Annotated in this window: 52 protein-coding genes, 1 tRNA gene and 1 pseudogene (2 of these 54 cut by a window edge); 26 read left to right on the top strand and 28 right to left on the bottom strand. The window is 71.7% G+C overall.

The window, feature by feature from the left end; all coding sequences use genetic code 11:
• On the top strand, positions 1-326 hold the 3' end of the coding sequence (locus tag ACZ5TL_RS11930) for a carbohydrate kinase family protein (protein WP_468589328.1). It extends 625 nt beyond the left edge of the window; the window shows 326 of its 951 coding nt (coding positions 626-951); the start codon falls outside the window, past its left edge; its stop codon occupies positions 324-326.
• A 247-nt stretch (positions 327-573) separates the two neighbouring features.
• Here the strand turns inward: ACZ5TL_RS11930 and ACZ5TL_RS11925 are convergent, their stop codons facing one another.
• Positions 574-1,365, bottom strand: coding sequence for a class I SAM-dependent methyltransferase (locus tag ACZ5TL_RS11925; protein ID WP_468589326.1), 792 nt, complete (start codon positions 1,363-1,365; stop codon positions 574-576).
• A 266-nt stretch (positions 1,366-1,631) separates the two neighbouring features.
• On the opposite strand from ACZ5TL_RS11925, the gene ACZ5TL_RS11920 reads away from it, so the two are divergent.
• Positions 1,632-2,759 (top strand): magnesium and cobalt transport protein CorA, encoded by a 1,128-nt coding sequence (locus ACZ5TL_RS11920; RefSeq protein WP_468589325.1) that lies wholly within the window; start codon positions 1,632-1,634, stop codon positions 2,757-2,759.
• A 34-nt stretch (positions 2,760-2,793) separates the two neighbouring features.
• Here ACZ5TL_RS11920 and ACZ5TL_RS11915 read toward each other — a convergent pair whose 3' ends face one another.
• Positions 2,794-3,222 (bottom strand): CBS domain-containing protein, encoded by a 429-nt coding sequence (locus ACZ5TL_RS11915; RefSeq protein ID WP_468589324.1) that lies wholly within the window; start codon positions 3,220-3,222, stop codon positions 2,794-2,796.
• A 143-nt stretch (positions 3,223-3,365) separates the two neighbouring features.
• Entirely contained in the window at positions 3,366-4,007 is a 642-nt protein-coding gene (locus tag ACZ5TL_RS11910; protein ID WP_468589323.1) for a nucleoside/nucleotide kinase family protein, read from the bottom strand.
• A gap of 93 nt (positions 4,008-4,100) precedes the next feature.
• Between ACZ5TL_RS11910 and ACZ5TL_RS11905 the strand changes: the two genes are divergently transcribed.
• From ACZ5TL_RS11905 to ACZ5TL_RS11895, 3 genes are all read left to right on the top strand, one after another.
• Positions 4,101-4,799, top strand: a complete 699-nt coding sequence (locus ACZ5TL_RS11905) for a DUF2293 domain-containing protein (RefSeq protein WP_468589321.1) — start codon at positions 4,101-4,103, stop codon at positions 4,797-4,799.
• A gap of 178 nt (positions 4,800-4,977) precedes the next feature.
• On the top strand, positions 4,978-5,457 hold the full coding sequence (locus ACZ5TL_RS11900) for an anthrone oxygenase family protein (RefSeq protein WP_468589319.1): 480 nt from the start codon (positions 4,978-4,980) through the stop codon (positions 5,455-5,457).
• Positions 5,458-5,568: 111 nt separating this feature from the next.
• Positions 5,569-7,059, top strand: coding sequence for a glutamate synthase subunit beta (locus ACZ5TL_RS11895; RefSeq protein ID WP_468589317.1), 1,491 nt, complete (start codon positions 5,569-5,571; stop codon positions 7,057-7,059).
• Between the two features lie 24 nt (positions 7,060-7,083).
• Here ACZ5TL_RS11895 and ACZ5TL_RS11890 read toward each other — a convergent pair whose 3' ends face one another.
• A complete protein-coding gene (locus ACZ5TL_RS11890) occupies positions 7,084-7,569 on the bottom strand; it encodes a carboxymuconolactone decarboxylase family protein (RefSeq protein ID WP_468589315.1) in 486 nt (161 codons plus the stop codon).
• A 47-nt stretch (positions 7,570-7,616) separates the two neighbouring features.
• Here ACZ5TL_RS11890 and pdxR point away from each other — a divergent pair, with 47 nt between their 5' ends.
• Positions 7,617-9,029: a MocR-like pyridoxine biosynthesis transcription factor PdxR gene (gene pdxR / locus ACZ5TL_RS11885; RefSeq protein ID WP_468589314.1), complete on the top strand. Its 1,413-nt coding sequence runs from the start codon at positions 7,617-7,619 to the stop codon at positions 9,027-9,029.
• A gap of 61 nt (positions 9,030-9,090) precedes the next feature.
• On the opposite strand, the pseudogene ACZ5TL_RS11880 reads toward pdxR, so the two are convergent.
• From ACZ5TL_RS11880 to ACZ5TL_RS11870, 3 genes and pseudogenes are all read right to left on the bottom strand, one after another.
• Positions 9,091-9,264: pseudogene (locus tag ACZ5TL_RS11880) on the bottom strand (SAM-dependent methyltransferase); the annotation flags it as partial.
• A 200-nt stretch (positions 9,265-9,464) separates the two neighbouring features.
• Complete coding sequence (locus tag ACZ5TL_RS11875) at positions 9,465-9,719, bottom strand: DUF397 domain-containing protein (protein ID WP_030246665.1); 255 nt, start codon at positions 9,717-9,719, stop codon at positions 9,465-9,467.
• A complete protein-coding gene (locus ACZ5TL_RS11870) occupies positions 9,720-10,580 on the bottom strand; it encodes a helix-turn-helix domain-containing protein (protein WP_468589312.1) in 861 nt (286 codons plus the stop codon).
• A gap of 240 nt (positions 10,581-10,820) precedes the next feature.
• On the opposite strand from ACZ5TL_RS11870, the gene ACZ5TL_RS11865 reads away from it, so the two are divergent.
• The 3 genes from ACZ5TL_RS11865 to ACZ5TL_RS11855 all read left to right on the top strand — a co-directional run bounded on the left by ACZ5TL_RS11865 (position 10,821) and on the right by ACZ5TL_RS11855 (position 14,139).
• The gene (locus tag ACZ5TL_RS11865) at positions 10,821-11,519 is read left to right on the top strand and encodes an ATP-binding protein (protein ID WP_468589311.1); all 699 of its coding nucleotides are present in this window, start codon (positions 10,821-10,823) and stop codon (positions 11,517-11,519) included.
• On the top strand, positions 11,516-11,950 hold the full coding sequence (locus ACZ5TL_RS11860; RefSeq protein WP_468589310.1) for a hypothetical protein: 435 nt from the start codon (positions 11,516-11,518) through the stop codon (positions 11,948-11,950). Before ACZ5TL_RS11865 ends, ACZ5TL_RS11860 begins: the two co-directional genes overlap by 4 nt.
• Positions 11,951-12,183: 233 nt before the next feature.
• Entirely contained in the window at positions 12,184-14,139 is a 1,956-nt protein-coding gene (locus ACZ5TL_RS11855; protein ID WP_468589308.1) for an ABC transporter ATP-binding protein, read from the top strand.
• 27 nt (positions 14,140-14,166) lie between these two features.
• Here ACZ5TL_RS11855 and ACZ5TL_RS11850 read toward each other — a convergent pair whose 3' ends face one another.
• From ACZ5TL_RS11850 to ACZ5TL_RS11840, 3 genes are all read right to left on the bottom strand, one after another.
• Positions 14,167-14,349 (bottom strand): hypothetical protein, encoded by a 183-nt coding sequence (locus ACZ5TL_RS11850; RefSeq protein WP_190049063.1) that lies wholly within the window; start codon positions 14,347-14,349, stop codon positions 14,167-14,169.
• A 409-nt stretch (positions 14,350-14,758) separates the two neighbouring features.
• Positions 14,759-16,759: an FUSC family protein gene (locus ACZ5TL_RS11845; RefSeq protein WP_468589306.1), complete on the bottom strand. Its 2,001-nt coding sequence runs from the start codon at positions 16,757-16,759 to the stop codon at positions 14,759-14,761.
• Between the two features lie 191 nt (positions 16,760-16,950).
• Entirely contained in the window at positions 16,951-17,718 is a 768-nt protein-coding gene (locus ACZ5TL_RS11840) for a nucleotidyltransferase domain-containing protein (protein ID WP_468589304.1), read from the bottom strand.
• A gap of 258 nt (positions 17,719-17,976) precedes the next feature.
• Between ACZ5TL_RS11840 and ACZ5TL_RS11835 the strand changes: the two genes are divergently transcribed.
• Together ACZ5TL_RS11835 and ACZ5TL_RS11830 are read left to right on the top strand one after the other, a co-directional pair.
• Entirely contained in the window at positions 17,977-18,390 is a 414-nt protein-coding gene (locus ACZ5TL_RS11835) for a RidA family protein (protein ID WP_468589302.1), read from the top strand.
• Between the two features lie 10 nt (positions 18,391-18,400).
• Positions 18,401-18,583, top strand: coding sequence for a hypothetical protein (locus ACZ5TL_RS11830; protein ID WP_468589300.1), 183 nt, complete (start codon positions 18,401-18,403; stop codon positions 18,581-18,583).
• A 17-nt stretch (positions 18,584-18,600) separates the two neighbouring features.
• Here the strand turns inward: ACZ5TL_RS11830 and ACZ5TL_RS11825 are convergent, their stop codons facing one another.
• Together ACZ5TL_RS11825 and ACZ5TL_RS11820 are read right to left on the bottom strand one after the other, a co-directional pair.
• On the bottom strand, positions 18,601-19,323 hold the full coding sequence (locus ACZ5TL_RS11825; RefSeq protein ID WP_468589299.1) for an aspartate/glutamate racemase family protein: 723 nt from the start codon (positions 19,321-19,323) through the stop codon (positions 18,601-18,603).
• A 5-nt stretch (positions 19,324-19,328) separates the two neighbouring features.
• Positions 19,329-20,780: an NCS1 family nucleobase:cation symporter-1 gene (locus ACZ5TL_RS11820; protein ID WP_468589298.1), complete on the bottom strand. Its 1,452-nt coding sequence runs from the start codon at positions 20,778-20,780 to the stop codon at positions 19,329-19,331.
• Between the two features lie 218 nt (positions 20,781-20,998).
• Here ACZ5TL_RS11820 and ACZ5TL_RS11815 point away from each other — a divergent pair, with 218 nt between their 5' ends.
• Positions 20,999-21,652 carry a GntR family transcriptional regulator gene (locus tag ACZ5TL_RS11815; protein WP_468589297.1) on the top strand — a complete coding sequence of 218 codons (654 nt, stop codon included), beginning with the start codon at positions 20,999-21,001 and terminating at the stop codon, positions 21,650-21,652.
• A gap of 4 nt (positions 21,653-21,656) precedes the next feature.
• On the opposite strand, the gene ACZ5TL_RS11810 is transcribed toward ACZ5TL_RS11815, so the two are convergent.
• The 3 genes from ACZ5TL_RS11810 to ACZ5TL_RS11800 form a co-directional block, all read right to left on the bottom strand.
• Positions 21,657-22,358, bottom strand: coding sequence for a uracil-DNA glycosylase (locus tag ACZ5TL_RS11810; RefSeq protein WP_468589296.1), 702 nt, complete (start codon positions 22,356-22,358; stop codon positions 21,657-21,659).
• A gap of 132 nt (positions 22,359-22,490) precedes the next feature.
• On the bottom strand, positions 22,491-23,804 hold the full coding sequence (locus ACZ5TL_RS11805) for an MFS transporter (protein WP_468589295.1): 1,314 nt from the start codon (positions 23,802-23,804) through the stop codon (positions 22,491-22,493).
• An 8-nt stretch (positions 23,805-23,812) separates the two neighbouring features.
• Entirely contained in the window at positions 23,813-24,448 is a 636-nt protein-coding gene (locus tag ACZ5TL_RS11800) for a helix-turn-helix domain-containing protein (protein WP_468589294.1), read from the bottom strand.
• 216 nt (positions 24,449-24,664) lie between these two features.
• Here ACZ5TL_RS11800 and ACZ5TL_RS11795 point away from each other — a divergent pair, with 216 nt between their 5' ends.
• Entirely contained in the window at positions 24,665-25,342 is a 678-nt protein-coding gene (locus tag ACZ5TL_RS11795; RefSeq protein ID WP_468589293.1) for an RNA-binding S4 domain-containing protein, read from the top strand.
• Between the two features lie 183 nt (positions 25,343-25,525).
• On the opposite strand, the gene ACZ5TL_RS11790 is transcribed toward ACZ5TL_RS11795, so the two are convergent.
• From ACZ5TL_RS11790 to ACZ5TL_RS11780, 3 genes are all read right to left on the bottom strand, one after another.
• Positions 25,526-25,990: a DoxX family protein gene (locus ACZ5TL_RS11790; protein ID WP_468589292.1), complete on the bottom strand. Its 465-nt coding sequence runs from the start codon at positions 25,988-25,990 to the stop codon at positions 25,526-25,528.
• Positions 25,991-26,237: 247 nt separating this feature from the next.
• The gene (locus ACZ5TL_RS11785) at positions 26,238-26,924 is read right to left on the bottom strand and encodes a class I SAM-dependent methyltransferase (protein WP_468589291.1); all 687 of its coding nucleotides are present in this window, start codon (positions 26,922-26,924) and stop codon (positions 26,238-26,240) included.
• Positions 26,925-27,080: 156 nt separating this feature from the next.
• Positions 27,081-27,992, bottom strand: coding sequence for an acyltransferase domain-containing protein (locus ACZ5TL_RS11780; protein ID WP_468589289.1), 912 nt, complete (start codon positions 27,990-27,992; stop codon positions 27,081-27,083).
• Positions 27,993-28,067: 75 nt separating this feature from the next.
• Between ACZ5TL_RS11780 and ACZ5TL_RS11775 the strand changes: the two genes are divergently transcribed.
• Entirely contained in the window at positions 28,068-28,331 is a 264-nt protein-coding gene (locus tag ACZ5TL_RS11775; protein ID WP_468589288.1) for a DUF6343 family protein, read from the top strand.
• Between the two features lie 12 nt (positions 28,332-28,343).
• Here ACZ5TL_RS11775 and ACZ5TL_RS11770 read toward each other — a convergent pair whose 3' ends face one another.
• From ACZ5TL_RS11770 to rpsA, 4 genes are all read right to left on the bottom strand, one after another.
• Complete coding sequence (locus ACZ5TL_RS11770) at positions 28,344-28,724, bottom strand: tetratricopeptide repeat protein (protein ID WP_468589287.1); 381 nt, start codon at positions 28,722-28,724, stop codon at positions 28,344-28,346.
• Between the two features lie 50 nt (positions 28,725-28,774).
• Positions 28,775-29,404: a dephospho-CoA kinase gene (gene coaE, locus ACZ5TL_RS11765; protein WP_468589286.1), complete on the bottom strand. Its 630-nt coding sequence runs from the start codon at positions 29,402-29,404 to the stop codon at positions 28,775-28,777.
• A 471-nt stretch (positions 29,405-29,875) separates the two neighbouring features.
• Positions 29,876-30,814: a PAC2 family protein gene (locus tag ACZ5TL_RS11760; RefSeq protein WP_468589285.1), complete on the bottom strand. Its 939-nt coding sequence runs from the start codon at positions 30,812-30,814 to the stop codon at positions 29,876-29,878.
• A 246-nt stretch (positions 30,815-31,060) separates the two neighbouring features.
• The gene (gene rpsA, locus ACZ5TL_RS11755) at positions 31,061-32,560 is read right to left on the bottom strand and encodes a 30S ribosomal protein S1 (RefSeq protein WP_468589284.1); all 1,500 of its coding nucleotides are present in this window, start codon (positions 32,558-32,560) and stop codon (positions 31,061-31,063) included.
• Positions 32,561-32,875: 315 nt separating this feature from the next.
• On the opposite strand from rpsA, the gene ACZ5TL_RS11750 reads away from it, so the two are divergent.
• Both ACZ5TL_RS11750 and hrpB read left to right on the top strand, forming a co-directional pair.
• Entirely contained in the window at positions 32,876-33,775 is a 900-nt protein-coding gene (locus tag ACZ5TL_RS11750; RefSeq protein WP_468589548.1) for a class I SAM-dependent methyltransferase, read from the top strand.
• Between the two features lie 93 nt (positions 33,776-33,868).
• A complete protein-coding gene (gene hrpB, locus ACZ5TL_RS11745) occupies positions 33,869-36,409 on the top strand; it encodes an ATP-dependent helicase HrpB (protein WP_468589283.1) in 2,541 nt (846 codons plus the stop codon).
• Here hrpB and pgfA read toward each other — a convergent pair.
• The 3 genes from pgfA to ACZ5TL_RS11730 form a co-directional block, all read right to left on the bottom strand.
• Positions 36,399-37,391, bottom strand: a complete 993-nt coding sequence (pgfA, locus tag ACZ5TL_RS11740; RefSeq protein WP_468589282.1) for a cell envelope lipid trafficking protein PgfA — start codon at positions 37,389-37,391, stop codon at positions 36,399-36,401. The two genes, hrpB and pgfA, sit on opposite strands and share 11 nt — an antisense overlap.
• Positions 37,392-37,416: 25 nt before the next feature.
• On the bottom strand, positions 37,417-37,551 hold the full coding sequence (locus ACZ5TL_RS11735) for an SPW_0924 family protein (RefSeq protein ID WP_468589280.1): 135 nt from the start codon (positions 37,549-37,551) through the stop codon (positions 37,417-37,419).
• A 137-nt stretch (positions 37,552-37,688) separates the two neighbouring features.
• On the bottom strand, positions 37,689-39,482 hold the full coding sequence (locus ACZ5TL_RS11730; protein ID WP_468589279.1) for a lytic transglycosylase domain-containing protein: 1,794 nt from the start codon (positions 39,480-39,482) through the stop codon (positions 37,689-37,691).
• A gap of 342 nt (positions 39,483-39,824) precedes the next feature.
• Between ACZ5TL_RS11730 and ACZ5TL_RS11725 the strand changes: the two genes are divergently transcribed.
• Entirely contained in the window at positions 39,825-40,682 is an 858-nt protein-coding gene (locus ACZ5TL_RS11725; protein WP_468589278.1) for a DUF4184 family protein, read from the top strand.
• On the opposite strand, the gene ACZ5TL_RS11720 is transcribed toward ACZ5TL_RS11725, so the two are convergent.
• Both ACZ5TL_RS11720 and polA read right to left on the bottom strand, forming a co-directional pair.
• Positions 40,600-41,145 carry a hypothetical protein gene (locus ACZ5TL_RS11720; RefSeq protein WP_468589277.1) on the bottom strand — a complete coding sequence of 182 codons (546 nt, stop codon included), beginning with the start codon at positions 41,143-41,145 and terminating at the stop codon, positions 40,600-40,602. The two genes, ACZ5TL_RS11725 and ACZ5TL_RS11720, sit on opposite strands and share 83 nt — an antisense overlap.
• 775 nt (positions 41,146-41,920) lie before the next feature.
• Positions 41,921-44,647: a DNA polymerase I gene (gene polA, locus ACZ5TL_RS11715; RefSeq protein WP_468589276.1), complete on the bottom strand. Its 2,727-nt coding sequence runs from the start codon at positions 44,645-44,647 to the stop codon at positions 41,921-41,923.
• Positions 44,648-44,815: 168 nt separating this feature from the next.
• Between polA and ACZ5TL_RS11710 the strand changes: the two genes are divergently transcribed.
• The 8 genes from ACZ5TL_RS11710 to ACZ5TL_RS11675 all read left to right on the top strand — a co-directional run bounded on the left by ACZ5TL_RS11710 (position 44,816) and on the right by ACZ5TL_RS11675 (position 55,381).
• Positions 44,816-47,095 carry an FdhF/YdeP family oxidoreductase gene (locus tag ACZ5TL_RS11710; protein ID WP_468589275.1) on the top strand — a complete coding sequence of 760 codons (2,280 nt, stop codon included), beginning with the start codon at positions 44,816-44,818 and terminating at the stop codon, positions 47,093-47,095.
• Positions 47,096-47,151: 56 nt separating this feature from the next.
• The gene (locus ACZ5TL_RS11705) at positions 47,152-47,640 is read left to right on the top strand and encodes a PaaI family thioesterase (RefSeq protein ID WP_468589273.1); all 489 of its coding nucleotides are present in this window, start codon (positions 47,152-47,154) and stop codon (positions 47,638-47,640) included.
• A 119-nt stretch (positions 47,641-47,759) separates the two neighbouring features.
• On the top strand, positions 47,760-48,623 hold the full coding sequence (locus tag ACZ5TL_RS11700) for a trypsin-like serine protease (RefSeq protein ID WP_468589272.1): 864 nt from the start codon (positions 47,760-47,762) through the stop codon (positions 48,621-48,623).
• 1,040 nt (positions 48,624-49,663) lie between these two features.
• On the top strand, positions 49,664-50,893 hold the full coding sequence (locus ACZ5TL_RS11695; protein WP_468589546.1) for a branched-chain amino acid ABC transporter substrate-binding protein: 1,230 nt from the start codon (positions 49,664-49,666) through the stop codon (positions 50,891-50,893).
• Between the two features lie 139 nt (positions 50,894-51,032).
• Complete coding sequence (locus ACZ5TL_RS11690; RefSeq protein WP_468589271.1) at positions 51,033-51,962, top strand: branched-chain amino acid ABC transporter permease; 930 nt, start codon at positions 51,033-51,035, stop codon at positions 51,960-51,962.
• 4 nt (positions 51,963-51,966) lie between these two features.
• Positions 51,967-53,772, top strand: coding sequence for a branched-chain amino acid ABC transporter permease (locus ACZ5TL_RS11685; RefSeq protein WP_468589270.1), 1,806 nt, complete (start codon positions 51,967-51,969; stop codon positions 53,770-53,772).
• Positions 53,773-53,777: 5 nt separating this feature from the next.
• Complete coding sequence (locus ACZ5TL_RS11680; protein ID WP_468589268.1) at positions 53,778-54,668, top strand: ABC transporter ATP-binding protein; 891 nt, start codon at positions 53,778-53,780, stop codon at positions 54,666-54,668.
• Positions 54,665-55,381 carry an ABC transporter ATP-binding protein gene (locus tag ACZ5TL_RS11675; RefSeq protein WP_468589267.1) on the top strand — a complete coding sequence of 239 codons (717 nt, stop codon included), beginning with the start codon at positions 54,665-54,667 and terminating at the stop codon, positions 55,379-55,381. Before ACZ5TL_RS11680 ends, ACZ5TL_RS11675 begins: the two co-directional genes overlap by 4 nt.
• A gap of 89 nt (positions 55,382-55,470) precedes the next feature.
• Here the strand turns inward: ACZ5TL_RS11675 and ACZ5TL_RS11670 are convergent, their stop codons facing one another.
• Positions 55,471-56,127 carry an ANTAR domain-containing response regulator gene (locus ACZ5TL_RS11670; RefSeq protein WP_468589265.1) on the bottom strand — a complete coding sequence of 219 codons (657 nt, stop codon included), beginning with the start codon at positions 56,125-56,127 and terminating at the stop codon, positions 55,471-55,473.
• Positions 56,128-56,228: 101 nt separating this feature from the next.
• Between ACZ5TL_RS11670 and ACZ5TL_RS11665 the strand changes: the two genes are divergently transcribed.
• Positions 56,229-56,248: transfer RNA gene (locus ACZ5TL_RS11665), tRNA-Leu, on the top strand (it continues 64 nt past the right edge of the window).

Raw genomic sequence — 56,248 nt, 5'->3', positions numbered from 1 at the left:
TGCCCAGCCGGGACGAGGCGTACCTGCTGACGGGGCTGGCCGACGCGGCCGAGGCGGCTGCCGGGCTGAGCCTGCGCGTGCCGCTGGTCGTCGCCAAGCAGGGCCACGAGGGGGCGCTCGTCGCCCGCTCGGGAAGGGTGACCGCCCGTGTCCCCGCCGTACCGGCGACGCCACGAGACACCACGGGCGCCGGTGACGCCTTCACCGGCGCGTTCCTCGCCGCGCTGCTCACGGGTGCTGAGCCGGAGGCGGCCGCGGCCGAGGGGTGCCGGGCGGGTGCGAGGGCGGTGGAGCGGGTGGGAGGCAGACCGCCCCTGCCCGGCTGACGGATCCTGTCCGGTTGGCGGGCCTCTGGCAGGCCTCGTCCGGTTGACGGGGCTGCCCGTTGACGGGCTCAATCCCGCTGACGGGCCCTGCCCTTGACGGGCTCAATCCTGTTGACGGGCCCTGCCCTTGACGGGCTCAATCCCGCTGACGGGCCCCATCCGGTTGACGGGCCCTGGCCCGCTGACCGCCGTCCCTGTCAGGCTGACGGGCTCGGCCGGAAGGTGCCCCGCGTCCTGGACCGGCCGACTACTGCTTGCGCCCCCACGCCGAGATCATCGGAGCCGTCGTCAGGTCGAGCGCCCCGGAACCGACGTTGACGAGGTGCCGGTCGATGTCCTCGTTCGTGGCCAGGCCTGCCGTGACCAGTTGATCGCGGATCTGGCGGATCGTCACGGACTCCAGGGCGGCGCAGGCCGGTGAGGTGAGAGGGAAGTAGGCGTCGGCGTGCACGCGGGTCAGGCCCGCCGCCCGGAGCAGGCGCGGGAGGGTGCGGCCGGAGGGGAGGTCGGTCCCGCGGTCGGCGACCAGCGTGCGGAAGCCGTGCCGCAGCCGGTTCGCGAGCTGCTGCTCCGGACCGTGCTCGTCGGGGCAGAGCAGGGGCTGCAGGGAGGGGTCGGCGTCCTCGACGAGAAGGCGCCCGCCCGGGCGCAGGGCCCTGACCATGGACCGCAACGCCTGTTCCCGGTCGGTGACATGCACCAGGGCGAGGCGGGCGTGCACCAGGTCGAAGCCCTCCCCCGGCGGTTCCTGCGCACCGAGGTCGTGGACACGCACCTCGACGGGTGGCCGCGCGGCGGCGGCGAGCCGTGCCGTGTCGGTGTCGGTCGCGACAACGCGTCCGGTCGGGCCGACCTTCTTGGCCAGCCAGGACACCACGGTGGTGCCGGCCCCGACCTCCCAGCACCGCCAGCCGGACCCGACGCCGAGCGTTTCCAGATGCCGGAACGTCGTGGGGTCGAAGAGGGCGGCGAAGGCGCTGAAGTACTCTGCGGCCCCGGTCTGCCGGTTGTCGAGGAGGTGCCCATCGGTTCGCATCATGCCGCGATCATCCCATTTGACCGACTTGTCGTACCGGTCGACGCTCCGGACCGGAGGCCCACGTCACCGCTCGGGGACGGAGAACCTCCCGCCGCGGGCATGCGTCGATGTGTCAGAGCCGCCGATCCGGCGAGCTGCCCGTCCACAGCCGGGAACCAAGCGGAATGTGCCGTTTCCACAGGCTTCCCCGCAGCTCACACAGGCCTGGCAGACTGCAGCTCCAAGGCGCAGGAACGGCGCGAGGAGTTCCACGCAAGGAGATCCGGATGTCCATGGCAGGGAATTTGCGGAGGGTGACGAGCCTCGGCGGGGTCGGCGGTCTGCGCAAGGTGGCCCGGCTGGCCCGGCGGCGCCCACGCGTCGACCTGAGCCACCCGGCCCGGTCCCCGCTGGGCTCCTCGGTGGTGAACTGCGTGACGTACCGGGACGGCGTCCGCACCCCCGCCGACGGCGATCTGGTGGACGCCGTGGAGCGGGTTCGCAAGAGCCGGGAGGGCTTCGTCTGGCTCGGTCTGCACGAGCCGACGGACCAGGAGTTCGCGGGCATCGCCGAGCTCTTCGACTTGCACCCGCTGGCCGTGGAGGACGCCGTCGAGGCCCACCAGCGCCCCAAGCTGGAGCGGTACGGTGACACGCTCTTCGCGGTGTTCAAGACGGTCTGCTACGTCGAGCACGAGGAACTCACGGCCACCAGCGAGGTGGTGAACACCGGCGAGATCATGGTGTTCGTCGGCAAGGACTTCGTGGTCACGGTGCGGCACGGCCGGCACGGCTCGCTTGGCCCGCTGCGCGAGGAGCTGGAGTCCGACCCCCAGCAGCTGGCCAAGGGCCCGTCGGCGGTGCTGCACGCGGTCGCCGACCATGTGGTGGACGACTACCTGACCGTCACGGACGCGGTGCAGCTGGACATCGACCAGGCCGAGACGGACGTGTTCGCGCAGGACGGCGCGCGGGCCGACCCGGGGCGCATCTACCAGCTCAAGCGTGAACTGCTGGAGCTGAAGCGGGCGGTGGTGCCGCTGAGCCGGCCGCTCGAGGACCTCGCCACCCGGCCGATCCGGGCGGTCGACCCGGAGATACAGGCGTACTTCCGCGATGTCTCGGACCACCTGCTGCGGGCGAAGGAGCAGATCGCCGCCTTCGACGAACTGCTCAACTCCATCCTGCAGGCGCACCTCGCGCAGGTCACGGTCGCGCAGAACGAGGACATGCGGAAGATCACGGCGTGGGCCGCGATCATCGCCGTGCCGACGATGGTCTGCGGGGTGTACGGCATGAACTTCGACCACATGCCGGAGCTGCACTGGCGGTACGGCTACGGCATGGTCATCGGCGTGATATCCGTCGCGTGTCTGGCGCTGTACCGGATGTTCCGGCGCAGCGGCTGGCTCTGACGCGGGCCGTGTCCTGCTGGGGTGACGTGCGGGATCAGGCCGTGGTGGTCCTGGCGTAGACGCTCTCCGCCCAGGAGGCGATCTGGTCGTTCGCCAGATGCCGTGCCAGATCGGCTTCGCTGATCATGCCGACCAGGCGCTTGTCCTGGATCACGGGCAGCCGGCGGATCTGGTGCTCCTGCATCTCGTGGAGCACCTCGCTGACGTCGGCGTCCGCGTCGATCCAGCGGGGAGTGCCCTTGGCCATCTCTCCGGCGGTGACCCGCGCGGGGTCGTGCCCCATGGCGACGCAGCCGACGACGATGTCGCGGTCGGTGAGGATGCCGCAGAGCCGCTCGTTCTCGTCGCTGATGGGCAGGGCGCCGACGTTCAGCTCGCGCATGAGCTGGGCGGCGCGGTCGAGGGTTTCGTGGGCGGGGATCCACTGGGCGCCGCGGTGCATGATGTCTCCGGCGGTGGTCATGAAGTACCTCCCGGTGCCGGACGGCCGGCGCGGCGCCGGACGCACCGCGAGTCCCGGCGCCCTTCATTCTCGCCGGGCCGCGGGTCGCCCGCACTCGGAGCCCCGCCCACGCGGCCTTCACACGCAGCCCCCGCCCTCGCCGCTCAGCCGCCCCACGCCGGATGACGCGGATCGTCGGCCCGCACCAGGACGTCGGCCGTACCCGCCGGATCGGTCTCCTGCGCGTAGCGCTCGAAGGCGGCCAGGGTCCAGCGCTCCGCGTCGGGCGTGCGGCGGCGCAGGGCGCCCGGGGAGAGGAGGACGTGGACGCTCAGATCGAAGGGGAACCAGTGCCGAAGGAGGAAGGGACCATGCATCAACAGCACGCCTCCGGGCGGGAGTCGGACGTAGGGGCTGCGGGTGGCGCGATCGGCGGCCGGGTCCCACAGGTCCGGCAGGACGCGGCCGTCGCCGTCGGCTTCGAGGGGGCCGAACACCTCGCGCCACAGGGCGCCGGTGTCGTACCAGCCGCTGTAGTAGGCCTCCACGTCCCGGTGCCCGTACTCCAGCCGTACGGAGGCCGGGCGCAGAAAGCCCTCCGTTCCCACCACCAGCGCGGAGCGGCCGCGTACGCGCAGCGCCTCGCAGACCCGCTGGGCGAGATCGCCCGGGCGGGCGGCCGGGGCGCCGTCGAAGGCGATGCGCGGCCAGGGACCGCCGTCGGCGGTTTCCAGATCGAGCAGGCGCTCGGCGAGCAGGTCGCCGAGCCGGTCCCAGGTGATCGCTTCGAGTCGCACACGGCCCATGATGCGTCAGCCCGGGGCGGGGCGTGTCCGAGGCCGCCGCTCCCTCTCGCGGCGCGCGTAGTGCGCGCTGTCGTCAGCGGGAATGAATCCCTTATGCCCCCTCGCGCGACGCGTCCGCCCCACCCCGGACTCCTCGTCTTCCATCCCCTCAAGCGGCGGTACTGCGCCGAGTGCCGGCGTGGGCCGCTGCCGCTGGCCGTCCTCGAGGACGGCTCCCCGCGCTGCCTCGACTGTGCCGACCTGGGGCATCTGGTGTTCCTGCCGAGCGGGGACACCGCGCTGACACGCAGATCGCGGGAGGAGAGCACGCTGTCGGCGGTGGTCGTGCGGTTCAACCGGCGCAGGAGCCGCTACGAGCGGCAGGGCGTCCTGGTCGAGGAGGCGGCGCTCGCCAGTTCGGAGCAGCGGTGTCTCGCCGACGCCGAGGCGCGCCGGCGGCGCCGGGTGCGGGAGGCGCGGCGCCGGACGGCTCAGGACGCCGTGTTCGCCGGGGCGTTCGCGGCTGAGATACTCCGGCTGTTTCCCGGGTGCCCGCCCGCGCGGGCGCGGTCCATCGCCCTGCACGCCTCGGAGCGGGGCAGCGGGCGGGTGGGTCGCAGCGCCGCGGGGCGGGCGCTGGCCGAGGAGGCGGTGATCTCGGCGGTCGTGGCATCCGTACGGCATCTGGACACGCCGTACGACCGGCTGCTGATGAGCGGCGTACCCAGGCACGAGGCCCGTCGGCGGATCGGGGCCGCGGTGGAGACGGTGCTGAGGGGGTGGGCCGGGGCGGGGCTCGGGTCGGCGGGGTGATGTGAGAGCCCCCGGGCGATCGTGCCGCCATGCCGTCGGCACGGCCGTTCGGTGGGCGTGGACGCTCGCTCATGGCCCCGCGCTGCTCGGCCATGAGCACGTGCTCGTGCGGAAATTCACTTGTGGTGAGGACGGGCGCCGGGCTGAATCAATCCGGTGCCACGGGCGGGAGAGGAACATGATCGACGGACCGTACTTCATGCTGACGGTGCTGGGTGTGCTCGCGACCGGACTGGTAGCGGGGGTGTTCTGCGGCTTTTCGACCTTCGTCATGCGGGGCCTCACCGCGCTGCCGCCCGCACAGGGGGTCGCCGCGATGAAGGCGATCAACGTGGCGGCGGTGACGGCGCCCTTCATGCTCCTCTTCCTCGGGTCGGCCGTGCTGTGCGCGGTGATCGCCGTGGTCACGTTCGTGCTGTGGCCGGACGAGGGCACGGTGGAGCTGCTGGTGGGCAGCGCCCTGTACCTGTTCGGCTCGTTCGGGCTCACCATCGTCGCGAACGTGCCGCGCAACGACGCCCTGGCCAGGCTGGAGCCGGGATCTTCGGAGGCGGCGGCGTACTGGCCGGCGTACGTGCGCGAGTGGACGATGTGGAACCACGTCCGCACGGCGGCCTCGGCCGGGGCGGCGCTGGCGTACGTGCTGGCACTCACCTGAGACCCGCGCCACGCGGCGACAGGCACCGGCCGGGAGACGGACGTATCGTGGCGAAAGGAGCGCCGCCCGACGACGCACGGCCTGTCACCCGCGCACGCAAGGAAGACGGCCATGGCCGACCCCAAGGGTTTCATGACCACGCCCCGCCAGGACTGGCCGCGCAGGCCGGTCGAGGAGCGGACGCGCGACTGGGACGAGGTCTACGTCCCCGGGGCGCTGCTGCCGATCATCAGCAAGCAGGCCGGCCGTTGCATGGACTGCGGCATCCCCTTCTGCCACGACGCCTGCCCCCTGGGCAACCTGATCCCGGAGTGGAACGACCTGGTGTCGAGGGAGGACTGGCGGACGGCCGCCGACCGGCTGCACGCCACGAACAACTTTCCGGAGTTCACCGGCCGGTTGTGCCCGGCGCCGTGCGAGGCGGGGTGTGTGCTGGCGATCAACCAGCCGGCCGTCACCATCAAGAACGTCGAGTGCGCGATCGCCGACCGGGCCTGGGAGGAGGGCTTCACACCGCCGAGGCCGCCGGAGCGGCTGTCCGGCAAGACGGTCGCGGTGATCGGGTCGGGCCCCACCGGACTGGCCGCGGCGCAGCAGCTGACCCGGGCCGGGCACACGGTCGCCGTGTACGAGAGGAACGACCGGCTCGGCGGACTGATGCGGTACGGCATCCCCGAGTTCAAGATGGAGAAGAGCCATCTGGAGCGGCGGCTGGAGCAGATGCGCGCCGAAGGAACCAAGTTCCGTACGTCGACGGCGGTCGGGCGGGACATCGGGGCCGACGAGCTGCGGTCCCGCTACGACGCCGTGGTGATCGCCACGGGGGCGACGGCATGGCGTGAACTGCCCGTGCCGGGCCGCGAGCTGACGGGCGTTCACCAGGCGATGGAGTACCTCCCGCTGTCCAACCGGGTGCGCGAGGGCGACCTGGAGACGTCCCCGCTGTCGGCCGCCGGGAAGCACGTCGTCATCGTCGGCGGCGGCGACACGGGAGCGGACTGCCTGGGCACGGCCGTGCGCGAGGGTGCCGCCTCGGTGACCCAGCTGGACATCTACGCGCTGCCGGACGTTGAGCGCGACGAGGACGCCGAGCCGTGGCCGACGTACCCGATGCGGGTCTACCGGCTGTCCGCCGCGCATGAGGAGGCCCGTGACCTGCGAACCTCCCCGGTCGCGGACGTGGACGCGCGGCTGTTCGCGGCGTCCACTCTGCGCTTCGACGGCGACGGGGCCGCGCACGTGCGGTCGCTGCGCCTGGTCGAGGTGGACGCGCGGCGCCGCCCGGTGGAAGGCACCGGGCGGACGCTCCCCGCCGACCTCGTGCTGCTCGCCCTCGGCTTCACCGGGCCCGACCGGGGGGACGGTCTCGTCGACCAGCTGGGGCTGGAACTGGAGCCCCGCGGCACGGTCGCGCGGGACGCCGGTTTCGCGACGAACGTGCCCGGTGTGTTCGCCGCCGGCGATGCCGCCCGGGGGCAGTCGCTCATCGTCTGGGCGATCGCCGAGGGGCGGGCGGTGGCGGCCGCCGTCGACCGTCATCTGACGGGCAGTTCGACGCTGCCGTCCCCGATCGGGCCGTACGACCGGCCCATGGCGGTGTGACAGCCGCCCCGCGCTGCCGGGGTGTCACCGCTCGTCCGTCCCCGCGACCTTCCCCGTGGACAGCGCCACCCGGTTCCAGGTGTTGATCGTGCAGATCAGCGCGATGACCTGGGCCAGTTCCCGCTCGTCGAACCGCGCGGCGGCCTCCGCGTAGGCCTCGTCCGGGACACCGGCGTCGGCGACGAGGGTCATCGCCTCCGTGAGGGCCAGGACCGCCTGCTCCCGCTCGGTGAAGAAGTGGCGAGCCTCGCGCCACACGGCGACCATGTGCAGCCGGTCCTCGCTCTCGCCGGCCTTGCGGGCGTCGTTGGTGTGCATGTGGAGGCAGTACGCGCAGTTGTTGAGGTGCGAGGAGCGGATCTGGATCAGTTCTACGAGGGCCGGGTCGAGGCCCTCACGGGCGGCGGCGTCGAAGGCGATGAGGGCCCGGAAGGCCTTCGGTGCGGACTTGGCGAACTCCAGCCGGGGCGCCTTCGGGTAGGTGGTGTCGGTGCTCGTGTGCGTCGTCATGTCCTTCAACCTACGGGCCGCAAAGACCCACGGTAGGGTGCATTTCCATGGTGGATTCATGGGTCAATTCGGCGGAACGCATCGGGTCGGACCTGCATCTGGAGCTGACCGGGCCGGGCGGCCGGCGCGCGGCGCTGATCCGGGCTCTGCGCGACGCCGTGCGCGGCGGGCGGCTCCGTCCGGGCACGCGGCTGCCGCCGTACCGCTCGCTCGCCGCCGATCTCGGCGTGGCACGCAACACGGTGGCCGACGCGTACGCCGAACTCGTCGCGGAGGGCTGGCTCACCGCCCGTCAAGGCTCGGGCACGCGGGTCGCGGAGCGAGCCGAACCGCTGCGACCCGCCGCCCGCGTGCCCAAGAAGGCACCCCCACGCGCGCGTGGACCGCGGCACGACCTGACGCAGGGCACCCCGGACACCTCGGCGTTTCCGCGCACGGCCTGGCTGGCCTCCTACCGGCGGGCCCTCCAGCAGGCGCCCAACGAGGTTTTCGGCCCCGGTGACCCCGCCGGTCGCGTCGAACTGCGGGAGGCCCTCACGGAGTACCTGGCACGCGCGCGTGGTGTGCGCGCCGAGCCGGGCAGGATCGTGATCTGCTCCGGCTTCGCGCACGCGCTGCGGCTGCTGTTCGGCGAGGGCGTCCTGCGCGGGCCCCTGGCGGTGGAGGCGTACGGGCTCGGATTCCACCGCGAGGTCCTGGCCGCGGCCGGGGTGCGCACCGTGCCGCTCCCCCTCGACGAACACGGCGCCCGAGTCGACGGGTTGGGCCACGAGCGGGCCGTGCTGCTCACACCGACCCACCAGTTCCCCACCGGCGGACCGCTGCACCCGGTTCGCCGGGCCGCCGTGACCGACTGGGCACGCGCGCGGGACGGGCTGATCCTGGAGGACGACTACGACGGGGAGTTCCGCTACGACCGCAAGCCGGTCGGCGCCGTGCAGGGCCTCGACCCCGAGCGCGTGATCTACGTCGGCTCGGTCAGCAAGAGCCTGTCGCCGGCGGTCCGGCTCGGCTGGATGGTGCTCCCGGAGCGGTACGTCGGCGCCGTGGTGGCCGCCAAGGGGGAACGGGAGGCGTGGGCGAGCGTCCTCGACCAGCTGAGCCTGGCCGACTTCATCACGTCGGGGTCGTACGACCGGCATGTACGGCGGATGCGGCAGCGGTACCGGAGCCGCCGGGACCGGCTCGTCGCGGCGCTCGCCGGGCAGGCGCCGCACATCGAGGTGACCGGCGTCGCGGCCGGGCTGCACGCGGTGCTGCGGCTGCCGCCGGGCACCGAGGCGTCCGCGGTCAAGGCCGCCTCGTGGCAGGGCATCGCCCTCGACGGCCTGGCCGCGTTCCGGCACCCGGAGACGGACATGCCGGTGAGCGACAGTCTCGTCGTGGGGTACGCGACCCCCTCCGAGCATGCCTACGGACCGGCCGTGGAGGCGTTGTGCGGGGCACTGCCGCCGCCGTGACCGGCCTTTTCAGCACGTCCAGGACGTGAATCACAGCAGGACGTGAGGCACTGCAGGGTGTGAGGTGGGCCGCCGCGTGGGCCAGCACGATGGGGTCGTTGTCGCAGTAGACGACCCGGGCGTCGGGTGCCGTCTCCTGGGCGACCGGCACCCTCGGGTCGAGGGCGAGCATCTGACGGCCCATCTCCTCGTCGACCGGATAGTTGTCCTTACCGCCGATGTACCAGTCGTACATCCGCGCGGGATGGGGTCTGGTCGTGTCGATCCTGACGGCCGACGTGGGGTCCTTGCCCGGTCATGAGGCACTCCGTAAGGCACAAAGGGTGGTCAATTCAGCACCGTCGATTCAGCGCACCATCGATTCGGCATCAGCGAATAGGCATCAGCAAGTAGGCATCAGCGTGAGGAAGTCGAGCGAGAGCAACGGCAAGCACGTCAGGACAGCAGGAAGTCCGCCTCTCCCGCCTTCGCGCCCTCGATGAAGGCCGTCATCTCGGCGGTGGTGTAGATCAGTGCCGGACCGTCCGGGTCGGTGGACTGACGGACTGCGATCCGGCCGTCGGCGAGCTTCATCGCCTCCAGGCAGTTGCCTCCGTTCCCCCCGCTCCACGGCTTGTGCCAGCCTTCACTGCCCAAGTCGCGCGCGGGCATGCCGTTGTAGACGTGTTTGCGCGGCTTGATGCGATCCATTCACAGCTCCTTGCGGAGATCCCGGAGGATCTCCTTCGTGCGATGTGCCGTAGCGGCCTGCGCCGCCATGCGGTCCATGACCTCGAGGTAGGTCGCCACCTCGGTGCGCGCGTCGAGGTAGACCGCGCCGGTCAGGTACTCGCTGTAGACCATGTCCGGCAGTTCGGGCATGGCAAATCGGAACAGCACGAAGGGCCCGTACGTCCCCGGGTGCGGCCCGCTCGCGAACGGGGCGACCTGCAGCGTCACGTTGGGCAGCTTCGTGGCTGCCAGAAGTCTGTCGACCTGGGCACGCATCACCTCCGGGCCGCCGACCGGGCGCCGCAGCGCGGTCTCGTCCATCACGACCCACAGCCTGGGCGCGTCCTCGCGGGTGAGCAGGTCCTGGCGCTGCATGCGCAGGGCGACATGGCGCTCGATGTCCTCGGGACAGGTCTGGCCGATGGCGCCCGAGTGGAGCACCCCGCGCGCGTAGTCCTCGGTCTGCAGCAGCCCGGGGACGAAATGGGGCTCGTAACTGCGGATGACGCTCGCCGCGCCCTCCAGGCTCACGTACATCGAGAACCAGCCGGGCAGGATGTCGTGGAAGCGCTGCCACCATCCGGGTTTGTTGGCTTCCTCGGCCAGCTGGACGAAGGCGTCGGCCTCGGCGTCGGAAATGCCGTACGCCTTCAGGAGCAGTTGCAGATACGGGATTTTGAGCGCGACCTCGGCCATCTCCATACGGCGAACGGTGGCGGGGGCGACGCGGAGGATGCGGGCGGACTCCTCGCGCTTCATCCCGGCGCGTTCCCGCAGGTCCAACAGGCGCCGACCGAGGACGACCTGGCCGACCGTCGGCGCGGACCGCGGTTCGCTCACGCTCCACCTCCACGAAGGGTTCTGACGAGCCGGCACAAGACGCGCTGACAGCCCGGCGGCGCCATTCGAAGACCTTTCAAAGAGTCAATCCGAACGCATGTTCCGAACAGATCTTCGATGATCCCAACTGGCGCCGCGCGGGGTGCTGTTGCGAGCAGTGTGCCACGGCCTTCCAGACCGTCACACAGCACTCTGCAATTTTCAGAGTGACACTTGCCAAGTGTTCACGGCGGGGCGATAGTGGCAAGCGTGATTCCGTCCCCGTCCTTAGGAACAGACGCCGCCGAAGGCCTTGCCGGCCTCGGTGCCGGAGCGGGTCCCCTCGGGGCCGCTGCCGAGCGCCGGTTCCGTTTCGAGCTGGCCGCACATCCGGGTTCTCCGGCCCAGGCCAGACGCCTGACGCGGGCCCGGCTCACCGGCTGGTCGGTGTGCGAGGACACGTGCGACAGCGCGGCCCTGGTGGTCTCCGAGCTGGTCACCAACGCCCTCGTGCACACGGCGAGCACGCACATAGTGTGCGAGCTGCACGACAGCGAGGACCTGGTGCGGATAGCCGTGCGGGACGAGGGCTGCGCCCCGGGCCAGCCCCACGCCGCCAGCCGGACGCGCCCCGAGGAGGAGCACGGGAGGGGACTGCTTCTCGTCGACGCCCTCTGCCATGCCTGGGGCGCGCACGAGCAGGGCCCCGGCCTGCTCGTCTGGGCCGAACTGCCACGCAAGGCGGGCACCCCCCGTGATCCGGCCGAGCCCTGGAACGACCTGGGCTGGGGCACCCGCCCCGAGCCGGGACGCTCCGGCGACTCGGACGACGGAAGCGACGGGGCCGACGGAAGCGACGGGTCCGACGGGGACGGGCCCGGAAGCCCGGCGGCGCGGCGCACGCGAGGTGCCCTGGAGGTTCCTCAACAGCAGCATCGCCCGGAGCGAGGGCCGGCATGAGTCCAGCACCCGGTGGCCGCGTGCTGAACCTGGACAGTCTGGTCCGCCTCCGGCGCGGGCAGCGTACGCCGGGCCCGACGCTGCGGCTGCCCGTGCCCGACGGCATGACCGCCCCGCTCGGCTGTGACGCGGTGGCCGCTCCCGCCCGCTTCGGCCCGCTGATCATGCCCCGGCTGCCCCGCGTGGGCTGCGTCTACGGCGACGAGACGCACTGGTGGTGGCTGGTGCCGTCCGATTCCGACCACGCCCTGGAGTGGCCGGCCCCGGTGCACTACGCCACCAGCGCGGTGATCCCGGACGTCCCGGAGCTCCCCGCCCTGATCCACCGCCCCGACGGCACGCTTCCCTACACTCCGCCCATACCGCTGTACCTGGCCTTGTGCCGCGTGACGGGCACGGCCCCGTCCTGGTCGCGCCCGGTCAGCGCGTAAGGGCCGGAGCGGCCCGGTCGACGCGTCAGGGACCGGAACAGCCCGACCGACGCAGGGCCCGCCCCCACACCCCTCACCACCCCGCGCCCCCGCGCCGTCCCACGTCTCTACCGGGCCGGGTCGCGCGCCCGCGCGCATCCGGCGCCCCGGGCTGCGCCCTGCCCGGGCGGGCTCCGCCCCCGGGATAGTGACCGTTCATCCATGAGCGGGCCACGAGCGGAGGTCGGTCGACGGTGGCGAAGAAGCGGACCGCGCCGGAGGTGTCCGAGTCGGAGCGACTGCTCTTCGGCGGGCCGCTGCGCTACGACATGGGCTGGAACCAGCACGCCGACGCGTTCCTTGAGCTGAACTTCCGCGCCATGATCAGCCGGCTGCCGTCCCTGCTGGCGTCCAGCCTCCGGCTCGCCCGGCAGGCCGACAGGGGCGCCGCGCGGGTCGTCCTGGCCGCCGAGGCGAGCCGGGGCGTGGCGCAGGCGGTGAGCCTGCTCGCGGTGAACAGCGTGCTGGCCCGGCTGATGGGCGGCGGCCCGATCGAGGACCGGCTGCGCGGAGCCGTCCCGGCCCTGGTCATCCTGGCCGTCGTGATGCTGCTCGCGGCGCTGCTGCGGGCCGCGAGCACGTACGCCACCGGACGCCTGGAACCCAAGGTGGAGCGGGTCGCGACCGAGCAGTACCTGGAGCGGGCCGCGGCCGTGGAGCTGGCCGCGATCGAGGACCACGCCTTCCACAAGCTGCTGGACACCGCGCAGTACGGCGCCGCCTCCGCGCGTCGGATGATCTCCTACGGGACACGCGTGATCAACGCGATGATCTCCCTGGTCGCGGCCGCCGGCGTGCTGACCGTGCTGCACCCCGCCCTGCTGCCGCTGCTGATCACGATGACCCTGCCGAGCGCCTGGAGCGCCCTGACCGTCGCCCGGCGGCGCTACGAGTCCTTCCATGCCTGGGTGCAGCACGCCCGCGCGGGCCGGCTGCTGGGCAGCCTGCTCATCGAGCCGGAGGCGGCCCCCGAGATCCGGGTGCACGGCGTGGGTTCCTTCCTGCTGCGGCACTTCCGCGCCATGTCGGAGACGGCCGAGGCCGAGCAGGCCCGTCTCGCCCGGCTCGCCGCCCGTACCGGCCTGATCGCGGCGGCGTGGACCGGCCTCGCGACCGTGGCGACGTACGCGACGCTCGGCGGTCTGCTCCTGGCCGGTGCGATGGCCCTGTCCGTGGCGGGAACGGCCGTGATCGCGATCCGCACCGGCTCGCAAAGCCTCGACACGCTGGTGGTGGAGGTCAACGCGTTGCACGAGGAGGCCCTCTTCGTCGGCGACCTGCACCGGCTGTACGCGGAGGCGGCGCAGCGTGAGATCCCGGCGGGCGGCCTGGCCCTGCCCGAGGACCCGCGCGAGATCCGCTTCGAGAACGTCACGTTCCGCTACCCGGGCGACGCCGCCCGCCCCGCCCTCGACGACGTGACACTCAGCATCCCCGTGGGCCGGATCGTCGCGCTGGTCGGGGAGAACGGCTCCGGAAAGACGACCCTGGTCAAGCTGCTCGCCGGGCTCTACACACCGGAGCGGGGCCGGATCCTGTGGGACGACGTGGACGCGGCGACCGCCGACCGGCACCGGCTGGCCGAGCGGATCGCGATGGTGGCGCAGGACTTCAAGCGGTGGCCGTTCACGGCCCGGGTGAACGTCGCCATAGGGCGTCCCTCGGCCCCCGTGTGCGAGGAGAGGCTGGCCGCGTCGATCGCCGAGGCCGGGGCGGGGCCGGTGGTCGCGGACCTCCCGCGCGGACTGGACACGCTGCTGGCCCGCAACTTCAGCGGCGGGCACGAGCTGTCGGGCGGCCAGTGGCAGCGGCTGGGCATCGCCCGAGCCGCCTACCGCAGGGGGCGCATCCTGATCGTGGACGAGCCCACGGCCGCCTTGGACGCCCGGGCCGAGCTGGAGGTCTTCGAGCGGATCCGCGCCCTGGCCGACAGCGGCCAGACGGTCGTCCTGATCACGCACCGGCTGGCGTCCGTACGGCACGCGGATCTGGTGCACGTCCTGGACCAGGGCCGGCTCGTGGAGTCCGGGACGCCGGACGAGCTGCTGGCGACCGGCGGGCTCTACGCCGAGTTGTACGCGCTCCAGGCGGAGCAGTTCGCCACGTCATCCGCGCCGGTCAGGAAGGTGCAGGCGCCGAAGGCGGGCTGAAGGCACACGTCAGGCGGGGCGCACACGTCAGGCGGTGGCGTCGGCACCGTCCCCGCTGCGCACGATCACCAGGAACATGTCCGTCGCGAGGTCCATGACGACCTCGGCGGGCAGGCCCTCCAGACGCCGCGCCTGCGCGAACTCCTCCGCCGGCCAGGAGCCACGCGGCCCACCGGCGGGAAAGCTCTCGAGCACCGTTCGCCCGTTCACCCTGCACCTCCCTGTCGCGCTGTACTCGTAGAGTTAAACGCCAACGATGGGGTGAACGGCTCACGAAGTGACGGTTCTGAGACGTAGTTGACACGCGTTCACCGTCAAGTGTGAGCAAACTCTCAGCCGCTTGGCTTATTTCCTCACTTTGGGTGTCAGCCGTCACACTCGTCGTGACGTCTGATGTCCTCAGGTCCCGCAGGCGCCCCGAGTGCCGACGCGCGCCCCTTGGGCCCCCACTGCCCCCCACGCCTACTGGGTGGAAGACCCGGTCGCACGCTCGACGACTCTGCGTCGGTCTCCACCATGGGCAGTCCGCGCAGCTCGGCGCTGAGCGCGTCCCGCCATCGCTGCCCGGGGAGATTTCTCGCACCTCGTCGCCGGGGCGTCAGGGGCCGTGCTCCGCGTGCTATCCGGCCAGGGGCGTCCTGGGCAGCCGTAGCCCCACCCGCTCTCCCCGCCCAGCGAGTTCGGCGAGGACGTCGGCGAGGCGTTCCCGGTGACGCGGGCCGATGCGCCCGGTGTCGTCGAGGTGCACGGCGCAGGCGGTGGTGGTGTCGACGAGGCGTTCGAGGAGGTCGGCCACCTCGTCGGCGCCCTCGGTGTGCCGGGCGAGAGCGGGCAGTTCGTGGGCGGCGAGGGAGATGGCCGAGCGGGCCTCGGCGAGAGTGCGGTAGGCCTCGCGGCGCAGGGTCCATCGGGTGGCGCGGTGGTCGGAGGGCGCCCGGGTGGCCCGGTGATCGGAAGGAGCGCTGGTGACCCGATGGTCCGGGGGAACACTGGAGGCCCGGTGGTCCGAGGGCGCACTGGTGGCCTGATGGCCGGCAGGGGTGCCGGAGGCCCCGATGCTCGGGGCTTCGGCCTCGTCGAGCACGTGGGTGAGGTAGGCCTGCGCGGCCTCGCTCGCCGCCGCGAGCCGGGCGCGCACGCCCCCGCCTCGCTGTCCGGGCATCGGCAGGTGTCCGACGATCAGCACGATCGCGCAGGCCAGCAGCGTCTCGCCGATCCGGCCGGCGGAGGCCTGCGGCTCGCCGCCGACCATGACCAGGGCGAGGACCAGGACGGTGACGACCGCGGTCTGGGCGGCGAAGTGCCGGGTGGCGACGGGTATCAGCGCTCCGCTGAGGGCGACGAGCGCGATGAGCCCCCCGGGCCGGGGCAGGACGGCGGCGAGCCCCGCGAAGAGCAGGGCGCCGAGTACGGTCCCGGCGGCCCGGTTCAGGACCCGCGAGGCGAGCGGCCCCAGGTCGGGCTTGACGAGGAAGACAGCGGTTGCGGGCAGCCAGTACCAGTGCTCGTGCTGCCCGTTCCACTGGGTCCGGTGCAGGGCCTGGGCGACCGCCGCGCTGGCTCCGAAGCAGAGGGCGACGCGCAGCCCGTACTCGCGTCCGGCGCTGCCGAGGGCGGCGCGCAGCCGGTCCCCGGCGGTCCGGGGCCGGGTGTGCAGATCGCCGCCCCGGCCCTGGTCGAACACCTCGGCGGCGTGCAGCAGCGCGTCGTCGAGGGCGCGAAGGGCGGGCGCCGAGCGGGAGGGCGCGGGCAGCGGCCCGGTGTGGGTGTTCCCGCGTACGGCGGCGGCGAGCCGACGGGGCCCTGCGGAGGCCCGTTCGGCCACGGTCTCCTCGGCCCAGGCGAGCGCGGTGGCGGCTTCGGCGAGGGGCAGGGCGGCGGCGTACTGCGCGTGCAACCGCCGCTCTACGGAGGAGGAGGCGTACTTCCGCAGCCGGGGTCCGGCGAGGGCGTCCTGGGCGTGGTCGAGGGCGGCGGTCAGCGCGGCGCGGCGGCGGATGGCGTCCCGCCCGCCGACGGCGTCGAGGAGGTCGGCGACGGCGTCGTACACGCCGGCCACGGCCTCCCGCTCCCCGTCGAACCGGAAGTCACCGCTGAGGGAGCCGGGCGTGGGCAGCGCGAGCCGGAGGGCGAGCAGCCACCCGGCCCCGGCGAGAAAGGCGAGCGCCCGCTCCCAGCCCGGCTCCGGCAAGGGCATCCCGGCTCCGACGGCCGCGCCGACGAGCACCTGCGTCCCGGCGGCGGACGCGACGGGCCCCACGGCGCTCATCCCGCCGGCGACGAGCCCGACAACCGTGAGAACCACGGTGAGCACGACCGCCCCGGTCTCCTGCCCGGCATACGTCCCGGCCGCCAGGCCCAGCGCACCGCCGAGGGCGGGCACCCCGAGCCGCTTGACCGAGACCCGCCGGCTGCCGGGCCGGTCGTTGATCCCGGCGAGCATGGCGGCGATGGCGGCGACGACGCCGAGCGAGGTACGGCCCGTCCCCACCGCCACGAGCAGCAGCGGCCCCGCGGACAGCACCCCCCGCGTCACCGCGCTCCAGGGCACGGGCCCCCGCTGAGCACGCAGGGCATGCGCGAGCCAGGGCGGGAGATGCGGGGCGGTGCGGCGGGACACGGGGCTCCTGTCGTCACGTCGAGGGCAGGGGTGGGCCTTCGGGCGACGGTGGCCGGGGCGGAGTGTGGGTGAGGGTGTCCACGGTAGGCGTGGTTCCCGGAGGACAGGTTTCCGGAACGTGACGTAGGGAGCGGAAGCCGGGGTTCTTTATGAACGCAATCGCCGGGCCCTCCTGGCGGAGGACGGCACCCTCAGCCGTGCGCGGCGCGTTCGAGGAGCGCCTCCGCGTCGGTGACCGCCCGGGCGAGCGCTGCCGGATCGTCTGCCAGGCCCGCTACGAGTGCGTCCACCCGCCGCAGTCCGGCCCGCTCGACGAGCCCCTTCTCGTTGGTCACCCACTCCCCTCTCCCCGCCAGCACCGCGTGCGCTGTCTGGGTCGCCGCGAGGGCGATCGCGCCGGCGACCTGAGTGAGAGCGCCCCTCGGGGCATGGCCGGCCTTCGCGTAGGCCAGAGTCGCGGCGGCCATGCCGTGCCAGTGCGCGGGGGCGCTCTCGCGCAGGGCCCGCGGGTAGGCGTCCGGGCGCGGTAGTTCGCCCCGCAGCACCTTGTTGATCGCCAGTTCGGCGACGAGGAGGTACGTCGGGATTCCCGCCAGGTGGAACATCAGCGGCTCGACACGGAAGCGGCCCGCCCGTGCCTCCGCCCACTCGTGTTCGACGACGTCCAGGTCGCGGTAGTGGACGTCCACCCTCCGGCCCTCGATCGTCAGCCAGGCGCCTGAGTTGAAGACGCCGCCGCCCCACGCGCCGATCTCGCAGACCTCGCCCTCCCAGCCGACGGCGCGGAGGTCGGCCGGGTCGAAGGCGCCGCGGTAATAGACGGCCAGGTCCCAATCGCTGTCGGGGCGTTCGGTGCCCTGGGCCTGGGAGCCTCCGAGGGTGACGGCCCGGACGGCGGGGAGGGCTGCGAGGCGGTCTGCGGTGGTGTCGAGGAAGGGCTTGTCCGGGAGGGTGGGCACGGGGCTGCTCCTGCGCGCGGGCGGGCTGCGGTCCGGGGAAGCGTAGGGGTGTCGTCCCCGGAGGGTGAACCGGAATACCGCGGGGTGAACCCGAACGCCCGGGCAGTGAACCGAAACGCCCGGTCGTGAACCGAAATGCGGGTGCGCCCGGGTGCCGCAGCCCGGCATGATCGGCTGGTTGTCCTCTTACCGCTCGTCCGCTTGCCGCTAGTCCTGTTGCCGCATGTCCTGTTGCTTCCTGCAGATCGGAGACCTCACGTGATCCGCCGCGTCACCGTCCCGAGCCTCTTCCCGCCGCCCTCCTACTCGCATGCGTCCGTCGTCGAGGCCGGCACGCGGCTGGCGTTCCTCGCCGGGTCCGTTCCCCTGGACGCAGACGGTGAACTCGTCGGACCCGGCGATCCCGTGCGGCAGGCCGAGCAGGTGATCGCCAATCTGCGGGAGCAACTGGACGCCGTGGGGAGCGATCTGGCGCAGGTCGTGGCGACCGACGTGTACGTCGTGAGCGGCGAGCCGGCCGTGCTGTCCGCCGTCTGGGCCGTCGTCGAGGCGTCGGGGCTCAGTGCCGGGCCGCACTCGTCAACCCTGATCGGCGTGGCGTGCCTCGGGTACACGGGACAGCTCGTGGAAATCACGGCGACAGCCGTCGTGCCCGGCGGGCCGCCTGCCTGACGAGGACTCCATGTTGGTCAAACACCGCGGGCAGCGCCCCGTCGTCCCCGGGTCGGCGTACGTGGCTCCGACGACGGCCGTGTGCGGAGCCACGGTCCTCGGGGAGCGCAGCCGGCTGCTGTACGGGGCGATGCCGACCGCCGAGGACGGAAAGGTGCGGGTGGGCTCTGCCATGAGCCACCACTCGCCATGAGCTACAGCCACCATGCGCTACCGCCGCTCGGTCCTCCCCCACACCCTCCGTTTCGGCAGCGGCTCGGCGTAGCTCCCGGTACGGCTCGTCGTCAGGCCCAGCGCCACCAGCGACTCCGCGAGTTTGACGGCCGCGGCGACCCCGTCGACGACCGGCAGGCCCAGCTTCTCCCCGACCGTCCGCTGCAGCCCGGTCATGCCGGCGCACCCCAGGACCAGGACCTCGGCCCCGGCCGCGCAGGCCCGTTCGGCGGCGGCCAGGAACGCCGTCTCAGTGCGCTTGTCGTCGCCGAGGTCGAGCACGTTCAGGCCCGTGCCCACGACCGCAGCGCAGTTCCGGGCCACCCCTGCCGTCTCCAGGCTGTCCTCGATCTGGCCTCGGGACCGCTCCAGCGTGGTGACGACGCCGTAGCGGCGGCCCAGCAGGCAGGCGAGATGCGCGGCGGCCTCCGTGATGTCGACGACCGGTACGTCCACCAGCTCCCGTACACCCTCCCGCCCGTGCTCCCCGAACCCGGCCATGACCACGGCGTCGTACGGCGGTCCGTCGTAGGTGCGCAGCGTGTCCAGGACGGCCGCGGCGGACAGGTAGCTGTCGAGCCAGCCCTCCGCGGACTGCGGCCCCCAGGCGGGGGTCAGTCCGGTCACGGCGGTGCCCGGGCCTGCGGCGGCCCGGGCACCTCGTACGATCTCCTCGGTCATCTCCTGCGTGGTGTTGCAGTTGGTGACGACGATCCGCACGTCTCTCAGACCTCCGCGGTGGTGCGCTCGGGGCGGCACAGCACCGCGTACAGCCCGGCCGCGAGCGCCGTGCCGATGAACCAGGAGTACGGCGCCACGTCGCTGAAGGTCTTCACCAGCGCGAGCACCGCCGCGACACCGGCCGCCGGCAGGAACGCCCAGAGCGCCTTGGGGTTGACGCCCTTGCGGTAGTAGTAGCGGGATCCGGGGGTGGCGTCGAACAGTTCGTCCACGTTCACGCGCCCGCGCTTGACCCAGTAGTAGTCGAGCATGATCACGCCGAACAGCGGGCCGAGGAAGGCGCCGAGGCCGCCGAGGAAGTAGTTCACGACGGTCGGGTTGGAGAAGAGGTTCCAGGGGGTGACGAGCAGCGCCGCGACCGTGCTGATCATGCCGCCGACCTTGAAGGTGATCTTCTGCGGCCAGACGTTGGCCAGGTCGTACGCCGGTGAGACGAAGTTGGCGACGATGTTGACACCCATGGTGGCGATGGCGAAGGTCAGCGCGCCCAGCACCAGCACCCAGGTGCTGCCGATCTCGGCGACGAGGTAGGCCGGGTCGGTGATCTCCTTGCCGAACACCTCGAAAGCGCCCGCGGTGACGATGACCGACACGATCACGAAGGCCGTGGAGTTGACGGGCAGGCCCCAGAAGTTGCCGCGCTTGACGGACTTGTAGTCGGGCGCGAAGCGGGAGAAGTCGCAGAAGTTGAGCATCAGGGTGCCGTACGTGGCCAGGACCAGGCCGATCGCGCCGAACCACTGGCGCCACTGCTCTCCGACGGAGACGGGGTGCGGGGTCGAGGTGAGCGAGATCGTCCAGCCGGCCTTGGCGAGGATCCACACGGCCAGCGCGATCATCACGAACCAGATGGCAGGGCCGCAGAAGTCCTGGAACTTGCGCACCGATTCCATGCCGCGGCTGATGATCGCCGCCTGGACCAGCCACAGGACGATGAAGGAGAACCAGCCGAGGGCGTCCAGGCCGAGGAAGGAGTTGTGCGTCCAGGACTCCAGGCTCGGCCAGGCCGCGAGCAGCATCACGTTGACGGCGACGGAGGCGAGGTAGGTCTGGATGCCGTACCACATGATGGCGATCACGGCCCTGATCAGCGCCGGGATGTTGGCGCCCCAGATGCCGAAGGCGATCCGGCTGACGACAGGGAAGGGGACGCCGTGGCGCTGGCCGATCTTCCCCATCCAGTTCATGCCGATGTAGATGATCACGAAGCCGACGAGCAGGGAGGTGAAGATCTGCCAGACGTTCATGCCGAGGAAGAGGAGTCCGGCGGCGAACGTGTAGTTGCCGAGGTTGTGGACGTCGGACATCCACATGGCGAAGAGGTCGAAGACCTTCCAGTTGCGCTTCTTGGCGGGCGCGAGGTCTTCGTTGGTGAGCCGGGGATCGGGGACGAACGCTGGGGTGCCGGTGGCTGCGGCACGATCGGCGAGGGACACGGGGCCTCCCTGAGCAAGGGGACGACGGAGGACTGCTCGGTGGGGACTGCTCGGTGGGGGTGTTCGATGGGGGTGTTCGGAGGGGGTGTTCGCAGGTTGCTTGGCGAGAAGTTTGGTATACCAAACTGCGCTCATGGTCTCCCCGTCAACCGTTCCGACCGATGTCGCTCTTGTTAACGCTCCGTAAAAGACACCTCGCGTCGACGAAGATGGGCTGCATGACGAAGATCGAACCTCTCGGAGCGGTCCGCGAACGCGTCACGGCCGATCTGCGCCAGGAGATCATCGCGGGCAGCCTCCGTCCCGGCGACCGCCTGGTGGAACGCGAGGTGGCGGAGCGTTTCGGCGTCTCGCGGGTGCCGGTCCGGGAGGCGATCCGGGCCCTCGTCGCCGAGGGCTTCGTCCACTTCGAGACGCCCCGCCGCACGGTCGTCCGCCGCCTCACCCCGACCGACGTCAAGGAACTGTTCGAACTGCGCGAGGCCCTGGAGGTCTACGCCGCCGGGCTCGCCGCGTCCCGCGCGACGCCGGAGGATCTGGCCGAGGTCCGGGAGCTCCTCGACCGCGCCTCCGCCGCCACCGAGGCCGGGGACGCCGAGGCGATCACCGACATCAACAGCCATCTGCACGACCGCATCGTGGCGATGGCGGGCAACAGCCTGCTGACCGCGGCCCTGGAACCGGTCGCCGGGCGGCTGCGCTGGATGACCCGGCGCAACGAGGAGTGGCCCCAGCTCCTCGTGGAGCACCGCGAGTTGTACGAGGCGATCGCCTCGGGCGACCCGGACCGCGCCCGCGCGCACGCGCTGACGCACGTACGGACCAACTACCGCTCCACGGTGCGACACCTGTTCGGCGAGGAGGTCTCCTAGCCCGTCACCCGGCCGTCGGCAGTTCCGCGGCCCGCGCCGCCGTGCGCAGGACGTCACGCAGCATGGCGGGGGTGAGCCGGCCGGTGAAGGTGTTGCGCTGGCTGACGTGGAAGCAGCCGAAGAGCTCCAGTCCGTCCAGGTGGAAGCGGGCCCCGTGGGAGAAGGCGGGGCGCGGCCGGGGGACCGACCAGCCCGCCGCGGCGAACGCGGGCAGCGCGGCCTGCCAGCCGAAGGCGCCGAGCACGACGACGGCCCGCAGCGTCGGCCGCAGCAGCCGCAGTTCCTGCACGAGCCACGGGCGGCAGGTGTCCCGTTCCTCCGGGGTCGGTTTGTTGGCGGGCGGGGCGCAGTGCACCGGTGAGGTGACGCGTGCGCCGTACAGCTCCAGGCCGTCGTCGGCGTGCACGGCGGTCGGCTGGGAGGCGAGACCGACGTCGTGGAGCGCCTCGTAGAGGACGTCCCCGGAGCGGTCGCCGGTGAACATCCGGCCGGTGCGGTTGCCGCCGTGGGCGGCGGGGGCGAGTCCCACGATCAGCAGCCTGGCGTCCGCCGGCCCGAACCCGGGCACCGGCCGGCCCCAGTACGTCCAGTCCGCGTAGGCGGCTCGCCTGGCGCGGGCCACCTCCTCACGCCAGGCGACCAGCCGCGGGCAGGCCCGGCAGTCCGCGATGCGCCGGTCGAGGAGAGGAAGACCGCTGACGTCCATCACTCCACGGTAGGCGCGGGTGTGGGTCGCCCTCGTCACAGGGTGCGGGATCCTGGACTCCGGTCCGGCACTGCCGAGGCACGGACTCAGGCCCTGCCGAGACGAGGGATCAGAGACTGCCGACGCGCGGGCTCAGGCGCCGCTGACCTGCGGGGCCCGTTCACCGCTCCGGCGGAGCCAGAGCAGGGCGCCGGCCAGCAGTGCGGCACCCGTCAGCAGCCAGGGCAGCGGGCCCGGCCGCAGGACGCCGACGATCAGGCCGGTGAGCGCACCGACCAACTGCTGGGCGAGGGACTGGACGGACAGGGCGGTGGCGCGGCCCGCGCTGGCGACGCGGCGGTGCAGTAGCTCGTTCTCGTTCGGGGAGGCGGCGCCCAGCCCGAGGTAGACGAGTCCGAAGCCGGCGACCGCGAGTCCCGTGGCCATCGGATGGCCGGACGCCGCGGTGACCCCGAGCAGCAACAGGCCACCGGCCCCGGCGGCGAGACTGACCAGCACGGCCCGCTCGCCACTGCCCGCGACCCGGGCCGCGAACGGCGCGAGGTGGCTGCCGGCACCGGAGCAGACGAACCCCGCGCAGGACAGGGCCGCGTAGATCATCGCCCCGGAGCCGGTCGCTCCGGTGACCGCGGCGGTGCGGCCCGGGACGAGCAGTTCGATGGTGGCCAGGGCGCTTCCGACGGCAGCGGCGCTGAGCAGGATCCGGCGGACCAGCGTGTCCCGTCCGCCCAGCCGCAGTCCGCCCAGGACGGTGACCGGGACGCCGCGCACCACGGAACGCAGGGTGGCCGGTGGTCGCGGCGGCTCCCGCAGGACGGCCAGTACGTAGCAGACGAAGACGGCCCGGACCGCGGCGCCCAGCAGCAGGGGAACGGACAGCGGCAGCACCGCCCCGGACGTCGCCTCGCTCAGCCGGGCACCCAGATCGGGCCCCAGGCCGAGCAGCCAGGGCAGGGCGCCGCCGAGCAGGAGCCCCATCGCGAGGGCGGCGGAGGTCGCGGAGCCGCCCCGGGCCAGGCCGGTGCGCAGCTCGGCGTCGGGGCCGGAACCCGCCTGGACGGTGTCGACGTACCAGGCTTCGGCGGTACCGCTGGCCAGGGCCCGGGCCACGCCCATGAGCACCATGCCGGCGGTGAGCACCCACGCGGTGGCGCCGAGGCCGACCAGGAGGCAGGCGACCACGTTGAGCGCACCGGCCAGGGCGAGGACCGGCCGGCGCCCGAGGACGTCGGAGAGCCCGCCGGTGGGCAGCTCCAGCGCGGCCACGGTCAGCGAGTGAGCGGCGAGCAGCCCCGCGATCGCGGCCAGGGACATGCCGCGTTCGCCGAACAGCAGGACCATCGAGGCCATGCCCAGGCCCGGTGGCAGCCAGAGAAGCGCGCAGACGGTGACGTAACGACGGCGAGCGGTCCGGGCTCCGGACGGCTCGGTCACGAGGTCGGTCATGAGGTGGGTCATGAGGTCGCGGCCTCGGGGGCCGTGTCCTCGGGCCCACTGTCGTTCCGTTCGTGCGGGGCGAGCGGCAGGGCGGCGGTGAGGAACACGACGTGCTCGGCGCGCGGGTCGTCCGCGTCCCGTGCGGTCAGTTCCTCCAGCTTGCCGGCGACGGTCTCCATGAGCTCGGTCACCGACTCGGCTGTCAGCCGGGGCATGAGGTCGCTGATCCCGGACGACTCGACCCACTCCTGCCCGAACCGCCCGGCGGCCATGTCCTCCTCGTACCGGGCGAGGGAAGCCTCCAGGTGCTCGATCTGCCGTCGCCGCGCCAGGCTGACGAAGGCCCGGCCGGCCGCGGAGGACTCCATCGACTCGTTGCTCCAGGACGTCACGGTGTGCTGCGCGCGCCAGCGCCGCTCCCGCCCGTCCCGGTGCTCGGCCTCGGCGATGAACCCGTACTTCGCCAGCACCCGCAGGTGGTAACTGGCCGACGCCGACGACTCCCCGGTCCGCGCTGCCAGTTCACTCGCCGTGGCGGGCCCGTCCTGCCTGAGCAGCCCGAGCAGCTGGATCCGCAGGGGGTGGGTGAGGGCTTTGAGGGCGGCGGAGTCGTGCTCGGGATCGAGTACGCGTTTGTGCTCGTCGCTGTCCATGTCGGGAGAGTAGGGCGCGGACAGCGTTCAGCAAAATACTTTTTGCAAAATTTCTTTTTGGGAAATCCGGGAGTGCCCTCATCGACGAGGACGACGCCTTCACCCTGTTCCGGCGAGTGACCGTGCTCCTCCCCCGCGACGGGCGGTCCGCGATCGGCGCGACAGCCGACGAAATCCCCGCACGGTCGGGCAACTCGGAGGACTAAGGTCGGGTACATGGCTTCTCGAGGTGCGGAGTACGACAGGACGAGCGGAACCGGAGGCGCGGCGTCCGACGAGACAGCGTCCGGACACCCGTCACGCACGGATGCGCCGTCCACGAACGCCGCTCCCACCGAGGCCGCCGACACCTCCGAGGCCCCCGGCGCTGCCGAGGCCCCCGGTACCTCCGTTCTCGGTGAGGCGAAGGTCCTGGACCCGAAGGTCGCCGCCGCCATCGCCGCTGCCGAGGCCGCCGGGCCACAGGGCGCCCAGACCGTCCGCGTCGACAGCTGGATCTGGTCCGTACGCCTCGTCAAGACCCGCTCGATGGGTGCGACCGCCTGCCGGGGCGGGCACGTGCGCGTGAACGGCGAGCGCGTGAAGCCCGCCCACGCCGTACGCGTCGGCGACGAGGTACGCCTGCGGCACGAGGGTCGTGAGCGGATCGTCGTCGTCACCCGGCTGATCCGCAAACGCGTCGGTGCCCCCGTGGCCGCCCAGTGCTACATCGACAACTCGCCGCCGCCCCCGCCCCGCGAGGCCGTCGCCCCGGCCGGCATCCGCGACCGCGGCGCGGGCCGCCCGACGAAGCGGGACCGCCGCGAGATGGAGCGCTTGCGCGGCGCAGCCGGCCCAGGCGGCCCCGGCCCGGGCCCCCGCTTCGGCAGCGGCAGCGGCAAACCGAGGCCGTGAACGGACTGTGGCGGCCCGGCGAACCCGAGGCCGAGAGCGGACCGCTATGACCGGCACGGCGAGGCCGCGAGGGGGCGGGCAGCCTGGCCCGCATGCCCGCCCGCCCCACACGCCGACGCCCGGGACGAGCCCCTCGGCCCTCCCGGACGCCGCCGGCGTCGCACGCCGCAGACTCCCCCGCGGTCACGCCCCTCGCCGCAGCAGTCGCACCAGATCGGCGTTGTGGCCTCGCCGCGCCCAGGCGATGAGAGCGAGCGGCACGATCAGGATCAGCGGCGTCGCCGCGTACTGCCCGTCGAAGACGGCTATCTGCACGACGAACGCGCCCACCATCAACGCGCTGAGCGCCATCGCCGCCACCGACTGGAGGACGGGAATCAACAGAGCGATCGCTCCGGCCAGTTCGAGCGCCCCTATGGTGTACATCCCCGCACTCCCCCAGCCGAGCTTGTCGAAGGACTCGGCAGCCGACGCGTGCCCGATCAGCTTGGGCAGCGCGCTCGGGATCGCGTAGAAGAGGGCGAGCAGCACCTGCAGCCCACGCAGCGCGACGCGGGCACGCCGCCCGCGAGCGGTAGCGGACTCGGCGACTACGACGCCGGACGAGGCGGAAGGGGCGGCGGTGACGGGGGCGGTGGTCTCGGACATGAAGGTCTCCTGGGGGGAAGCGGTCCTTGCTCGTGTCGCAGAGGTAGACCCCCGCTCGCCGCCGAACTCATCGCCGCGGCCGGGCGGACTTCCCGCCGATGCCCGCCCCCAACGGCACTGCCCCGTCGACCAGTCCGCGCAGTTCGGCATCCCCGCACAACGCCAGGGACGTCGACACCCTGTCGTAGCCGCTCAGCCGCTCGGCCTCTCCTCCCCCGCACGACCTCTCGCGCCCCCCTGTCACCCCCTAGACCACCGGCTCCGGCACCGCCCTCACCCATATCCCGTCGTCCGACAGGTACTGATCCACCCTCAGACCCGTCTCCTCCAGTGCCTTCTCGAACTGCTCCTTGCTCAGCGGTCGGGCGCGGAACGTCTGGGTCCAGACCGCGTCCGGGAACTCGTACTCCGCGCGCACCGAGTTGCTCCCGTCGCCGATCGGCTCCGAGGACACGATCCGTACGGTGAGACCGCTGGGGTCGACGCGCTCGCGCGGTACGTTCCCGTGGTAGTCCTCGCCCTCCCGCTGGATGAGCACGCAGCCGCCTTCGGCGACATGGCGCACACAGGTGCGCAGCAGGCTCCGCCGCACCTCGACGTCCCCCGCGTGTACGAGGAAAGAGGCGAGCAGCACCACGTCGAACGTCTCGCCCAGATGCAGCTCCTCGACCGGGCTGCATATCGTCCGTGCCCCGCGTACGCGCTCCAGCATCTCGGCCGACTCGTCCACCGCCGTGACGGTGAAGCCGCGCTCCAGGAGCGCGTGCGTCATGCGCCCGGCCCCGCTGCCCAGCTCCAGGATGCGCGCACCCGCGGGCACCGCCGCTGCGATGACATCCGGTTCGTCCCCGACGGGCAGCCGCGAGTACAGCTCCACCGCGCAGCCGTCCGGAGTGATGGCCCCGGGTCCCGTCCCCCCGTACCCCTCACGCATTTTCAGCTCCATGCCCGTCCAACGGGCCACAACCGCACGCCCGTTCCCACCCCGGCCGTCTTCACCCGACCGAGTGAACAGACTGCGGGCGCCCGGGTACCGAGGGCCGCAGGTGCCTGCAGCGGAAACCGAACGCCGCCGGTGAGAACCGGACGCCTACAGCGGGAACCAGCCGTGCCCCACGTACCAGTGGCCACCCGCCCGCAGGTGATCCCCCACGGCCCGCTCCACCGACGTCCGCCTCGGCAGGCTCGCCACCGGCAGGTCCGGGTCTCCGAAGACGAACCGGACCGGCTCGGTGTCCGCCGGTTCCGGCGGCTCCTCACCGGGGCCGCGGGCGGCCTCGAAGCGTTCCTGGAAGCGGACGATGTTGGAGTCCGGGTCGAGGTACCGCTTCAGCTGCGGGTCGAGCAGCCAGGAGTGGCACACCGCGACCCGGTACCGCTCGCGCGGAAAGCGGCGGGCGAAGAACGCCCGCGCCTGGTCCAGGGAGCGGTCGCAGGCCGACAGGGACAGCGGCCCGTGGAAGTCCGGGATGTGCAGGTTCAGACAGGGCTCCCCCGGCGCCACCTCCAGCCCGGCCGCCACCGCCCGCGCCGTCCGCTGCCCGAGCAGTGCCCGCTGGAACTGCAGCCGTCCCAGCTGGTACAGGTCCCCGCGGAAGTGGTGCGTGAGCCACTGCGGGGCCTTCACCCCGCCGCTGCCGTGCTGCCGTCGATGGATTGCCATGTTCCGCCCGAGGTCGGCGAGGGTGCGGCGGCTGATGTCGGCCGGGACGCCGTGCTCGCGGTGGTGGGCGAGTGTGTGCGGCAGCGCCGCGACGAACACGTACACGGCGAAGTACGGGCCCAGCGCCGCCGGGGCCTCCTCGACGCGCTCACCGAGGGGCACCGGGGCACCGGCCCGGCCGATGTCCCGCACCAGTTCCTCGACGCACTCCTCCAGGAGCCTCATGGCCCCGGCGTCCGCGATGAGGGTCCGGCGTAGAGCGACCAGGGCGTTGATGTCCTCGTGCGGCACCGCGAGGTCGAGCAGGATCTCGGGCAGCGCTTCGGCGTCCGGCAGCATGCGCGGCTCCCTGGGTCGGCCTTGGTGAACACCCGCCACGAAGAGTACGTTGCGAGCAGGAGTGGTGATCGGACGATGCGTACAGGCAGTGAGCCGCGGACCGCGCGCAGTGCCCTGCGGGCGCGTTTCTGGCTGAGCCTGTGGGGGCTGGCCTGGGCACTCTTCGGGACGGTCGCGTTCACGCTCGCCGGGCGGACCGGCTGGGCCATCGCGTGCGGAGTGCTGCTGCTGATCGTCGCGGTCGACCTCGCCGTCGTCCTCAGGCACATCCGCCAGGGCCCGCACTATCAGCCCGGGCCCGACACCCCGCCCTACCGGCCAACGGACGACGGGCCCTGAGGCGGCCGTCCGTCACGAGTCGAAGCGCGCCGCCTTCAGGAACTCCGGGTTCGGGTCCAGCGCGGCCGCCAGACGGAAATGACGTTTCGCCTGGTCGGGGCGGCCCTGCCGCTCATACGTGCGGGCGAGGGCGAAGTGCGCGAACGCGTTGTCCGGCTCGCGCTCCAGAACGATCGAGAACTCGAGTTCCGCCGGCCTGAGCTGCGCCGCCGCGAAGAAGGCCCGCGCGCGCAGCAGCCGCGCGGCGGTGTTCTCCGGGTGCGCGGCGATGACTGCGTCGAGCAGTTTCACCGCGCCCCGCGGGTCCCGCGCCGCGAGCAGCTGCTCGGCGGCACGGAAGTCGATGACGTGCGTCTCCGGGGTACGTCCGGTCGAACCGCTGGTCTCGGGCACGGCAGAGTCCTTCCCTCACTGGAAGCGTTCAACGCCCCCTCGGGGTCCGGCTATTCCTCCTGGGGCTCCTGGAGCTCGTGGGACTCCTGGGACCTGCGCGCCAGCTCGGCCCAGACGTCCTTCACGCGCTGCTCCAGCTCCGCCAGCGGCACGTCGTTGTCGATCACGATGTCCGCGATCGCCCGGCGCTGCTCGCGGGTCGCCTGGGCGGCCATCCGCGCGCGTGCGTCCTCCTCGGTCATGCCGCGCAGTCGTACGAGCCGGTCGAGCTGGGTCTCGGGGGCCGCGTCGACGACGATCACGAGGTCGTACAGCGGCGCCAGGCCGTTCTCCGTGAGAAGCGGGACGTCGTGGAGGACGACCGCGTCCCCGGCGGCGGCTTCCTCCAGCTCGCGGGAGCGGGCGCCCACCAGGGGGTGCACTATCGCGTTGAGGGTGGCGAGCTTCTCCGCGTCCGCGAAGACGAGGGAGCCGAGCCTGGGCCGGTCCAGACTGCCGTCGTCGGCGAGGACCTCCTCGCCGAAGGCGTCGACGACCGCCGCGAGCCCTGGAGTCCCCGGCGCGACCACCTCCCGGGCGATGCGGTCCGCGTCGATCAGCACGGCGCCACACTCGACGAGCAGCCGTGACACCTCACTCTTGCCGGCACCGATACCGCCGGTCAGGCCCACCTTCAGCATGAGGCGCAGCCTAGACGCTCCGCTCGGAAAGCGTGCGGACAGTGCGGGCCGGTGACGGCCGGTGGCCGATGGCGGCCGGTACCGGCGAGGGCCGATGGACGGGCCGTGAGGCCGATAGCCACCGGTACCGGTGAGGGCCGATGGACGGGCCGTGGGGCGGATAGCCACCGGTGCCGGTGAGGGCCGATGGACGGGCCGTGAGGCCGATAGCCACCGGTACCGGCGAGGGCCGATGGACGGGCCGTGAGGCCGATAGCCACCGATGCCGGCGAGGGCCGATGGACGGGCCGTGAGGCCGATAGCCACCGATGCCGGCGAGGGCCGATGGACGGGCCGTAAGGCCGATAGCCACCGGTGCCGGTGAGGGCCGATGGCCGCCGGCGGACGGGCCAGTGGGGGCCGATCGCGGCCGGTGGACGGCCGGTCGCGCAGTTCCCGCGCCCCTGAGAGGGACGCTGCGGCCCCCTGGGATCAGCCGTCGCCTTCTCTCTCCGCCAGGAACTTCTCGAACTCGCGGCCGATCTCGTCCGCCGAGGGGATGTCCACCGGCTCGGCGAGCATGTTGCCCCGGGTCTCGGCGCCCGCGACGGCGTCGTACTGATGCTCGAGGCCCTCGATGAGCGCGGTGAGGTCCTCGTCGCCCTCGCGGATCTGCCGGTCGATCTCCGTCTGGGTGCGGTGGGCGTCCGTGCGCAGGGCGTGGGCGATGCCGGGCAGGACCAGTCCGGTCGCCGCCGTGATGGCCTCCAGGACCGTCAGGGCCGCGTCCGGGTACGGGGAGCGGGCGATGTAGTGCGGGACATGGGCGGCGACGCCCAGGACGTCGTGCCCGGCCTGGAGCAGGCGGTACTCGACGAGGGACTCGGCGCTGCCGGGCACCTGCGCCTCCTCGAACGGGCTGCGGTGGCCCGGGACGAGGTCGGTACGGTTACCGTGCGGGGTGAGGCCGACGGGCCGGGTGTGCGGGACGCCCATGGGGATGCCGTGGAAGTTCACCGACAGGCGGACGCCGAGCCGCTCCACGATCTGCCGTACGGCCGCGGCGAAACGCTCCCACTCCACGTCCGGCTCGGGGCCGGACAGCAGCAGGAAGGGCGCGCCGGTGGCGTCCTGCACGAGCCGCACCTCGATGGCGGGGTCCTCGTAGTCGCTCCAGCGGTCGCGCTTGAAGGTCAGCAGTGGGCGGCGGGCGCGGTAGTCCACGAGCCGGTCGTGGTCGAAGCGGGCGACGACCTGGTGCGGCAGCGAGTCGAGCACCCGGTCGACGATCTGGTCGCCCGCCTCCCCCGCGTCGATGTATCCGTCGAAGTGGTAGAGCATGACAAGTCCGGCCGATTCCTGGGCGAGGGCCATGTCGACGACCGCCAGCCCCTTCGGCTCCCATGCGTACAAACCCTGCGGATCAAGCACAGTGACCGCTCCTCCTCGTGTCCGTACTGCACAACACCCTTGCGGGCATGGGCATTCCCCGAGGGAGCAGAATCATGATCTTGGCAAGCCGGGGCTACGCCCCCAAGGGGCGCGGGAACCGCGAGACCACCACCCACCGGCCCGCAGCCGCATGCCGTCCGCCCACGCGCAGGTGGCCCGGGAAAACACTGAGGGGCCGCACCTCGAAAGGTGCGGCCCCTCAGTCAGGAGCTACTGCTCAGAGCGTCAGCTCTGGCCACCGGCCAGCTTCTCGCGAAGCGCGGCCAGCGCCTCGTCCGAGGCCAGCGCGCCGGAGTTGTCCGGGCCCTCGGAGGAGTACGAACCGCCACCACCGGACGCGGCCGGAGCAGCGGCCTCGCCGCCACCCTCGGCGGCGGCCTTCTCGTCCGCCTCGCGGGACTTGATGACCTGCGCCTGGTGCTGCTCGAAGCGCTGCTGCGCCTCGGCGTACTGGGTCTCCCAGGCCTCGCGCTGGGTCTCGTAGCCCTCGAGCCAGTCGTTGGTCTCGGGGTCGAAGCCCTCGGGGTAGATGTAGTTGCCCTGGTCGTCGTAGGACGCGGCCATGCCGTAGAGGGTCGGGTCGAACTCGACCGTCGACGGGTCGGCACCGAAGGCCTCGTTGGCCTGCTTCAGCGAGAGGCTGATGCGACGGCGCTCGAGGTCGATGTCGATGACCTTGACGAAGATCTCGTCGTTGACCTGGACGACCTGCTCCGGGATCTCCACGTGGCGCTCGGCCAGCTCGGAGATGTGGACCAGGCCCTCGATGCCCTCGTCCACGCGGACGAACGCACCGAAGGGAACCAGCTTCGTGACCTTGCCGGGCACGACCTGGCCGATCTGGTGGGTGCGGGCGAACTGCTGCCACGGGTCTTCCTGGGTCGCCTTCAGCGACAGGGAGACACGCTCGCGGTCCATGTCGACGTCGAGGACCTCGACGGTGACCTCCTGGCCGACCTCGACAACCTCGGAGGGGTGGTCGATGTGCTTCCAGGACAGCTCGGAGACGTGAACCAGACCATCGACGCCACCCAGGTCCACGAAGGCACCGAAGTTGACGATCGAGGAGACGACGCCGGAACGGACCTGACCCTTCTGGAGGGTCGTGAGGAACGTCTGGCGGACCTCGGACTGGGTCTGCTCCAGCCAGGCACGGCGGGACAGGACCACGTTGTTGCGGTTCTTGTCGAGCTCGATGATCTTGGCCTCGAGCTCCTTGCCCACGTAGGGCTGGAGGTCGCGAACGCGGCGCATCTCGACCAGGGAGGCCGGGAGGAAGCCACGGAGGCCGATGTCGAGGATGAGACCACCCTTGACGACCTCGATGACGGTACCGGTGACGATCCCGTCCTCTTCCTTGATCTTCTCGATGGTGCCCCAGGCACGCTCGTACTGGGCGCGCTTCTTCGAGAGGATCAGGCGGCCTTCCTTGTCCTCCTTCTGGAGAACAAGGGCCTCGATCTCGTCACCGACGGCGACGACCTCGTTGGGGTCGACGTCGTGCTTGATCGAGAGCTCGCGGCTCGGGATCACACCTTCGGTCTTGTAACCGATGTCGAGCAGGACCTCGTCCCGGTCGACCTTCACGATGACGCCGTCGACGATGTCGCCGTCGTTGAAGTACTTGATCGTCTCGTCGATCGCGGCGAGGAAGGCTTCCTCGTTACCGATGTCGTTGACCGCTACCTGCGGGGTGGTGGCGGTGGTCTCGGTGCTGCTCGTCATGTGGGAAAGGGCTCCGGTACGGACATTGAAGTCGTAGGTACTGCTACGCCGGGAGCCCGTTTCGCTCTGCAGAAGCCGGACAGCCAAGGAAGCGCCACACGAACAAAGGTGGCGCCTCGACAACCGAGGGGACATACATACAGATGCGAGCGCAACCTGCTACGTCTGAGGTGCGCAGGCCCGCAGCGCAACTTGTAGCATACGGGGGCAGCCGGGCAGGGTCAATGCACGAAGCCGCCCACGCGGGGCAGAACACCGCATACCCGGCACAAGTCGTGTCGTCCGAGGCCACGCAGGGCCTGCGTGGCCCCATTCCTGACACCTCCGGGACCGGCTGGACGGAAGAGTACGACGAGGGAGCAGATCATCCAAGAGCCCGAAGCGTCCGAACCCGAGGCGACCCGGCGTGCCGCCGGGGGCACGGAAAGTTCCCGCGCCAACCGTGGCTGGTGGGACCGCAACGCGGACGAGTACCAGAGCGAGCACGGCACCTTCCTCGGCGACGACCGCTTCGTCTGGGGCCCCGAGGGTCTGGACGAGATGGAGGCCGAGCTGCTCGGCCCACCGGAGGGACTGAAGGGCCGGGACGTCCTGGAGATCGGCGCCGGCGCCGCCCAGTGCTCCCGCTGGCTGACCGCCCAGGGGGCGCGGCCGGTCGCCCTGGACATCTCGCACCGGCAGCTGCAGCACGCGCTGCGCATCGGCGGGTCGTTCCCCCTGGTGTGCGCCGACGCCGGTGCGCTGCCCTTCGCCGACGCCTCGTTCGACCTGGCCTGCTCGGCGTACGGGGCGCTGCCCTTCGTCGCGGAGCCGCGCCAGGTCCTGCGAGAGGTGCGCCGGGTGCTGCGCCCCGGGGGCCGTCTCGTCTTCTCGGTGACGCACCCGATCCGCTGGGCCTTCCCGGACGAGCCGGGCCCCGAGGGCCTGTCGGTGTCGGGCTCGTACTTCGACCGCACGCCCTACGTCGAGCAGGACGAGGAGGGCCGCGCGGTCTACGTCGAGCACCACCGCACCCTCGGCGACCGGGTCCGGGACGTCGTGGCGTCGGGCTTCCGGCTCATGGACCTGGTCGAGCCGGAGTGGCCGGCCTGGAACACGTCCGAGTGGGGCGGGTGGTCGCCGCTGCGCGGGAACCTGATCCCGGGGACGGCGATCTTCGTGTGCGAGCGAAGCGAGAGGCCGGCACCCCCGGCCGAAGGCCGGGGAAGGGACTGACCGGACTCACGCACGCGGGCCCGGCGCCTTCCCCGCCAGTACTCACGCACGCGCGCGTGACAGGCGCCTTGCCCGCCGTACGACACTGAGGGCGTGATCCGTTACGACGCTCTGGACGCCCTGCCCGTAGGTGGGGCCCTGCCCGCCCTGGACGACGCCCTGGAGGGGCACGGCACCGCCGTCCTGGTGGCGCCGCCCGGCACCGGCAAGACGACGCTGGTGCCGTTGGCGCTGGCGGGCCTGCTCGGGGAGGGGCCCGGGCGGCGGGTGATCGTGGCCGAGCCGCGGCGGATCGCGGCCCGGGCGGCGGCGCGGCGGATGGCGTGGCTGCTGGGCGAGAAGGCCGGCGAGCGCGTCGGCTACACCGTGCGCGGGGAGCGGGTGGTGGGGCGGCACACGCGCGTGGAGGTCGTCACGACCGGTGTGCTGGTGCAGCGGTTGCAGCGGGACCAGGAGCTGGCCGGTGTCGACGTGGTGGTGCTCGACGAGTGCCACGAGCGGCATCTGGACGCGGACACGGCGGCGGCGTTCCTGTGGGACGTACGGCAGACGCTCCGGCCCGAGCTGCGGCTGGTGGCCGCCTCGGCGACGACCGACGCGCAGGGGTGGGCCGCGCTGCTGGGCGGGGCGCCGGTGGTCGAGGCACGGGGGGCGGCGTACCCGGTTGAGGTGGTGTGGGCGCCGCCGGTGCTTCCGGTCCGGCCGCCGCACGGGACGCGGGTCGATCCGGTGCTGCTGGCGCATGTGGCGTCGGTGGTGCGGCGGGCGCTGGCCGAGCGGGACGGGGACGTGCTGTGCTTCCTGCCGGGCGTGGGAGAGATCGCGCGGGTCGCCGGACAGCTCGGGGCGCTGGGCGATGTGGAGGTCCTCCAGGTGCACGGCCGGGCACCGGCCGCCGTGCAGGACGCGGTGCTGGCTCCCGGCAAGCGGCGCCGGGTGGTGCTGGCGACCTCCGTCGCGGAGTCCTCCCTGACGGTGCCGGGGGTGCGGGTCGTCGTGGACGCGGGGCTGGCGCGTGAGCCGCGGGTGGATCACGCGCGCGGGCTGAGCGCGCTGACGACGACACGGGCGTCGCAGGCGGCCGGGCGGCAGCGGGCGGGGCGGGCCGGGCGCGAGGCGCCGGGGGCCGTGTACCGGTGCTGGGCGGAGGCCGAGGACGTGCGTCTGCCGCGTTTTCCCTCTCCGGAGATCAAGGTGGCCGACCTGACGGCGTTCGCGCTGCAGGTGGCGTGCTGGGGGGATCCGGACGCGTCGGGGTTGGCGTTGCTGGACGCGCCGCCGGGTGGGGCCATGGCCGCGGCGCGGGACGTACTGGCGGCGGTGGGGGCCGTCGACTCCGCCGGGCGGGCCACGGAGCGGGGTGCCGCGCTGGCCCGGCTGGGGCTTCATCCGCGGCTGGGACGGGCCCTGGTGGATTCCGTGCCGTTCGTGGGGGCCGAGCGTGCCTCGGAGATCGTCGCCCTGTTGAGTGAGGAGGCGCCTCGGGAGTACGGCGATGATCTGGCGGCCGCCCTGCGTCGTGCCCGGCGTGGGGGTGACGCCTACTCCTCGCGGTGGCAGAGGGAGATCCGGCGGCTGCGGGCCGCCGTTTCGGATGTTCCCCGCTCGTCCGCCCGTCCCCGCCCGCGGGAGGCCGGATTCGAGGCGTGGGAGAGCTCCCCGGAAGAGCGGCAGGTGGGGCTGGTCGCCGCTCTCGCCTTCCCTGAGCGCGTCGCCAGGAGCGACGGCGGGTCGTACCTCATGGCCTCCGGAACCCGCGCCGAGGCCGGTGACGGGAGCGCGCTGCGTGGTGCCCCGTGGATCGCCGTCGCCGTCGCCGACCGGCCCGTCGGCAGGGGGCACGCGCGCGTCCGGTCGGGGGCCGTGGTCGACGAAGGGGTCGCCCGGCTCGCCGCGGGGGCGCTGCTGGAGGAACGGGACGAGGTCGGGTGGGACGGCGGAGACGTCGTGGCGCGGCGGGTGGAACGGCTGGGGGCCGTGGAGCTGGCGGTGCGGGCGCTGAAGGACGCCGGCCCCGGGCTCGTACGCGAGGCGTTGCTCGACGGGCTGCGGCGGGAGGGGTTCGGGCTGCTGCGGTGGTCGGCGGACGCCCAGGCCCTGCGGCAGCGGCTCGCGTTCGTGCGGCTGCACCGAGGGGAGCCGTGGCCGGACGTCTCCGACGAGGCCCTCCACGCGCGCGTGGAGGAGTGGCTGGAACCGGAGCTGAGCCGGGCGCGGCGGCGGGCCGACCTGGCGCGGATCGATGCCGGCCAGGCCCTCACGCGGCTGCTGCCCTGGGCCTCCGGGCAGGCCGGGCGGCTCGACGAGCTGGCCCCGGAGCGGATGACCGTGCCGAGCGGGTCGAGGATCCGGATCGACTACGCGCGGCCCGAGCAGCCGGTGCTCGCGGTGAAGCTGCAGGAGATGTTCGGGCTGCAGGACTCGCCCCGGGTCGCCGGGGTGCCGCTGCTGGTGCACCTGCTGTCCCCGGCCGGGCGTCCGGCCGCCGTCACCGCCGATCTCGCGTCGTTCTGGCGGGACGGCTACAAGGGCGTACGGGCGGAGCTGCGGGGGCGGTATCCGAAGCATCCGTGGCCCGAGGACCCGGCGGGGGCCGAGCCGACCCGGCACACCAACGCGCGGCTCAGGCGCTGACGGGTGAGGGTTCCCCGGCCGCCGTGGGGGCCGGACCGGACCGGCGGCGGCCGCGGGCCTCCAGGTACAGCGCGAGGGCCAGCAGGAGGATGCCGAGGGTCAGGGAGCCCCAGGGCAGGTAGGACGTCATCAGCAGGATGAGCAGGCGCTGGGACTTCACCAGGTCGACGGTGTGCGTGATGTAGTCCTCGCGCATCTTCACGTGCCCGGCGAACGCGGTGACCTTGTCGCGGTCGCCGAGGAGGGTGCCGCCGCGCAGTTCCTCCTCGTGGAGTTCCTCGCCGTAGACGGGGGCGCCGGTGAGGGGTTCGACCCAGAACCTGCGGACCGTGGTGTACCAGCGGGTCGTGCCGGTCTGCGCGACCGCCTCGGGGGTGAGACCCGCCACGGGGAGGGTCTTGGGGATCCTCACCTCGGTCCAGGGGATGGTCTGCTCGAAGTAGTAGACCTCCAGGCCGCGGAAGTCCCGGGTGCCCTTGTAGTGGATGGGGGCGGTGATGCGGGCCTGCGCGTCGAAGTACTCGTAGTCGCGTTTCTCCGTCAGGAACGGCCACTTGAACTCGATGCCCGTACGGCGCACCGGGTCGCCGTCGACCATCTCGCCGGTGGCGTGGACGGGTTCCTGGGTGTGGGCGTCGAAGATGTAGCGCTCGGGGATCTTGGACACCATCTTGCCGTCGGGGCCGACGACGTAGGACAGGCCGTCCCAGACGACCACGTCCCGGCCCGCCGACTCCTCGATCCGCTCGGAGGCCTCGACGTTGCCCTTGAGGGTCTGCACGATGGTGACCTCGGGGACCGTCCGGGCGCGCATCGTGCCGTAGTCGAGGAGGGTGGCGTTCTTCGCCTCCAGGACCATGTCCTGGTAGTGGTTCGCGGGGACCTTGGCGAGGCGCGGGAAGGCGTACCAGCGCAGCAGCGGGGACAGTGCCGCGCAGAACACGGCGAGGGCGAGCAGGACCAGGCCGGCCTTGCGGCGCATCTCGGCCTCCCTCCCGGGCGGGCGGTCAGGGGTGTGCGGGCACCGTCGTCAGCAGCGGCTTCGGGGACGTGCCGCCCGAGGGGGAGCCGAGGGCGGTCAGTGTCAGGACCACGGCGAACGCGACGGCGAGACCGGTGGTGGCGGCGACGAGGGCGCGCATACGGGGCCTCCCCACGGATCGATCTGATACACCGTCAGGTCTGTCAGCACCGTAGCAACGCGCGGCGGAGATGAGAACACGTTGCACACACAACGACGCCCCTCTTGAAGAGGGGCGTCGTCTGTCGTACCTGAGAGCTACGCGCTCGGACTTGGCGACGGGCTCGGCGAGGACGTCTCGGCAACCGCCACGGTCAGTTCAACGGTGAGGGTCGCTCCGCCGGCTGTGGTGATGCGCAGCAGGAACGTGCCGGCCGTGTCGTCCGCGTAGAGCTTCGGCAGCGTCAGCAGGCCCTCCTCGTCCGTCTTCAGGCCCGACAGGGTGCGCACGGCCTTGCCGTCGGCGTCCTTGAAGTAGGGGCCCTTGTCGTTGACGGTCGGGGTGTCCTCCGACGTGACCAGGGTGGCGGTGGCCGCGACACCGTCGGCGACGGCGCCGTCGTAGGTGGCCTTCACCTCGACCCGGTTCGCGAACTCGCCGCCCGGGGTGCAGGTCAGGGCGGCGTCACCGGTGCGGGCGAGCTTGTCGGCGGCCCGCTCGGTGACGGTGGCCGTGTAGTCGAGACCCGCGACGATACGGCCCACGACGGTGGCGCGGACGGTGACGGCGCCCGTCTTCTCCCCGGCCTGCAGGGCGGGCGCGACGGCCACGCCGGAGCTGTTGGTGGCGACCGTGGCCACGTTCTCGCCGCCGGTGAAGGTGGTGTCCGTGTCGCCGATGATCGTGAAACGGATCCTGACCTTGCCGACGGCCTCACCGGCCTTGGTCTCGGCGCGGGTGCTGATCCGCTGGGCGAACGCGTCGCCGGCCATGGCCGTGAGCTTCGCGCTTCCGGCGTCCTCCAGGTGGTGCACCGTGTCGGTGGGCGTGGGGGACGTCGTGGGCGGCGTGCTCGGCGTGGTGGGCGGCGTGGTGGGCGGCTTGCTCGGTGTGGTGGGCGGCTTCGGGGTCGTCGTGCCGCCGCCGGGCTTGTCGGGCTTGGGGCTGGACTCGGGCTTGGGCTTGGGCTTGGAGCCGCCCGGGGCGGTGGTGCCCGGAGCGGTGACGCGGGGGGTGCCCGGAGTGCGCGGGGTGGAGGGGCCGGGGTTCACGCCGGCCCCGTCGTCGCTGCGGTTGCCGGGCAGGGTGCCGGTGCCGTCCGGGACCTCGTGGGTGCCCTTGCGGTAGTACTCCAGCCACGTCATGACGAGGTTCAGGTACTCGCGCGAGTTGTTGTAGCTGAGGATCGCCTTGTCGAGGTCGTCCTGGTCGGACAGGTCCCAGTCGAAGCGGCAGAGGTAGTGGCCGGCGGCAAGCGCGGCGTCGTAGATGTTGTTGGGGTCCTTCTTGCCGTCGCCGTTTCCGTCGCGGCCCGCCCAGGCCCAGGTGGACGGGATGAACTGCATGGGGCCGATGGCCTGGTCGTAGGTGCTGTTGCCGTCGTAGACGCCGTTGTCGGTGTCCTTGATGAGCGCGAAGCCGTTGCCGTCGAGCTGCGGGCCGAGGATGCGCTTCAAGGTGGTGCCGTCGGCGTCGACCCGGCCGCCGCGGGCCTGGCCCGACTCCACCCGGCCGATGGCCGCGAGGAGCTGCCAGGGCAGGTTGCAGCCCGGCTTGGCGTCGCGCAGCGCGGTCTCGGCCTTCTTGTAGGCGTCGAGGACCGTCGCGGGGATGCCCGCCTCCGTCGTGCCCTGGCCGCTCGGGCCGGGACCGGTGGACGGTGACGGGTTGGGGCTCTTGAGGGGCGGCAGGTCCGTGTAGTACGGCGAGTTGCCGGTGGCACTGCCGTCGGAAGCGCTCGCTTCGGGGGAGGGGGTGGCGTCCGCGGCGGTCCGTCTGCCGTGGTCGTTCACCCCCGGAGCCTGAGAGGCTGACAGTGCTGCGACCGCGACCGCGGCCACGGCGGTGGTTGCCGCCCCCTTGCGCAGCCTCCTGCCGAATTGCGCCGCCATAGAGTGAACCCCTCCCGTGGACGCCTGGCGCCCGATCTCCGTCTGCAGTGTTCGCCCTGTTGTGACGATCGGCCCGCCCGAGGGGTTGCCCTCCGACGGTCACCTCTCTGTTGTCCTGCGTGCTCTGTCCTTCACCGCGTTCACGCGTTCTACGCGCTCCCCGCGCGCGACTCTGGCGACCCTACGACAACTTCCTTTGACCGGGCACCCGTTCGTGACCGGTATTCACCAGTTGAGCACGTGCGGTCGTGACGTTGCCGGCATGACGGCATCGCGCATACTGGGGCCACTGATCGCCGGGCACCGCCCGGCCTTACGCAACGACCGTCGCGAGGAGCCGAGTTGCCGTTCACGCTGAGTCACGCGGCGGCGGTACTGCCCGCCGTACGCACCGACGGGACCGGCCGGGGCGGGCTGGTGCCCGCCGTGCTCGTGGCAGGGTCCTTCGCACCCGACATGACCTATTACGCGGCGAGTGTGCTGTCCGGGGCGATGCGGTTCGGGGACGTCACGCACTCGTTCCCGGGTGTGTTCACGGTCGATGTGCTCATCGCCTGGGCGCTGGTGGGGCTGTGGTTGCTGGTGCGCGAGCCACTGGTGGCACTGCTGCCGCGGGCCCGGCAGGGACGGGTGGCCGCCCTGTTGCGGTGCGGGGTGCCCCGCGCGCGGGTGCGGCCGGCGCTGGTGGGGTGGTGGTACGTGTCCGCGGTGCTCGGGGCGCTGACCCATGTCGTGTGGGACGCGTTCACGCATCTCGACCGGTGGGGGATGCGGCTGTTCCCGGTGCTGGGGCGGGAGGTGGCGGGCTCACCGCTCTACTGGTACCTGCAGTACGGCGGTTCGGCCGTGGCCGCGGTGGTGATCGCCGTGTTCGTGGCACGGGCGCTGCGGCGGACGCCGACGGGCGAGCCGGTGGGGATCGCGGTGCTGTCGGTACGCGACCGGTGGGCGGGCGCTGCTCTGATCGGCGGCTTCGCGCTGGTGGGTGCGGTGCAGCGGGCGTCGCGGTGGTGGGCGTACTGGGGCGCGGCCGCGAAGCCGTGGGAGATCATCCCGACGGTGTGCTTCGGTGCGGGCGCGGGGCTCGCCCCGGCGCTGCTGCTCTACGCCATGGGGGTCAGGGCGTGGCGTCCGGTTCCGGTCCCTGAGGGTCCTGTCCGCGCCGCCGATACGGAGCCGAGCCGTCCGGCCGCTCACTGAGGGGGGCGCCGGTCGTCGTGATGTACACGGTGATGGTGGTGTGCGCGGGGCGGGGACGTGGGAGCAGGGTGAGGACGCGGGTCAGACAGTTGCGGGCCCGTTGCGTCCAAGGGCGCCTGCCGGGGGCGTCGAGGCTGCCTGGACGCGGGGCGGTGCTGGGTGGGGGGCCGGGGACTGCGGGCGGATCGGTGACGCCGTCGAGAGCGGCGCCGGCGAACACGGCATCGGCGAGTGCGGCGTCGGTGCCGGTGCGGCCGGTGCTGGCGGAAAGGTCACCGGCGCCGGCGGGCTCGGCGGGCCGCCGCCCGTGGGCCAGGCGCCGCCGGAGGTCCGCCGTCACGTGGCGCAGGGCCGCGGTGAGAGTGACGGGGACGCGGACCGTGCTCGCGGCGGCCTCGAACGCCGGGACCGGCGAGCGTGCCACGCCCGGTGCCGTGCGGCGGAGGAGCGTACGTATACCCATGCCCGCATCTTTGCGACGGTCGGGGGCGGGGGCGCCTTGTCGAGGGCCACGCGAGTGAAGGATTCGGTGGCGGTGGGGCAGCGGCGCCCGGCCCAGGGCGGGGCCGCCGGACCGGCGTGCGTCTCCCCGCGTGTACGGCTGCCCGAGCCGAACCGGGCCTGCCCCCAGCGGGCCTGGGGGCTCGGAAGGCTCGGGAGGCTCGGGGATGCTGTTGGCGGATTAGGCGGACGGCCGACAAGTGGTGCGAGAGTCCCAGCGACACGCCGTGCACGCGGCGTGTCACTGGGACCGCGCGGACATTTGGCTCCCGCCGCAGCATTTCGCCGACAGCATCCTCGAGGGCTCGAGGGCTCGGGGTCGGGTCAGGGTGCCGCCCCGCCGCCACGCGGCAGAGGCGGGCGACATCCCACGCGGCGCTCCCACCACCCCCCGCATCAGCCGAGGCGGCCGGTAGCCGTGCCGCACCGCCGGGGCACGTCGGCCCGACCGCCATCGTGGGCGCCCCTCCTGCGCTGCCGGGCGAGCCCGGCGGGACCGGCGGGACCGGCGAGCCCGGCGGAATCAGCGGGACCGGCGGCAGAAGGGCGATCGGGCCGGTCCCAGCGCCGGGCCACCGTGCGCGGCATCGGAGGCCACGGCTCCCGCAGCCGTGCGCCGAGCACCCGCCCCGCCGGGCACCGGTCCACCGGACGGAACCCGCCTGCCGGGCAGCCCCGCCCCTGAGGCGCGCTCCGGGAGGCACGCCCCGCCCCGCCCGGGCCGGACCGCGTAGCGCCTAGTGCGCCGCCGACTCCCAGTCCGCCCCCGAGCCAACCGATACACCCAGCGGTACGCGGAGGTTTACGGCGGTGGACATCTCGCGGCGGACGAGTTCCTCCGCTGCTGCCCGCTCCCCCGGGGCGATCTCCAGGACGATTTCGTCGTGGACCTGGAGGAGCATGCGGGAGGCGAGGCCGGCGTCCTTCAGGACGCTGTCCACCTTGAGCATGGCGATCTTGACGATGTCGGCGGCCGTGCCCTGGATGGGCGCGTTGAGGGCCATCCGCTCGGCGGCCTCGCGACGCTGGCGGTTGTCGCTGTTGAGGTCGGGCAGGTAGCGGCGGCGTCCGAAGAGCGTCGCCGTGTAACCCGTCGCCCGGGCCTCGTCGACCGCCCGGCGCAGGTAGTCCCGGACGCCGCCGAACCGCTCGAAGTAGGCGTCCATCAGGGCGCGGGCCTCCGCCGCCTCGATGTTCAGCTGCTGGGAGAGGCCGAAGGCGGACAGTCCGTAGGCCAGGCCGTACGACATGGCCTTGATCTTGCGGCGCATCTCGGCGTCCACCGCGGCCGGCTCGACCGCGAAGACCTGGGAGGCGGCCGTGGTGTGCAGGTCCTCGCCGGAGGTGAACGCCTCGATCAGGCCCGCGTCCTCGGAGAGGTGGGCCATGACGCGCAGCTCGATCTGGCTGTAGTCGGCCGTCATCAGGGACTCGAAGCCCTCGCCGACGACGAAGCCGCGGCGGATCGCGCGGCCCTCGTCGGTGCGGACAGGGATGTTCTGCAGGTTCGGGTCGGTCGAGGACAGGCGGCCGGTGGCGGCGACGGTCTGGTTGAACGTGGTGTGGATACGGCCGTCCGCGGCGATCGTCTTGATCAGGCCCTCGACGGTGACGCGGAGCTTGGCCTGCTCGCGGTGGCGGAGCATGATCACCGGAAGCTCGTTGTCCGTCTGCGTGGCGAGCCAGGCCAGCGCGTCGGCGTCGGTGGTGTAGCCGGTCTTGGTCCGCTTCGTCTTGGGCAGGGCGAGCTCACCGAAGAGGACCTCCTGCAGTTGCTTGGGCGAGCCCAGGTTGAACTCGTGCCCGGCTGCCGCGTGGGCCTCCTTCACCGCCTGCTGGACGGCGCCGGCGAACATCTGCTCCATGGTCTCCAGGTGGGGCCGGTCGGCCGCGATGCCGTGCCGCTCCATGCGGGCGAGCAGTGCGGACGTGGGCAGCTCCATGTCGCGCAGCAGGTCGGCGGCGCCGACGTCGTCCAGGCGGCTCTCGAAGGCCTCGCCCAGGTCGAGGACGGCGCGGGCCTGGATCATCAGGGCCTCGGCCTCGGCGCCCTCGTCCGCGCCGAAGGCGAGCTGGCCGTCGGCCGTGGCGGCGGGGGCCAGCTCGCGGTGCAGGTACTCCAGGGACAGCGCGTCCAGGTCGAAGGACCGGCGGCCCGGCTTGACCAGGTAGGCGGCGAGCGCGGTGTCCATGGTGACACCCTCGACGCTCCAGCCGTGCTCGGCGAAGACGCGCATGGCGCCCTTGGCGTTGTGGAAGGTCTTGGGCCGGCCTGCGTCGGCGAGCCAGGCCGCGAAGGCCCTCTCGTCGGCCTCGTCCAGCTGGGAGGGGTCGAACCAGGCGGCCGGTCCGCCAGGGGCGGCGAGGGCGACCTCGGCGACCGAGCCGGTGCCGAGCGCCCAGGTGTCGACCGTGGCGACGCCGAGGGGCTGGGTGCCGTGCTCGGTGAGCCAGCCGGTCAGCTCACCGGTGCCGAGCACGGTGCCGTCCAGCCGCACGCCTTCGGTGCTGATCGGGGTGGTCTCGGCCTCCTCGGCGCCGGGGTCGACGGCGAAGAGCCGCTCGCGCAGCGAGGGGTTGCGGATCTCCAGGGTGTCCAGGACCACCGCGACGGCAGTGCGGTCGTACGCGGCCCGCTCCAGGTCGATGACGCCCTTGGGGAGCTCCACCTGGCGCTCCAGCTCCGTGAGCCGCCGGTTGAGCTTGACGGCTTCCAGGTGGTCGCGGAGGTTCTGGCCGGCCTTGCCCTTGACCTCGTCCACGCGCGCGACGAGCTCCGCGAAGGAACCGAACTGGTTGATCCACTTCGCGGCGGTCTTCTCACCGACGCCTGGGATGCCGGGGAGGTTGTCCGAGGGGTCGCCGCGCAGGGCCGCGAAGTCCGGGTACTGCGCGGGCGTCAGCCCGTACTTCTCGAACACCTTCTCCGGGGTGAAACGGGTCAGCTCGGAGACGCCCTTGGTCGGGTACAGCACCGTGGTGTGCTCGCTGACCAACTGGAAGGAGTCCCGGTCGCCGGTGACGATCAGCACCTCGAAGCCCTCGGCCTCGGCCTGGGTGGCGAGCGTGGCGATCACGTCGTCCGCCTCGAAGCCGTCCACCGCGAAGCGGACGGCGCCCATCGCGTCGAGGAGCTCGCCGATCAGCTCGACCTGCCCCTTGAACTCGTCCGGGGTCTTGGAGCGGTTCGCCTTGTACTCCGTGAACTCCTGGGAGCGCCAGGTCTTGCGGGAGACGTCGAAGGCGACCGCGAAGTGCGTGGGCGCCTCGTCGCGCAGCGTGTTGGCCAGCATCGACGCGAAGCCGTAGATCGCGTTCGTCGGCTGGCCCGTCGCCGTGGTGAAGTTCTCCGCGGGCAGCGCGAAGAACGCGCGGTAGGCCAGCGAGTGCCCGTCCATGAGCATCAGCCGCGGACGGCTGCCGCCGGAGGTCGTGTCGGTCGTCTTCGATGCTGTCTCTGCCACGCCCCCGATCCTGCCACGCCCCACTGACACTCGGCCCCGGCCCCGGCCGCACGGGCACCGGCGCGGGGCATCGACGCGGTATCGGCCCCAGCCCGGCCCCGCCCGATGTCACCGCCGCGTGCGAGGATCGGAGATGTACCTCACAGCGCAGTCGAAGGGGAGCGTGCGATGGCGTCGAAGCCGCCCAAGAGTGATCCGGTTCAGGACGCGCCGCAGGTCGCCGGACCCAAGCACGCGGCAGCCGGGCTCCCCGCGATCGGGCACACGCTGCGCGTCGCCCAGCAGCAGATGGGGGTGAAGCGCACCGCGCTGACGCTGCTGAGCGTGAACCAGAAGGACGGCTTCGACTGCCCGGGCTGCGCCTGGCCGGAGCCGGAGCACCGGCACAAGGCGGAGTTCTGCGAGAACGGCGCGAAGGCCGTGGCCGAGGAGGCCACCCTGCGCCGGGTCACCCCCGAGTTCTTCGCCGCGCACCCGGTCGCCGACCTGGCCGGCCGCAGCGGCTACTGGCTGGGCCAGCAGGGGCGGCTCACCCACCCCGTGTACCTCCCCGAGGGCGGCACGCACTACGAGCCGGTCACCTGGGAGCGCGCCTTCGACATCGTCGCGGAGGAGATCACCGCCCTCGGCTCCCCCGACGAGGCCGTCTTCTACACCTCCGGCCGCACCAGCAACGAGGCCGCGTTCCTCTACCAGCTCTTCGCCCGCGAGCTCGGCACGAACAACCTCCCCGACTGCTCGAACATGTGCCACGAGTCGTCCGGCTCGGCCTTGTCGGAGACGATCGGCATCGGCAAGGGCAGCGTCCTGCTGGAGGATCTGTACCAGGCCGACCTGATCATCGTCGCCGGCCAGAACCCGGGGACGAACCACCCGCGCATGCTCTCCGCCCTGGAGAAGGCCAAGGCGGGCGGGGCGAGGATCATCAGCGTCAACCCGCTGCCCGAGGCGGGCCTGGAGCGCTTCAAGAACCCGCAGACCCCGCAGGGCATGCTCAAGGGCGCGGCGCTCAACGACCTGTTCCTGCAGATCCGCATCGGCGGCGACCAGGCCCTGTTCCGGCTCCTCAACAAGCTGATCCTCGAGCGGGAGGGCGCGGTCGACGAGGCGTTCGTGCGGAAGCACACGCACGGGTTCGAGGAGTTCGCCGAGGCCGCCCGCGCCGCCGACTGGGACGAGACGCTCAGGGCGACCGGCCTGACCCAGGAGGACATCGAGAAGACCCTCGGCATGGTCCTGACCTCGGAGCGGACCATCGTGTGCTGGGCGATGGGCCTCACCCAGCACAAGCACTCCGTTCCCACGATCAGGGAAGTGGTCAACTTCCTTCTCCTGCGCGGCAACATCGGCCGCCCGGGCGCGGGCGTGTGCCCGGTGCGCGGCCATTCCAACGTGCAGGGCGACCGCACGATGGGCATCTTCGAGCGCCCCGCCCCGGCGTTCCTGGACGCCCTGGAGAAGGAGTTCGGCTTCGCACCGCCCCGCGAGCACGGCTACGACGTCGTCCGCGCGATCCGCGCCCTGCGCGACGGAAAGGCGAAGGTCTTCTTCGCGATGGGCGGCAACTTCGTCTCGGCGTCGCCCGACACGGAGGTCACGGAGGCGGCCATGCGCCGGGCCCGGCTGACGGTGCACGTGTCGACGAAGCTGAACCGCTCGCACGCGGTCACGGGCGCGCGTGCCCTGATCCTGCCGACACTCGGCCGCACGGAGCGCGATCTCCAGGGCGCCGGCGAGCAGTTCGTGACGGTCGAGGACTCGATGGGCATGGTGCACGCCTCCCGGGGCCGCCTGGAGCCCGCGAGCCGGCATCTGCTGTCCGAGCCGGCCATCGTGTGCCGCCTGGCCCGCCGCGTGCTGGGCGAGAACAGCCGCACGCCGTGGGAGGAGTTCGAGAAGGACTACGCGACGATCCGCGACCGTATCGCGCGCGTGATCCCCGGCTTCGAGGACTTCAACGCGCGCGTGGCCCGCCCCGGCGGCTTCGTGCTCCCCCACGGCCCGCGCGACGAGCGCCGCTTCCAGACGGCCACCGGCAAGGCCAACTTCACCGCCGCGCCCGTGGAGTACCCGGAACTGCCCGAGGGCCGCCTGCTGCTGCAGACGCTGCGCTCGCACGACCAGTACAACACCACGATCTACGGCCTCGACGACCGCTACCGGGGCATCAGGAACGGCCGCCGGGTGGTGCTGGTCAACCCCGAGGACGCGCGGACCCTGAAGCTGGCGGACGGTTCGTACGCCGACCTGGTCAGCGAGTGGAAGGACGGCGTGGAGCGCAGGGCACCAGGTTTCCGGGTCGTGCACTACCCGACGGCCCGGGGATGCGCCGCCGCGTACTACCCGGAGACCAACGTGCTGGTGCCGCTGGACGCCACCGCGGACACCAGCAACACCCCGGCCAGTAAGTCCGTCGTCGTGCGTCTGGAACAATCGGCGACCGACTGAGCGTTCGCTCAGCGACACAGGCAGCCGAGTGGCGAGGACGAACGGAGCCGGGCCCCATGGGTGAGCAGCAGCATGTGAAGTTCCCGCAAGAGGTCATCGACGAGTACGCGGCACTCGGAGTCGACCTCCCGGCCCTGTTCTCCGCAGGCCACCTCGGGACCCGGATGGGCGTCCAGATCGCCGAGGCGTCGGCGGACCGGGTCGTCGGGACGATGCCGGTGGAGGGCAACACCCAGCCCTACGGACTGCTGCACGGCGGGGCCTCCGCGGTACTGGCCGAGACGCTCGGCTCGATCGGCTCGATGCTGCACGGCGGCAGCTCCAAGATCGCCGTGGGCGTCGACCTGAACTGCACACACCACCGCGGGGTACGTTCCGGCCTGGTCACCGGCGTGGCCACGCCCGTGCACCGGGGTCGCTCGACCGCCACCTACGAAATCGTCATCACGGACGAAAACGACAAGAGGGTGTGCACCGCCCGGCTGACCTGCCTGCTGCGCGACGTGAACCCGGGCGACGAGGAACTCATCCGCGCCGGGAGCTGACCGGCGTAGGGAAAACCCTGGAGGGGCGGGCGCGCTCTTGTCGCGGCCGCCCCCGCACGCTTCACTGACGCTCCCCCCCCCCACAGGAGAAAACCCGCCCACCCGCAGAAGGGTTTCTCTTGACCTCCGTACGCGCCGTCGCCGTCACCGCCGCGGCCTGCGCCACCGTGCTCGCCACCGCACTGCCGTCCTCCGCCATCAACTCCTACAACGCCGCGCCCGCACCCGAACGCACCGAGGTCGGCGCGCTCGTGGCCACCTGGGACGACGACGGCGACCCCGCCACCCCCGACCGGGTCGACTGGGTCTGCTCCGGCACCATGATCGACGCGGACACCTTCCTGACCGCCGCGCACTGCACCTCCGACTGGCCCGACAACGTGCGCTTCTTCGTGTCCCTGGACCAGGACGTGCAGTCCGGCCTCGACGCCGCGGCGAAGAAGCACCCGGCCGCCCAGGCCGCCGCCGTCGCCGTCCCGGGCACCGCCCACACCCACCCCGGCTACCCCGGGCCCGCCTCCGACACCCGCGACATCGCCGTGATCCAGCTGCCCGCCGCCGAGGTCAAGGCCCGCTGGACCTTCACCCCGGCCACCCTGCCCACCGCGAACCAGCTCGGCCGACTCGGCCCGCAGTCCCTGAGCGCCACCGACTGGCTCGTCGCCGGCTACGGCACCCAGGAGGCCGTCAACGGCCCCGGCGGCCAGACCCACCCCGGCGGCGGCGTCCGCATGAAGGCACCCGTCACCTTCAACGCCCTCAACCACTCCTGGGCCCGGCTGGCGATGACCGCGCCGCAGGGCAACGGAGGCGCCTGCTACGGCGACTCCGGCGGCCCCAACTTCGCCGTGATCGGCGGGAAGAGCATCCTCGCCGCCACCACCATCACCGGCGACACCCCCTGCTACGCGACCAACGTGACGTACCGGCTGGACACCCCCGGCGCCCGCGCCTTCCTCTCGCCGTTCGTGAAACTGCCGTAGCCCCAGTCGCCGTTCGCGAAACCGGCGTAGCCCGCTCGCCGTTCATGGAGCTGCCGCAGCCCCGCGCCGGCGGTCGCACGGCTGACGGCCGCACGGCACGACCGACCGCCCCGCCGGCATCGCGCACCGCGCGGAACGGCGGGGCCGTCCTCCTTCCCCGCCCCGGCCGCACCGTGCCGTCCCCCCGTGAGGCTGCGGTCACAACCGGCATCGGACTCGTCGAACCGGCCAACTCCGCTCAAACACAACAGACTTCGGACATCATCCGCACCGCCGCACCGCCGCACCCCCACCGCCGCACCGAGCCTCGCCAACCCCACCCCGGGCCCCCGAGGCCGCCCCTCGCCCCCCTGCTCCCTGGCCCGTCAACGTCACAGCCTGACACCACCCCGGCCTCGCCGAGCCCTCAGACCCTCCTGGTCGACCAGGCCGGATCCGGTTCGTCGTGACTGCGAACCACGACCGGCCCCACCGTCACGCTCCGGACCACCGGCACCCCGTACGCCGGACTCACCGCCCGCACCGTCCCCGGTCCCGCCCTCACGCACCGGCCGGCACTACCCGTGGAGTCACCGTGGAGTCACCTTGAAAATCACCATTCCCGGCCGCTCGGAACTCCCCCCGAAACGCGGACCATCCCCTTCTCGGCGTAACGCTCCGTAACATTCGCGCAATGCGGCAGCAGCACAGTTTCAGCTTCGGCCGCGCCTTCTCCCGGGACCTATTCGATCTCGTCCGCGCCGCATGCGCCCCGCCGACCGCATGATCTCAGCCACGCCCAACCGGAAGTGCGCGTTCTCAGAATGCGGACCTCGACGAAAAGCCACCAAACCCACCGAGAGAGACCGCCGCCCAGACCGGGCATCCACCCCGTCATAACAAGAAAGTCACAAGGAAGCCCGCGCCGCTGCCGCTGCCCATACCCCGGGCTTAGAGTCACGGCCAGTCACCGCTCCATCGGGAGTTCGGTACCAGCGCGGCACTACCCCCCAACCAGGGCGGGCCTGCCTGTGAAAGGACTGATTGTGCGACAGCGTTCCTTGGTGATTCTTACCTCCGTTCTCACGACCGGAGCTCTGACTCTCACCGCCTGCGGCTCCCGAGACGACAGCGGCGACAAAGGCGGAGACAGCGGCAGCAGCACGACCCTGACCATCGGCGTCGACGCCCCCCTCTCCGGCGAGAACTCCACCACTGGCCTCGGCATCCAGTACGGCGCACAAATAGCCGTCGACGACGCCAACAAGAACAACTGGGTCCCGGGCGTCACATTCAAGCTCCAGCCCCTGGACGACAAGGCACAGCCCGCCACCGGCCAGACCAACGCCACCAACCTCGTCGGCAACAAGACCGCCGTCGGCGCCGTCGGCCCGCTCAACTCCGGCGTCGCCCAGACGATGCAGCAGGTCTTCGCCTCGGCCAACATGGTCCAGATCTCCCCCGCCAACACCGCCCCCGAACTCACCCAGGGCAAGAACTGGCAGACCGACAAGAAGCGTCCGTTCAAGACGTACTTCCGTACCGCCACCACCGACGAACTCCAGGGCAGCTTCGCCGCCGGCTACGCGTACAACGGCCTCAAGAAGAAGAAGGTCTTCGTCGTCGACGACAAGCAGACCTACGGCGCCGGCCTCGCGAAGATCTTCAACGAGCAGTTCAAGAAGCTCGGCGGCGAGGTCGTGGCCACCGACCACGTCAACACCGGCGACAAGGACTTCGGCTCCCTCGTCACGAAGATCAAGAACTCCGGCGCCGACCTGCTCTACTACGGCGGCCAGTACGACGAGTCCGCACTGATCACCAAGCAGCTCAAGGACGCCGGCGTCAAGATCCCGCTCTTCGGCGGCGACGGCATGTTCGCCTCCACCTACATCGAAGCCTCCGGCAAGGCCTCCGAAGGCGACCTCGCCACCGCCATCGGCGTCCCCGCCGACACCCTGCCCGCGGCCAAGCAGTTCATCCAGACCTACAAGGACAAGGGCTACAAGGGCGACTACGGCTCCTACGGCGCCTACGCCTACGACGCCACCACCGCCATCATCAAGGCCGTCAAGGCCGCCGCCGACGCCAACGGCGGCAAGGTGCCCACCGACATCAACGACCTCCGCTCCAAGGTCGTCGAGGGCGTCCAGAAGTCCGACTTCGAAGGCCTCACCGGCAAGGTCTCCTTCGACGAGTACGGCGACACCACCAACAAGCAGCTGACGGTGTACCAGGTCGAGAAGGGCGCCTGGAAGGCCGTGGAGACCGGCACCGCCGACCTCCAGTAGTTCCGGCCCCCAGCACGCCGCACCACGGGCCGCGCGGAAGGACGACCCCGACCGCGCGGCCCGTTCGCACACCCCCACACAGCACGCGACCACGCACACATCCAGTGCACACCACCACCAGCGACATGGAGGCCGCGCGGTGAACACCCTGCCGCAGCAGCTGGCCAACGGGCTGCTTCTCGGCTCGATGTACGGGCTGATCGCCATCGGCTACACGATGGTGTACGGCATCGTCCAGCTCATCAACTTCGCGCACGGCGAGATCTTCATGACCGGGGCCTTCGGCGCCCTCACGGTCTACTTCTACATCCTCCCCGACGGCACCTCGATGGCCCTCGCCGTACCCCTGATGCTCCTCGGCGGCGCACTCGTGGCCATCCTCATAGCCGTCGGGGCGGAACGGTTCGCCTACCGGCCACTGCGCGGAGCACCACGCCTGGCACCCCTCATCACCGCCATCGGCCTCTCCCTCGCCCTCCAGGAGGTCGTACGCAACTTCTACCCCGGCGCCGACCGCGCCCGCGCATTCCCCGGCCTCGACACCACCCACGACATCGGCTCCGTCACCATCAAGGACGCCGACATCTTCCTCATCCTCGCCGCCGTCACCTGCATGGCCGCCCTCGCCTTCTTCGTCCGCCGAAGCCGCACCGGCCGCGCCATGCAAGCCACCGCCCAGGACCCCGACACCGCACAGCTCATGGGCATCGACACCAACCGCATCATCGTCATCGCCTTCGCCATCGGCGGCTTCTTCGCCGCCGTCGCCGCCGTCGCCTACGGACTCAAGTACGGCAACGTCGACTACCGCATGGGCTTCCTCATGGGCCTCAAGGCCTTCACCGCGGCCGTCCTCGGCGGCATCGGCAACATCTACGGCGCCATGCTCGGCGGCCTCGTCCTCGGCATCGCCGAAACCCTCGCCTCCGCCTACATCGACGAGATCCCCGGCATGCAGCAACTCGGCGGCCAGAGCTGGGCCAACGTCTGGGCCTTCTGCCTCCTCATCCTCGTGCTCCTCTTCAGGCCACAGGGCCTGCTCGGCGAGCGCGTCGCGGACAGGGCGTGATCACATGACCGAGACGACCAAGACCCCCGCCCCGGACGCCACGCCCACCCCGCAGCACGGCCTCATACCGCTGCCCGCCGCAACCGCCCGCCCCCTGCTCCTCGCCGGCGGCATCGCCACCGCGGCCTCCGCGTTCCTCGCCTGGACCTGGACCGCCGAATTCCCCGGCAAACTCACCATCAACGGCTACCCCGGCGGCCTGCAATGGCTCACCTTCACCGCCGGCATCCTCACCACACTCTTCACGCTCGCCGCCCACGGCACCCGCGGCCTCAGCTGGCTCGTACCCGCCCGCAACAACGCACCCCTCGTACTCACCGCACTCGGCGGCTTCAGCGTCACCTGGTTCACCGTCATCGCCATCAGCGCCGAACTCGGCGGTGTCGTCAACCTCGAACCCGGCGGCTGGATCGCGGCCATCGCCTCCCTCCTGCCCGTCCTCGGCGCCTTCGCCCTCCCCCAGGAGCGCACCACCACCGACAGCACCAAAGAAACCCTCAAGGCCTACATCGCCAAGCCCGACCGCATCCCCGCCCCCCAGGCCACCGCGTCCTGGATCCAGCGGGCCGTGATCACCGTCGTCACCATCATCGGCCTCGGCGTCTTCACCTACGGCATCGACACCGAATACGGCGAACTCTTCGTCGGCTACCTCTTCGTCGTCACCTTCACCGTCTGGGCGCTGCACACCGCCGGCCTCCTCGACCGCTTCTCCGCACTCGTCGCCGGCAACCGCAGCTTCACCCTCGCCATGGGCTTCGCCGCCGCCATCGCCTTCCCCTTCACCCAGACCGACGACCACTACGCCAACATCGGCGTCAACATCCTCATCTTCGGAACCGTCGCCCTCGGCCTCAACATCGTCGTCGGCCTCGCCGGACTCCTCGACCTCGGATACGTCGCCTTCCTCGGCGTCGGCGCCTACACCGCCGCCCTCGTCTCCGGCTCCGAGTTCTCCACCATCTCCGGCGTCCACCTGCCCTTCTGGGCCTCCGCCCTCACAGGCGCCGCCGCCTCCCTCGTCTTCGGCGTCCTCATCGGCGCCCCCACCCTGCGACTGCGCGGCGACTACCTCGCCATCGTCACCCTCGGCTTCGGAGAGATCTTCCGCATCGCCGTCAACAACCTGGACGGCCAGTCCGGACCCGACGTCACCAACGGCCCCAACGGCATCCCCGCCATCCCCGACCTGAAGCTCTTCGGATTCAACCTCGGAGAAGCCCACACCATCGGCGGATTCACCCTCGGCCGCTTCGCCAACTACTACCTCCTGATGGTCCTCATCATGGCCATCGTCGTCCTCGTCTACACCCGCGCCGCCGACTCCCGCATCGGCCGCTCCTGGATCGCCATCCGCGAGGACGAGACCGCCGCCACCGCCATGGGCATCAACGGCTTCCGCGTCAAGCTCGTCGCCTTCGCCCTCGGCGCCACCCTCGCCGGCCTCGCCGGCACCGTAAGCGCCCACGTCACCTACAGCGTCGTCCCCACGCCCTACCAGTTCGCCGGCTCCACCCCGCCCAACTCCGCCTTCCTCCTGGCCGCAGTCGTCCTCGGCGGCATGGGCACCGTCGCCGGCCCCCTCCTCGGCGCCGCCCTGCTCTACCTCCTCCCCGAGAAGCTCGTCTTCCTCCAGGAGAAGTCACTCCTCGCCTTCGGCATCGCACTCGTCCTGCTGATGCGCTTCCGCCCCGAAGGCATCATCGCCAACCGCCGACGCCAGCTCGAATTCCACGAGACCGGCCAACTCGACGTACCCCAACAGACCACGCTGACCGACGAACCGGCCGTCACCAAGGCGGGGGCATAGCCACGATGACCACACAGCCCACACCCGTACTCGAAGCACGCGGCGTCACCATGCGCTTCGGCGGACTCACCGCCGTACGCTCCGTCGACTTCACCGTCAACGCCGGCGAGATCGTCGGACTCATCGGCCCCAACGGCGCCGGCAAAACCACCTTCTTCAACTGCCTCACCGGCCTCTACGTCCCCACTGAAGGCACCGTCTCCTACAAGGGCACCGTCCTTCCCCCCAAACCCCACCTGGTCACCCAGGCCGGCATCGCCCGCACCTTCCAGAACATCCGCCTGTTCGCCAACATGACGGTCCTCGAAAACGTCCTCGTCGGACGCCACACCCGCACCAAGGAAGGCCTCTGGTCCGCCCTCCTGCGCGGCCCCGGCTTCAAGAAAGCCGAACGCAACAGCGAGGAACGCGCCATGGAACTCCTCGAGTTCATCGGGCTCGCCCACAAGCGCGACCACCTCGCCCGCAACCTCCCCTACGGCGAACAGCGCAAGCTCGAGATCGCACGCGCCATGGCCTCCGAACCCGGCCTCCTCCTGCTCGACGAACCCACCGCCGGCATGAACCCCCAGGAGACCAGGGCCGCCGAGGAACTCGTCTTCGCCATCCGCGACAAGGGCATCGCCGTCCTCCTCATCGAGCACGACATGCGCTTCGTCTTCAACCTCAGCGACCGCGTCGCCGTCCTCGTCCAAGGCGAAAAACTCGTCGAAGGCACCCCCGACACCGTCCAGGCCGACGAACGCGTCGTCGCCGCCTACCTCGGCGAACCCTTCGAAGGCGCCCCCGGAGAAGCCGAAGCCGCCGAGGTCGAGGCCGCCGAAGCAGCCGCCGACGCGCCCAGCACCACCAGCAGCACCAGCAGCACCAGCAGCGCCAAGGGAGAAGCCCAGTGACCGCACTCCTCGAGGTCGAAGACCTCCGGGTCGCCTACGGCAAGATCGAAGCCGTCAAAGGCATCTCCTTCAGCGTCGAAGCAGGCCAGGTCGTCACCCTCATCGGCACCAACGGCGCCGGCAAGACAACCACCCTCCGCACCCTCTCCGGCCTGCTCAAGCCCACCTCCGGAAAGATCCTCTTCGACGGCAAACCCCTCAACGGCATCCCCGCCCACAAGATCGTCGCCCTCGGCCTCGCCCACTCCCCCGAAGGCCGCCAAATCTTCCCCCGCCTCACCATCGCCGAGAACCTCCAACTCGGAGCCTTCCTCCGCAAGGACAAAGAAGGCATCGAAAAGGACATCCAGCGCGCCTACGGCCTCTTCCCCATCCTGGGCGAACGCCGCAAGCAGGCGGCGGGGACACTGTCGGGTGGTGAGCAGCAGATGCTCGCCATGGGCCGCGCCCTCATGTCCCAGCCCAAACTCCTCATGCTCGACGAGCCCTCCATGGGCCTCTCCCCGATCATGATGCAGAAGATCATGGCAACGATCTCGGAGCTGAAGTCCCAGGGCACGACCATCCTCCTCGTCGAACAGAACGCCCAAGCCGCGCTCTCCCTCGCCGACCAGGGCCACGTCATGGAAGTCGGCACCATCGTCCTGTCCGGAACAGGACAGGACCTGCTGCACGACGAATCAGTACGAAAGGCCTACCTGGGCGAAGACTGAAAACCGGCCCGTACGCAAAGAGGCCCGCCCCCTTACCAAAGGGGAGCGGGCCTCTTGATCTGCTTGATCTGCTTGATCTGCTCGCAGCCTCAGCCCTTGCCGGTCTTCTTCTCCTCGGCGTCCTGAATGACCGCCTCCGCGACCTGCTGCATCGACATACGACGATCCATCGACGTCTTCTGAATCCACCGGAACGCGGCCGGCTCACTCAGCCCGTACTCCGTCTGCAGGACCGACTTCGCCCGATCCACCAGCTTCCGCGTCTCCAGCCGCAGCGTGAGGTCCGCGACCTCCTTCTCCAGCTCCCTCAACTCGGTGAACCGCGAGACGGCCATCTCGATCGCCGGCACGACATCCGTCTTGCTGAACGGCTTCACCAGATAGGCCATGGCACCCGCGTCCCGGGCCCGCTCCACGAGGTCGCGCTGCGAGAACGCGGTCAGCATCAGCACCGGCGCGATGCTCTCCTCCGCGATCTTCTCCGCCGCGGAGATACCGTCCATCTTCGGCATCTTCACGTCCAGGATCACCAGATCGGGCCGGTGCTCACGCGCCAGCTCCACGGCCTGCTCACCGTCCCCGGCCTCACCGACGACGGTGTACCCCTCCTCCTCCAGCATCTCTTTGAGATCGAGCCGGATCAGGGCCTCGTCCTCGGCGATGACGACCCGCGTCGTCATCGGAGGCACGTGCGACTTGTCGTCTTCAGGCACGTCAACAGGCTGGGGCGACTCGGGGGCACTCACGTGGGCTCCTCGTTACGGGGCAGGGCCGGTCTGCTCCCAAGAGCGTACCTAGCTGCAGCGTGCTGCGGTCACCCGGTACACTTCCCACAGTTCCACCGCCTGCCCGGTTGGAGGAATCTGG

It is taken from the genome of Streptomyces sp. NPDC033136 (genome assembly GCF_055578235.1).
Note: the sequence above shows the minus strand (reverse complement) of the source record. Positions and strands in the feature narration are given on the sequence as shown.

Excerpts from the sequence above, each read along its gene's own strand:
- ACZ5TL_RS11800 (WP_468589294.1), bottom strand. The coding sequence starts at position 24,448 with ATGGACAGCGACGAGCACAAACGCGTACTCGATCCCGAGCACGACTCC.
- ACZ5TL_RS11790 (WP_468589292.1), bottom strand. The coding sequence starts at position 25,990 with ATGTCCGAGACCACCGCCCCCGTCACCGCCGCCCCTTCCGCCTCGTCC.
- ACZ5TL_RS11685 (WP_468589270.1), top strand. The coding sequence starts at position 51,967 with ATGACCGAGACGACCAAGACCCCCGCCCCGGACGCCACGCCCACCCCG.
- ACZ5TL_RS11920 (WP_468589325.1), top strand. The coding sequence starts at position 1,632 with ATGTCCATGGCAGGGAATTTGCGGAGGGTGACGAGCCTCGGCGGGGTC.
- ACZ5TL_RS11925 (WP_468589326.1), bottom strand. The coding sequence starts at position 1,365 with ATGATGCGAACCGATGGGCACCTCCTCGACAACCGGCAGACCGGGGCC.
- ACZ5TL_RS11735 (WP_468589280.1), bottom strand. The coding sequence starts at position 37,551 with ATGCGCGCCCTCGTCGCCGCCACCACCGGTCTCGCCGTCGCGTTCGCC.
- ACZ5TL_RS11730 (WP_468589279.1), bottom strand. The coding sequence starts at position 39,482 with ATGGCGGCGCAATTCGGCAGGAGGCTGCGCAAGGGGGCGGCAACCACC.
- ACZ5TL_RS11810 (WP_468589296.1), bottom strand. The coding sequence starts at position 22,358 with ATGGACGTCAGCGGTCTTCCTCTCCTCGACCGGCGCATCGCGGACTGC.
- ACZ5TL_RS11905 (WP_468589321.1), top strand. The coding sequence starts at position 4,101 with ATGCCCCCTCGCGCGACGCGTCCGCCCCACCCCGGACTCCTCGTCTTC.
- ACZ5TL_RS11680 (WP_468589268.1), top strand. The coding sequence starts at position 53,778 with ATGACCACACAGCCCACACCCGTACTCGAAGCACGCGGCGTCACCATG.
- ACZ5TL_RS11860 (WP_468589310.1), top strand. The coding sequence starts at position 11,516 with ATGAGTCCAGCACCCGGTGGCCGCGTGCTGAACCTGGACAGTCTGGTC.
- ACZ5TL_RS11915 (WP_468589324.1), bottom strand. The coding sequence starts at position 3,222 with ATGACCACCGCCGGAGACATCATGCACCGCGGCGCCCAGTGGATCCCC.
- pdxR (WP_468589314.1), top strand. The coding sequence starts at position 7,617 with ATGGTGGATTCATGGGTCAATTCGGCGGAACGCATCGGGTCGGACCTG.
- ACZ5TL_RS11795 (WP_468589293.1), top strand. The coding sequence starts at position 24,665 with ATGGCTTCTCGAGGTGCGGAGTACGACAGGACGAGCGGAACCGGAGGC.
- ACZ5TL_RS11910 (WP_468589323.1), bottom strand. The coding sequence starts at position 4,007 with ATGGGCCGTGTGCGACTCGAAGCGATCACCTGGGACCGGCTCGGCGAC.
- ACZ5TL_RS11895 (WP_468589317.1), top strand. The coding sequence starts at position 5,569 with ATGGCCGACCCCAAGGGTTTCATGACCACGCCCCGCCAGGACTGGCCG.
- ACZ5TL_RS11710 (WP_468589275.1), top strand. The coding sequence starts at position 44,816 with ATGGCGTCGAAGCCGCCCAAGAGTGATCCGGTTCAGGACGCGCCGCAG.
- ACZ5TL_RS11815 (WP_468589297.1), top strand. The coding sequence starts at position 20,999 with ATGACGAAGATCGAACCTCTCGGAGCGGTCCGCGAACGCGTCACGGCC.
- pgfA (WP_468589282.1), bottom strand. The coding sequence starts at position 37,391 with ATGCGCCGCAAGGCCGGCCTGGTCCTGCTCGCCCTCGCCGTGTTCTGC.
- ACZ5TL_RS11830 (WP_468589300.1), top strand. The coding sequence starts at position 18,401 with ATGTTGGTCAAACACCGCGGGCAGCGCCCCGTCGTCCCCGGGTCGGCG.
- ACZ5TL_RS11785 (WP_468589291.1), bottom strand. The coding sequence starts at position 26,924 with ATGCGTGAGGGGTACGGGGGGACGGGACCCGGGGCCATCACTCCGGAC.
- ACZ5TL_RS11720 (WP_468589277.1), bottom strand. The coding sequence starts at position 41,145 with ATGGGTATACGTACGCTCCTCCGCCGCACGGCACCGGGCGTGGCACGC.
- ACZ5TL_RS11775 (WP_468589288.1), top strand. The coding sequence starts at position 28,068 with ATGCGTACAGGCAGTGAGCCGCGGACCGCGCGCAGTGCCCTGCGGGCG.
- ACZ5TL_RS11705 (WP_468589273.1), top strand. The coding sequence starts at position 47,152 with ATGGGTGAGCAGCAGCATGTGAAGTTCCCGCAAGAGGTCATCGACGAG.
- ACZ5TL_RS11890 (WP_468589315.1), bottom strand. The coding sequence starts at position 7,569 with ATGACGACGCACACGAGCACCGACACCACCTACCCGAAGGCGCCCCGG.
- ACZ5TL_RS11900 (WP_468589319.1), top strand. The coding sequence starts at position 4,978 with ATGATCGACGGACCGTACTTCATGCTGACGGTGCTGGGTGTGCTCGCG.
- rpsA (WP_468589284.1), bottom strand. The coding sequence starts at position 32,560 with ATGACGAGCAGCACCGAGACCACCGCCACCACCCCGCAGGTAGCGGTC.
- ACZ5TL_RS11875 (WP_030246665.1), bottom strand. The coding sequence starts at position 9,719 with ATGGATCGCATCAAGCCGCGCAAACACGTCTACAACGGCATGCCCGCG.
- coaE (WP_468589286.1), bottom strand. The coding sequence starts at position 29,404 with ATGCTGAAGGTGGGCCTGACCGGCGGTATCGGTGCCGGCAAGAGTGAG.
- ACZ5TL_RS11805 (WP_468589295.1), bottom strand. The coding sequence starts at position 23,804 with ATGACCGACCTCGTGACCGAGCCGTCCGGAGCCCGGACCGCTCGCCGT.
- ACZ5TL_RS11780 (WP_468589289.1), bottom strand. The coding sequence starts at position 27,992 with ATGCTGCCGGACGCCGAAGCGCTGCCCGAGATCCTGCTCGACCTCGCG.